This window comes from Brevundimonas nasdae (assembly GCF_016654005.1).
Taxonomy (GTDB): domain Bacteria; phylum Pseudomonadota; class Alphaproteobacteria; order Caulobacterales; family Caulobacteraceae; genus Brevundimonas; species Brevundimonas nasdae.
This window is the reverse complement of sequence record NZ_JAEPWN010000011.1, coordinates 1-54120: the sequence shown is the minus strand read 5'-3', so window position 1 is coordinate 54120 and position 54120 is coordinate 1. Positions and strand designations below refer to the sequence as shown.

Here is a 54120-nt window from a genome sequence, read left to right as displayed (position 1 = left end):
GTCGGCGCCGATGCCGATCCAGTGGCTGATGGTGTGATGACGGTGGGCGGTGATGACGCCCAGCCCTGCCGCATCGGTCGGCTCGACGGCGATGTCGCACTCGGTGTCCAACCCCATCGAGCGGTTGTTCAGGTTGGTCGACCCGATACGCAGCAGCCGGTCGTCGATGATGGTCGACTTGGCGTGAACAATGATCCGGTCGCCGTTCTCAGTCAGCGGCGCAAAGGCGAAGAAGCGATTATATCGGTCGGCGCTTTCCAGCCGGTACAGCACCTCGGCGCGCGCCGTGTCCATCGTCAGGCTGTCGAACCAGCTGGGGCTCTTGGCGGTCGTGATCAGCACCACCTCCGGCCCGTCCTCCTCAGCCAGACGCGCAGCCAGGGCGGCGGCGATCACGGGCGAGGTGAAATACTGGTTCTCCATGTAGATCAGACGCTTGGCGCGACGGATCGCCTCCAGGTGCAGGGCTTCGTTCTCGCGCACCTCGTGCCGTCCGGCCCATTTAGGCTCGGTGCGGGCGACGCCGACCGGCACATCGGTCATGTGGACCGGCACATTGTCCGGCCACGGATCAGAGGCCACGTCGTCGGCGACCGTCCGCTCCCAGGTCGCTCGGAACCAGCGTTCGCGCGCCAGATCGCCCAGCACCCGCGCGGCCGGACCGTCGAACACGCTCATCATCTCGTGCCGCGCCTTACAGATGGCGCCGTTGGGCAGGGCGCGACGCGGGTCGCGATCCAGATGCTCTTCTGAATCCCAGCGGTCGGTCGATATGTCACCGCCGCCGACAAAGGCGATCCTGTCGTCGATGACGATGACCTTCTGATGGTGGCAGGCGCCGATGGGACCGGGCGAATCCATGCGGAACTCGACCATCCGCTTGCGGAACCACCGCTGCGCCCGATGCGGATAGAAACCCTGCGACGCGGCGATCAACAGCGGCGACTTCCAGATCAGCAGACGCACGTCCAGATCAGGCTTCTTCTTGACCAGCATACGCAGCTGCCGTCCGATCTCGGCGGCCTTGTCGCCAGGGCGTGTCTCCGGGTCCAGATGGGTGCGCGGGTCGAACTGCCAGCCCAGGACGACAATCGACCGCTCGGCCTTGTGAATCGACGACGCCAGGGCGTCGAAATAGGCCTCGTTCTCCATCAGGACAGAAAACCGATGCGCCACCTCGGTGCGCCAGATCCCCGGCCCCGGCGTCAGCAGGCTGCCTTCATAGCTGTGGCCGTCGGTGGTCATGCAGCCTGTCTGTCTGATTCGCGTGACGTCGTTAGCGAGGCGGCGTCTGTCCCTTTCGTTTTCATGCGGACAGCCTCGGGTCAATCTTTAGGGGACGGGATTGTGACGTTCGTTGATATGAAGCATAATGAAGGCGGCCATTCAGGCTAGGGAGGTCACGGGAAATGCAGGCGCTGGTCGAACTTATCGCCGGCTTGATTGCGTTCCTGGCCGCTGCCGTCCTGTCGCAATTCGGGGTGGAGATCCATTCTCCGCGCCAGATCGACCGCGAAGTTCACCGCACCACGGACTGCAATGTCGCCCCTCCGTCCAGCGCCCTGGTCGTCGACGCCAAAAGAGACTGTTGATCGCGACCGCTTCCTCTGCGGATTGCTTTGACCTTGGGCTTTGACTCGCTAGGGTAATCGGCGAGTTTTCGCGCGCCACGCGATTTGGATCGAGATCGACCGCTGATGAAATCCCGGAACAGGCCGCCTCTGAAACTGACCAACGACGAAGCGCCTGTTGAGCCGGTCGAGACCCTTGAGGCTGTCGAAACGCCTGCAGAGAATGCCGACGCTGCGACCCAGCATGACACGGACATCGTCGAAGAGCCCGTGACAGAGGCTGAACGCCCGTCTGAGCCGGTTCTGGAGCGCCCGATGTCCGAACGTCGCCGCCGACGCCTGCTGGAGGAACAGCGCCAGGCCGAAGAACGCGTGGCGGCGGCTGTAGCGGCCAAGACGGCTGAAAACCAGAGCTTCGACATCGCCCCTCATTCTGATTCCGTCGCAGCCGCAGAATCAGCCACCGCGCCGAGCGCCGCCGTCGAGATGGCCGTGGCGGCCGGCGGCCCGCCCGCTCCGATCAAGAAATCCACCGCCCCGGCTGTGAAGACGACCGCAGCCCAGCGCCAGGACATGCCGTCGGGCCGTCACGCCTATCTGATCGCCGGGGTCGCCTCGACCCTCTGGATCGGCGGCGTCGCCTCGTGGGCAGCCTATGAGTTCGGCGCAGGCGGAGCCGAGCTGGATGGCCTGCGCATCGCCATCTACGCCCTGATCGCCCTGGCTCCGGCCGGTCTGGCGATCATGCTGGCTCATGCCGTGCGTCAAGGCGCAGGTCTGGCCGCCGAAACCAAACGCGCGCGTGACCTGGCCGAGGCCCTAGTCGCCCCGACCGCCCTGGCCGCCCGTCAGACCGGCGAGGTTCTGCATTCGCTGCGCGCCGACATCGACCATGCGGCGCTTGCCGCCGAGCGCGCGCGCAATGACATGGCCCTGCTGCGTGAAGCCCTGGCGCAGGAGACCACGCGCCTGAACGAGGCCGCCGAGAACGCCAGCCGCACCGCCCGTCGTCTGGCCGAAGGCCTGGGCCGCGAGCGCGAGGAAATGACCAAGCTGGGCGTCCATCTGGACAGCCAATCGGAAGGCGTGATCGTCGCGGTCGAGCGCCAGTCGCGCATGGTCGCCGACGCCTCCGATCTGGCGCAGGCGCAGTTGCGCGAAGCCGAGGCGGCCCTGGCCGCCCGCGCCGCTGACCTGGCCGCGGCCGCCGGAGAAGCTCAGGACGCCGCCCGCGTCGCCGCCGAAGACCTGGCCCGCCAGACCATCCGGCTGGAGAACGCCGGCTCCGGCGTCGCCGAACAGATTCAGTCGGTCGAAGAGGGCCTGGGCCAGCAGCGCGCCGCCCTGGTCACCGCCGCCTATCAGCTGCGCACCGATCAGGAAGACTTCTCCGCCCAGGTCGAAAGCCAGCGCGCCCAGATTCTGGAGCAGTTGTCGGCCACCCGCACCGCAGCCTCTGATCTGGGTCAGGCCTCTCAGGCGTCCAGCGAGACCCTGCGCGATCTGGTCGAGGCCGCCACGGATCAGTTCCGCGCCCTGGTGGACATGTCTCAGCGCGAGGCCGACGGCTTCGACGCCGCCACCAAGGTGTCGCTGGATCGGTTCGAAACCCTGGCCGCCGAAGCCCGCGACACCCTGATGGAGGAAACCCGCCGCGCCCTGGAGCAGATGCGCGCCACAGCCGAGGATTCCCGCGCCGCCGCCGCCGACGCCGCCGAACAGGCCCGTCTGCGGGCCGACCGCCTGGGCGAGGCCCTGTTCGACGCGGCCCAGAAGGCCGATCAGGCCGCCGACGCCCGCATCGACGACGCCCGCCGCATCGTCAGCGAAAGCGCCGGACTGGTCGAACAGACAGGCGACCGCGCCATCCAGCGTCTGGAAGGCCTGCTTACCCGACTGAACTCGGCCCTGTCCGAGATCGACACCGCCGTCGCCGACGTGGACGAACGCGCGGCCCGCCTGCCCGAACTGGCCCGCGCCCGGGTCGAGGCCGTCCGCGCCTCGGTCGAGGAAGGCCTGGCCTCTCTGTCCGCCGCCTCGCGCAAGGCCGCCGAAGACACCGAGGCCCTGGATGTCGGCTTCCAGGAACGCGTGCGTCGCAACTACGACATGCTGACCGAGGCCGTGCGCCTGATGGGCGTCGTCTCCGGCGATGCGCCGGTCGCCCCTCGCCGCCGTGAAGCCCCGCCTGAGCCGGACGCCCGCGCCGCCCGTCCACAACGCGCGCCGGTCGAAGACCGCGCAGATGATCGCAGCACCGCGCTTCGCGGTCGCCTGCGTCTGGAGCCGTCCGAGCCGGTCCGCGCGCCCGTCACCGAACGTCTGGACTGGAATGACCTGGTGTCGCGCGACGAGCCGTCTGAGGCGCCGCTCGACCTGGACACGCCCGCCCTGCCCCGCGCCGACGCCGCCGCTCTGGCCGACCGCGTCACCGCCGCCATCCGCCGTATGGGCGTCGATCCCAACGCGCTTCTGCCCCGCTCGCGCGTCGAAGAAGCGGCCCGCGCCATCAGCAAGGGGGACGCCGACGCCGCTCGCCATATCGTCCGCCGCGTGGCCCCTGCCGCTGTGCGCAGCGTGTCGCGCCGCGTGATGAACGACGCCGAACTGCGCAGCGACGCCGAACACTATGTCCGCAGCTTCGGCAAGGAGTTGTCGGCTGTAGCCCGCGCCGGGGACGGCGCCGGGGTGCAGACCCGCCTGACCTCCGACGGCGGCCGCGCCTTCATGCTGTTGGATGCGGCGGTCGGCGACCTGGGTTAAAGCTTGACGTCACGCCGAACTTCCCTCCTCCTGACGTCGTCACGAAACCGTGACGAGTAACGCTAGAATGGCCAGCATGACCTCCTCCAGCGACAGCGCCCGACGCACGGATCGACGCCCCGGCATCGCCATCTGCGCCTATGATGTCGATGATCAGGGCTGGGATCTGGTCGAGGACCTTTCCGGCCAGCCGTGGAGCCCGACCGGCGCCCGCACGGTTGCCGTCACAGCAGCAGACCCAGAATCTCTGGCTTCGACCCTGAGCGCCCATCTGCAGAGCGGCGATTGCCGCGCCGTCCTGCTGGTCGGACGAAACCACAAATCCGGGGGCTTTCGCGTGCAGATGCGGGCTGAGAACCGGGACCTGACCCACAAGAACCGCCAAACCCTGACCGGCCCCGGCGTCGCCCGCACCACCGCCCCCGTCGCCGACATCGTGCGGGCCCTGAACGCGGCGGGCCTATCGGTCGATGCTTCTTCCGAAGCCGAGGACGACATCGGCTCGTACCTGCTCTACCGCGTGCTGTCGGAACTGCCCGAGGGGCCCCACACCCCCGCCATCGGCCTGCTTCGCGCGCCCCTGCCCGCCGACGAAGCCCTGATCCGCAAAGGCGTCAAAGCCGCCGCCAACGCCATCGCCAGCCACCTGTAGGGATCAGGCGGTCCGGCTCAGCACCGGCCGCAGCAGCAGATTGGCCAACAGGCTGACCGCCGCCATTCCGGTCATGGCCAGATAGCCGCCCGCGCCGAAGGCGTCGTACAGCGGCCCGCTGGCCAGGGTCGCCAGGCCCATCAGCACCCCGGCCGACAGCATGGAGTTCAGGGTCTGGGCCGCGGTCTGGCTGTCGCGCGGGACCAGCTTCTCGATCACTTCGACACCGGCCAGGAAATTGGCGGCGAAGCTCAGGGCGTGCAGCGCCTGCAACGGCCACAGCGCCCACAGGGGCGGCGACACGGACATGAAGGCCCAACGCACCACCGCCGCGCCCGAGGCGATCATCAATATGGGCCAGGGACCGATGCCGCGCCGACGGCGCCACGGGTCGATCACCCACATAAAGCTGATCTCGACCACCACGGCGAAGGCCCACAACAGGCCCGTCATGTCGGCCTCGACCCCTTGCGCGCGCCACAGGATGGCGGAGAAGCCGTAGTAGAAACCGTGCGCGGCCTGAACCAGACCGATGGCCAGAATGGCCGTCACGACCGCCGGGTTCTTCAACAGTCGGCCCATGCCGCGGAACCGGTCCCAGCCCAGCACAGGCGCCCCGTCATGCACCGGCTCGGGCGGCAGCACCCGCCAGGCCGCAAGGGCGATTCCGGCGCAGGCCAAGGTCACCCCGATGATGACCACCTCGGCGCCCGTCGCGCGCACGATGAAGCCGACGACGATATTGGTGACGAAGAAGGCCGCAGAGCCGAACCCGCGCGGCACTGCAAAGGCGAAGCCCTCCTTGCGCGACAGCCGCAGGTTCAACACGTCCGTCAGCGGAATGATGGCCGCCGCCCCGGTCGCGGCGATGAACCAGGTGACGGCCCAGGCGGCGAACCCATCGACCAGGCCCGCCGTCCCATAGGCAAGGGCCGACATGGCGGCCAGCAGAGCGATGGGCGTGCGACGATATCGGAACCCGTCGGCCCAGACCGCGATAGCCGGACCCGTGACCAGACGCGCCAACATGGGGGCGGCCAGAATGACCCCGATCTCGGCCCCGCTCAGCCCCTGCGACCGCATCCACAGCCCGGCGTAAGGCAGGCTGACCCCGGTGCCGATGAACATCAGGGCGTACTGAAGGGCGACGCGGGAACGGGCTGATGGGGACATGACGCCGCATAGCAGACTTCGCGGATTCGTCAGGCTAGGCTCATCGCATGAATCCGACTCGCAGCCTGATTTTATTCGCCGTCCTGAACGGGGCGCTCGCCGTCGCTCTGGGCGCCTTCGCGGCTCACGGGGCCGAGCCGCAGTTAAAGACCCTGCTGACCACCGGCACGCACTATCAACTGGTCCACGCCGTCTTCGGCTTCGGCTGCGCTCTGTGGACGGGTGGCGGCCGACTGGCGCGGACAGCGGGCTGGCTGGGCTCAGTCGGGGGCCTGATTTTCAGCCTGTCTCTGGCCGCGCTGGGTGTTCTCAGCCTGCCGGTTCTGGGCGCCATCACCCCCATCGGCGGCGTGCTGATGATCGCAGGTTGGCTTTGCGTCGCCTTTGCGGCATTCCGATCCGATAAGTGATTTTCGTGACTCCCTCGTAGAAAGACCTGCAAATCCATGGCCTTCCCTGCACCTGTCGATCCTCGCCGCGAACTCTATCCCGAGATCGAACCCTATGCGTCAGGCTGGATGCCGACCGATGGCGTGCATGAAATCTACTACGAGGTTTCCGGCAATCCGCAGGGCCGTCCGGTCGTGGTGCTGCACGGCGGACCGGGCGGGGCCGTCAATCCGGGAATGCGCCGCTACTTCGATCCGGCCCGATACAAGATCGTGATGTTCGACCAGCGCGGATGCGGCCTGTCGCGGCCCAACGCCTCGCTGGAGGACAACACCACCTGGACCCTGATCGACGACATCGAACGCCTGCGCGAACGCCTGAACATTGATCAATGGGTCGTGTTCGGCGGATCGTGGGGGTCCACCCTGTCGATGGCCTATGCGATCAAACATCCTGAGCGGTGTCTGGCGCTGGTGCTGCGCGGCATCTTCCTGCTGACCAAAAAGGAGCTGCACTGGTTCTATCAGGACGGCGCCTCGATGATCTTCCCTGACGCCTGGGAGCGGTTCCTGGCCCCCATCCCGGAGGCCGAGCGCGGCGATCTGATGGGCGCCTATTACAAGCGTCTGATCGGCGACAATGTCCAAGAGCGTGAGCGCTGCGCCCTGGCCTGGGCCGGTTGGGAGGGTGAGACCGTCAGCGTCGAAGGCCCGAACGCCAAGCCGGACAAGTTCGCCGAACCCGACTTCGCCGTCGCCTTCGCCCGCATCGAGAACTGGTACTTCACCAACGGCGGCTTCTTCGACGACGAGAACTGGATCATCAACAACGTCGACCGAATGCGACACATCCCCTGCTGGATCGCGCAGGGGCGGTTCGATGTCGTGACGCCCATCTCGGGCGCCTGGGCGCTGCACCGCGCCTGGCCCGAGGCTAAGCTGGACATTGTGGGCGACGCGGGCCACGCCTCGTCCGAACCGGGCATCGTCGACAGCCTGATCCGCGCGACCGACTGGGCCGTGACCGTCTAAGAAAAGGCCGCCGCATCAGCAGGATGCGGCGGCCTTTTCGTTTCAGATCTTGCTGCGTTCATCCAGGCTCCACGCGCCCGGTCCGGCGGTGAAGATGTACAGGAAGACGAAACAGAACAGGATGGCGGCGTCCCCGCCGTTGACCGCCGGATAGGGGCTCTGGGGGAAATGAACCATCCAGTAGGCCACCGCCATCTGGCCCGAGGCGATGAAGGCGGCGGGCCGTGTGAATAGACCCAACACCAGCAACACGCCCGTCACCAGCTCGATCACGGCGCCCACGCCGAACACGGAGAGCAACGGCACCTGCCCCGGCTGCGCGCCTTCAGGAAAGCCGAACAGCTTGACCAGACCATGCGCCAGAAACAGCAGACCGGCGACAATACGCAGGGCCGCCAATGCGCGCGGGGACCATCCACTCACTTGATTGAACATCGTGACCTTCCTCCCTGTTAGGGACGCCTGCAAAACGCAGGTCGCCCGGCCGAAACACTGTTCGGCCGGGCAGGTTGCGCCTGAGTCCTAGGCCGCGTCCACCAGCACGACTTCGGCGTCCGTCAGCGCCTTGACCGTGATGACGTCTTCTTCGGCGATGGCGGCGCCGTCGCGGGGGTTCAGCTTCACGCCGTTCACCTCGATCTCGCCAAGCGAGGCCACCAGATAGGCCCGGCGCGTGGCGCCGACCGGATAGTCGACGCTGTCGCCCGCCTTCAGCGTCGCCGCCGCAACCCGCGCCTCGGTGCGGATTGGCAGGGCGTCGGCGTCATCCTCAAAGCCGGACGCCAGGACCACGAACTGGCCAGAGCGGTCGCCCTTGGGAAAGGGCTTGGTGCCCCAGCTGGGCTTTTCGCCCCGACGCGTCGGCTCGATCCAGATCTGGAACAGACGGGTCAACTCGGTTTCGGCGTTATATTCCGCGTGACGAATGCCGGTGCCGGCGCTCATCACCTGAACATCGCCTGCGACCGTGCGGCCCTTGTTGCCCAGGCTGTCCTCGTGGCTGATGGCGCCGTCGCGGACATAGGTGATGATCTCCATATCGGCGTGCGGATGGGGCGGAAAGCCGCTGCCCGGCGCGATTTCGTCATCGTTCCAGACCCGCAGGTTGCCCCAGCTCATGCGCTTGGGATCATAATAGTTGGAGAAGGAGAAGTGGTGCTTGGCGTTCAGCCAGCCGTGGTTGGCGCCGCCCAGCGATTCAAAAGGTCTGCGCTCGATCATTGGTCTGTCCTCAGGCCGGGCCGTCCCGGCGTCATCTGCTTGATGCTTGACGACAAGATAGAGATCGGCGACCGAACAGAAATAGAAACCATCGAAACTCATTGTTTCGCTTCACATAGGCCGCCGCATGTCCCGTCTGCCCGATCTTGAAGCCATGGCCATCTTCGCCAAGGTGGCCGAGACCCAGTCGTTTTCCGGCGCGGCGGAAAGCCTGTCCCTGTCCAAGGCGACCGTGTCCAAGGCGGTGACGCGGCTGGAGCAGCAGCTTCAGACCACCCTGCTGCACCGCACCTCGCGTCGGTTCGCCCTGACGGACACCGGGCGGAATCTGGCGGCGCGCGCGGCCCATATGCTGGCCGAGGCCGAAGGCGCGGTGTCAGAGGCGCTGGACATGTCGGTGACGCCGCGCGGGCTGGTGCGCCTGGCGGCGCCGATGTCGTTCGGCATGGCCTATGTCGCCCCTGCCCTGCCCGAGTTTCTGGCCACCAACCCCGACATCTCCATCGACCTGCATCTGGCGGACGAGGTGATTGATCTGGTCGGCGGCGGCTTCGACTGCGCCCTGCGCATCGCGGCCCTGCCCGATTCCTCGCTGACGGCGCGCAAGCTCAGGCCGGTCAAACGCGCTCTGGTCGCCTCGCCGTCCTATCTGAAGCAGCGGGGTCGCCCGACGCACCCCGACGACCTGAACCGCCACGCCTGCCTCTGCTACGCCTATATGCCGACGCCGGACATCTGGAGGTTCAGCAATGCGGCGGGTGAAGAGGTGGTGGTGCGGCCGCAGGGTCCGTTGCGCGCCAACAACTCCGACGCCCTGACGGCGTCGCTGTGCGCGGGTCTGGGCATCTTTCCCCAGCCGGACTTCATCTACTGGAAGGATGTCGCGGGCGGCCATCTGGAGACGGTCATGACAGACTGGAGCCTGCCGCCCATCGCCCTGCATCTGGTCGCGCCCAGCAGCGGACCGCGCCCTGCACGGGTCACGGCGCTGATGGACTATCTGGCCGACCGGTTCAGCAAACCGCTGTGGCCCGGCGATACGGTCGGCCGCTAAAGCATCAGCCCGGCGTCAGCCGCACTTCACTTCCTTGATGATGTTGGTGGCTTCGTCGAACACGAAGTTCACCCGGTTCTCGCGGTAATCCATCGTCGCGGCGCAGCTGCTGCACAACACGCGGAAGGTCTGGCCGTGCGGCGGCTCCGGGATGGTCGAGCGGTTCTGCCCGACGTAGTTCTGGAAATCCTCGACCTTGCAGATCTTGTACGCGGCGTCCGACCAGGTCGGGTCGTCAGCCTTGGGGCTGGACGCACAGGCGGACAGGGCCAGGGCGGCGGCGCTGAGGCAGGCCAGGGTGATGGCGGTCTTCATGGTCGTTTCCTTTGATCTGTCGCGGTTCAGCCGCAACGTACCTGTTCGATTATGCCCGTGTCCTGATTGAAGAAGATGTTCAATCGGTAGGCGGAATAGTCCTGCGTCACCGGACAGGTGGTGCAGGTCACGCGCCGGTTAACCACCTCGACCGGCACAGGGATTTCGGTGCGCGGCTTGCCCACCAGATACTGCATTTCCCCCGCGCGGCAGGTGTCCGCCGTGGGGCTGGTCGGCATCCGCGTGCCGACGGGCTGGTTCAGCTGTGCGCGTTCGACGGCGCGCGGCGCAGGGGCGTCAGCGGCGGGCGTCGAACACCCGGCCAGCAGGGCAAGGCCGATCAGGCCGCCTTTTCCCAGCGCCCCTCGTCCGACTGTTTCCAATAGGCCAGGTTTGCGCCCTGCCCCTTCAGCGTCTTCCATCGCCCCCGCGCATGTTGCAGCGCCGGTTCGTCCCGTCCGTCGAATATGATGAAGCATCGTTCAAACCCTTCCGTCGCGCCAAGCTCTGCATCGTCGACGATGAACAGCGCCTGAGCGCCGTTCAGGTTCTCCCCCGATTCGCTCAACAGCACAGGCTGACGCGCGGCATGGTCCTGATCGGCGCGGCCGTGCGGCAGGAAACTGTCGTCGCGATAGGTCCACAGCGCCTCATCGACATCATCCAGCCGATGCGAGTGCGACGATTTGATCAAGGCGCGCCAGCCCCGCTCGAGGGTCTTCTCGAGCAGGGTCGGCAACACCTGGTCCAGCGTCGAACGCTCCAGGTGGTAGAACCAGATTTCGGGTTTGTCGCTCACCCGGCTCTACCTCCGGCGATCAGGATTCGTATGCGTCGGCGACCATGCGGTCCAGCGTGCGCACGGCGAAGCCGACGCCGCCTTCCGGCACAGTGGCGCTGGGGCTCTTGTTGGCCCAGGCGGTCGGCGCGATGTCCAGGTGCGCCCACGGCACGCCGTTGGTGAAGCGTTGCAGGAACAGGGCGGCGGTGATCGAGCCGCCCGCGCGGCCGTTGCCCATGTTCTTCAGGTCCGCGATCTTGGACTCGATGTGCTGCTCGTAGATGGCCGGGATCGGCATGCGCCAGAAGTTCTCGCCTACCTTCTTGGAAGCCGACAGGACGTTGTCAGACACTTCGTCCGAGTTGGAGAAGATGCCCGCATAATCCAGGCCCAGGGCCACGATCATGGCACCCGTCAGGGTGGCCAGGTCGATCATGAACTTCGGCTTGAAACGCTCCTGCGTGTACCAGAGGGCGTCGGCCAGAACGAGGCGGCCCTCGGCGTCGGTGTTGATGACCTCGATGGTCTGGCCCGACATGGACACGACCACGTCGCCCGGACGCTGGGCGTCGCCGTCAGGCATGTTTTCGACCAGGCCCAGCACGCCGACGGCGTTGACCTTGGCCTTGCGGCCCGCCAGCGCAGCCATGGTTCCGGCCACAGCGGCGGCGCCGCCCATGTCCCACTTCATGTCTTCCATGCCGTCAGCGGGCTTGATCGAGATGCCGCCGGTGTCGAAGCACACGCCCTTGCCGACGAAGGCCAGGGGTTGCGCGCCCGCCTCGCCGCCCTTCCACTGGATCACGGCCAGCTGGCTTTCGCGACGGCTGCCCTGGCCCACGGCCAGCAGCGTGCGCATGCCCAGCTTCTCCATCTCCGCTTCGCCCAGGATTTCGACTTCCAGGCCCAGGCTCTCCAACGCCTTCACGCGCTTGGCGAACTCGGCCGGGTACAGGACGTTGGCGGGCTCGGACACCAGATCACGGGCGAAGACGACGCCGTCCGCGATCGCCGACAGCGGCTCCAGCGCGGCCTCGGCGGCGCGCAGGTCGGTCGTGACGATGCGGATGGTGGTGACCGACGGAATCTTTTCAGGCTTCTGCTGGGTCAGATATTTGTCGAAACGATAGGCGGCCAGACGCGCGGCGAAGCCGACGCGGGCGGCGTGTTCGGGGCTCAGGTGCGAGGCGTCGATGGTCAGGACCTCTGCGCCCGACAGCTTGACCGCCGCATAAGCGCCGCCGCCGAAGGCTTCCACCGCCAGATCATCGCTCTTGTCCGCGGCGCCCGCGCCGACCAGCAGCACGCTGTCGGCGTTCACGCCCGCAGGCGCCGCCACGATCAGGCTCTGGCCGGTCTTGCCGGTGACGCGGCTCTTGGACAGGGCCTTGGTCAGCGCACCGGCGGCCTTGGCGTCCAGCGCCTCGCCGGCGGCCGTCAGCACACGACCCTCATGAACCGGCACGGCTAGAATTTCAGCAGCGTCAACGGCGGCGACGAACTCGATCTTCATTCAGCGACTCCAGCCAGGCCCCACCCGGCATCTGTAAAAGGGCGAAAAGACAATGGCGCGTCCGCTTGCCGCAGACGCGCCCTCATGTGCTACTAGATGCGCCTCAATATCGCCGCCTGCAACCGGGCGAAGTCCATCCGCCCATGAACCTGATTCAAAGATACCTTTTCCGACAGATCTCGCTGCCCGTGGTCGCAGCGTGCGCCGCCCTGGCTGGAATCGGGATTCTGAGCCAGAGCCTGGACCAGCTGAAGTTCATCGTCGAACGCGGTCAGAGCGTCTGGGTGATGGCCAAGCTGACCCTGCTGGCCCTGCCGCAGCTGTTGTCGGTCATCCTGCCCATCGGCCTGTTCGTCGGCGCCCTGATCGCCCTGACGCGGCTGCAGCGCGAGCAGGAGATGACGGCGGCCTTCGCGGGCGGCATGACGCGCTGGCAGGTGATTTCGCCCGCCGCCCGCCTGGCCGTGCTGGTCGCCCTGGTCACCCTGCTGGTCAATCTGTTCTTCCTGCCCTGGGCCCAGCACGAGACACGGCGTCAGGCCTTCGCCATCCGCACCGATCTGGCCGCGCTGCTGGTCGAGGAGGGGCAATTTGTCCAAGGCCCCAACGGCCTGACCGTCTATGTGCAGCAGATCGAGCAGAACGGCCTGATCAAGAATCTGTTCGTCTATCTGGAGGACGGCGCAAAGGTCACCACCTGGAACGCCGCCGAGGCCCGCTTCAGCCGCGACGCCGCCGGTACGCCGATCCTGACCATGATCGAGGGTTCGGCCCAGCGCTATTCGTCAGGCGGCGTGCTGGAGACCCTGTCGTTCGACCGTTACGACTTCTCACTGGCTCCCTTCACCAGCGTGAACGAGACGATCCGCTACAAGCCGTCGGACCTGTATCTGCCCCAGTTGATGAATCCGTCGCCGCGTCTGCTTGAGACCGCGGGCTCGCGCGGCGAACTTCTGGCCGAGGCTCATTCGCGGATGTCATCGCCGCTGTATGCGCTTGTCGCCATGTCGCTGGCCCTGTCCGCCATTCTGGGTGGAGCGTTCAGCCGAACCGGCTATTCGCTGCGAATCGCCAAGTCGGCGGGCCTGTTCCTGCTGTTGCGCGTCGTCGGTTACGCCCTTGTCGCCGCCAGCGCCTGGAACGGCTGGATGAATATCCTGCAGTATCTGGTCCCCATCGCCGCCATCGCCATTTCGCTGCGGGTCCTGTTCCGGGCGTTGAAGCCCCGGCGTCGGCGTCAGTGGCCCGCCCTTGAGAAGCTGAAGGCGAGATTCGCATGAGCACGTCCTTCATGCCGTCGCGCTTTTCGCCGCACCTGCCGCGTCTGGGCCGGATCGAACGCTATGTCCTGATCCAGCAGTTGCGCTCGCTGGGCCTGGCCCTGGCGGTGATCGCCGCCCTGGTCATGCTGATCGACTTCGTGGAGGTGTCGCGCGGCGTCGGCTCGGCCCAGGATCTGTCGGCGGTGCGCATCTTCGGCCTGGTGCTGATGAAGTCGCCGTCGGTGATCGTGCAGCTTCTGCCGTTCGTCTTCCTGTTCGGCACATTGACCGCCTTCATCGGCCTGAACCGCCGCAGCGAACTGGTCGCCATGCGCGCCGCAGGGGTATCGGCCTGGCGTTTCGTGCTGCCGGCCGCAGGGATGGCTTTCGTTCTGGGCATACTGACCGTCACCGTGCTGGGCCCGCTGGCGGCGTCCGGCGACGCCATGTGGCAGCGCGAGCGGGCGCGGATTTCGGGAACCACGCTCGGCGCTGATTCCCAGGAGGCGATCTGGCTGCGCGAGGGCGACGACCAGCGCCAGATGATCATCCGCTCTGCCCGCCAGGACCGCGCCAACGCGCGCCTGCTGGACGTCAGCTTCTTCATCTACACGACCGGCGCCGACGGCGGCCGCACCTTCTCCGAGCGGATCGACGCCCAGTCGGCGACCCTCAGTGCGGGTCGCTGGCGCCTGAACAACGCCACTGGCGCCCAGGTGGGTCAGAAGGCCGTCACCTATTCCACCCTCGACCTGCCCTCCAGCCTGGCGGACAAGGAAGCGTTCGAGCGGTTCGCCCGGCCTCAGTCGACCCCGTTCTGGTCGCTGCCGAACCAGATTCAGCGAATCGAAAACGCAGGCTTCACCTCGACCGCCTATCGTCTGCGTCTGCAGCAGCTGCTGGCCACGCCGCTGGTGTTCGCCGCCATGTCGATCCTGGCCGCCGCCTTCTCGCTGCGGCTGATGCGTCTGGGCGATCTGGCCAAGATGAGCGTGTCCGCCGTGGTGCTGGGCTTCGCCTTCTTCTTCCTGAACCAGTTCTCCTCAGCCATGGGTTCGGCCGAGGTCGTGGCCCCGTTTGTCGCGGCATGGCTTCCGCCCGTGCTGACAGCCCTCGCCGCGTTCACCTTGCTGTTCTATACCGAAGACGGCTAAGCGGGCTCCCTTACTCAGACGACGGATTGCATATGCAGGGTGATCGCCGCGACTGGCGCTCCAACGCCTTTCGGCAAAGGCTTCTGGCTGGCGCAGCGCTGATCGCCTGCGCGCCCTTCGCCACGGCTGCGGCGGCTCAGTCCGCCCAACCTGCTCCCGCCGCCTCGGGACAGGCCGTGTCGAAACAGGTCGTCGACGACGGCCTTACGCCTCAGGCCCTCTATATCGACGCCGATTCCGCCACCCGCCAGGGCGACACGGTCACCGCGACCGGCACAGCCGAAGACCGAGTTTACGCCCGCTCACGCGGCCATGTCCTGCGCGGCGAAAGCCTGTCGTACGATCTGGCGAACGGCACGGCGACGGCGGATGGCCGAGTCGAGGCCATCACCCCCGACGGCACGGTCATCTATGCCGACCATCTCGAACTCGACCGCGACCTGACCACAGGCGTCGGCGTGGATTTCGCCACCCGCTTCCAGAACGGCGCCAGCCTGATGGCCTCCACCGTGGTTCGCCGCAGCGAGAAGGTGAGCGAGATGAACTACGCCATCTTCACTCCCTGCCCCATCTGCGACGCCAAGGGCCCCAAGACGCCCAGCATCTCGATCCAGGCCGAGCGCGTGGTTCAGGACGAGGCCCTGCACGCCATCCTGTATCGCAACGCCGTCTTCCGCGTCGGCGGGGTGCCGATCCTCTACACGCCCTATTTCGCCCACCCCGACCCAACGGTGGAGCGGGCCTCCGGCTTCCTGGTGCCCATCGTCAACTATGACGACGGACGCGGCTTCTCGGCAGAGACGCCCTATCTGCACGTCGTGTCGCCCTCGGAAGACTGGCTGATCAGCCCGCAGTTCAACTCCGAGATCGCGCCCTTCCTGAATGCGCAATGGCGTCGTCGCTTCGTGGACGGCGCGATCACGGTGCGCGGCGGCTACACCTACGAGCGAAATTTCGACAAGGCCATCGGCAACAGCCTGGTCGCCAACGACCGCGAAAGCCGCAGCTATCTATTGTCGCACGGCAATTATGACCCGGCGGGGCCGTGGCGCTTCGGCTTCACGGCCGAGCACACTTCCGACAAGACCCTGTTCGACCGCTACGCCATTCGCGACCCGTACCAGGACAACGGCCTCTATTACGGGGACCGTCGCCGCCTGATCACCCAGCTCTACGCCGAACGCCAGACCGACCGGTCCTATGTCTCGGTCGCGGCCTTCCGCATCCAGAGCCTGCGCCTGGACCCGCGCTTCGCCGACAACGATTTCCGCGACGCCAACGGCAACAAGGTGTTCGAGAGCGACGAGAACCTGCCGATCGTCGCCCCGCTGATCGACGCCCGCTGGGAGCCGCATGATCCGGTCTTCGGCGGCCGTCTGCGTCTGAAGGGTTCGGCCGTGTCCCTGACGCGTGAGGCCTTCGTCGGCGCGCCGATCCTGAACCCCGCCATGGCGCCCCCGGTCACGACCGGTCTGTCAGGCGTCGACAGCCGCCGCGTCACCGGCCAGGCCGAATGGCGCCGCACCGTCATCACGCCTCAGGGCGTGCGGATCGAGCCCTTCGTCGACACCCGCGTCGACTTCTATTCGATGGCCGACCTGCCGCCGATGATGGGCGTCGACAGCGACCAGACCGTCACCCGCTCGCGGCTCAGCGCCGGAGTCGACTTCACCTATCCGCTGGTCAAGCGCACGGCCAAGGGCGACATCATCCTGGAGCCGGTCGCCCAGATCTCGATCTCCAGCAAGACCGACATCGACCCGCGCATCCCCAACGAAGACGCCCAGGTCATCGAACTGGACGAATCCTCGCTGTTCCGCATGGACCGCTTCTCGGGCTACGACCTGATCGAGGGCGGCGCACGCTTCACGGCAGGCGGTCGGGCGACGATTCGCTGGTCGGCCGGCCGCAGCGCCAGCCTGTTCGTGGGCCGCAGCTATCGCGCCGACGATGAAAACGCCTTCCGCACCACCATCCCCGACAGTCTGACGGGCGATCTCTATGATCCCACAGGCCTGGCCTCATCGACCTCGGACTGGGTGGTTCAGGGCAGCTATTCGCCGTCGGACCGCATCCGCAGCTGGGCGCACGCCACCATCGACGGATCGGGCGACATCCGCCGTGCAGAAGCCGCGCTGGATGGCCGCTGGGGCCGCCGCAACGCCGCCACCGTCAGCTATATCGTGGACCGCTCCAACCCGCTGGCGGGCGATCTGAACCGCAACTACGAGTTCATCCAGCTGGCAGGCCAGCAGTTCCTGTACGGCAACTGGGGCGTGGCCCTGGCCGGGATCGCCGATCTGGAGCAGGACATCATCACCCGCTCGGAAATCGGCGTCCTGTATGACGACGACTGCCTGCGCGTTGAATTCGGCTTCCGCCGCGATAATACGCGCGTTCGCGACAGCGGCCGGTCCGACGGGGTGTATATCCGCCTAAACCTCGCCACTTTCGGAGGTTCAGGTTATGGACAGAGCGACATACGTTGAGCATGACGCTTTACGGGGCGCGACCGCTGACCACGATGGCCGACGGACCGCTGTGAGGAATCAGGAAGACCTATGGGTTTGATGCGTTATTCGACGGGGGCTGCGCTCGCGGCGTTCCTCCTCGCCGGTTCGGCCTACGGTCAGACGGCTCCCGCTCCTGGCGCAGTCGCCGGCGCGCCGAATCCGGCCGCCGAGGTTGCGCCTGCGCCGCACACCGCGACCCAACCCCAGTTCCAGCTGGCCGACGGCATCGTGGCCACGGTCAACGACCAGATCATCACCGGCTTTGATCTGCGCCAGCGGATGCTGATGCTGATCGCCTCGGCCCAGGTCCAGCCGACCGAGGAAAATCTGCCCGCCATCCAGCAGGCCGCGCTGAACAACCTCATCGAAGACCGCCTCAAGGCGCAGGAGATGACCAAGTTCAAGCAGTTGACGGTCACCGCCGCCGACGTCGACGAGGAGATCGCCGACATGGCCCGTCGCGCCGGCGCCACGCCTGCCGACTACATGCATTTCCTGCAGGAAGGCGGCATCAACCCTGACGCCTTCCGCGAAAACCTGCGCATCGAGATCGGCTGGCAGCGTCTGACCGGCGGCCGCTTCGGCTCGCGCGCCCGCGCCAGCACCCTGCAGATCGACCAGGAGATCCGCCGCCTGAACGAAGCTGCGGCCCAGCCGCAGTACCTGCTCGGCGAAATCTATATCGAAGCCGCCCGCGTCGGCGGCCAGCAGGCGGCGCTGAACGGCGCGCGCCAACTGGTGCAGCAGATCATTCAGGGCGCGCCCTTCCAGGCCGTCGCCCAGCAGTTCTCCTCGGCGCCCTCCGCCTCGTCGCGCGTCCCCGGCGACGCCGGCTGGGTCATCAAGGCCTCGCTGCAGCCGCCGCTTCAGGCCGCGTTGGACCAGCTTCAGCCCGGACAGCTGTCCAACCCGATCCCGGTCGAGGGCGGCGTCTATATCCTGTATCTGCGTGACAAGCGCGACGGCGCCTCCACCAGCCTGGCGTCGCTGAAGCAGGTCATGGTCGAACTGCCCGAAGCCGCGACCGAGGCCCAGATCACCGCCGCGACCCGCACGCTGGAAGCCATGCGTCAGGGCCTGACCTGCGACAGCATCCTGTCCACGGCGCGCGCGACCCAGGGTGTGACCGGCGCGGACCTGGGCGAATCGGACATCGCCAACCTGGCGCCCCAGTTCCAGCAGTTCGCCCGCACCAGTGAAGTCGGCGCCATCTCGACGCCGATCCGCACCCCTCTGGGCCTGCATCTGGTCGCCCTGTGCGGTCGTCGCGTCGGCGGGCCGGAAGCCCCGTCGCGCCAGCAGGTGGAAAACCGCCTGCGTGGTCAGAACCTGTCGGTGCTTGAGCGTCGCTATCTGCGCGACATCCGCAACGACGCCCTGATCGAGTTCAAATAATGAGGCCTCTGGTTCTGACGCTGGGCGAACCCGCCGGCGTCGGGCCGGAGATCATCGCCGCCTCCTGGCGCGCGCTTTCGACTGAGGCCGCCCCCTTCGCCGTCATCGGCGACGCCGATCTGATGCGGCGTCAGGGCGTGCCTGTGGCGGAGATCATGACGCCAGCGGACGCAGCGGATCGGTTCGCCTCCGCCCTGCCGGTCATTCACCGCCCCCTTCCCCGTCCGGTCGAGGTTGGCCGCCCTGATCCCGCCAACGCCCCCTCCGTCGCCGACGGCATTGAAGAGGCGGTCAGCTTCGCCCTGTCCGGAGAGGCGTCCGGCGTCGTCACCGCCCCCATCGCCAAGGCGCCCATGTATGCGTCAGGCTTCCGCTTTCCGGGTCATACCGAGTTCATCGCCGAACTGACCGCCGACGCCCCCTATCCCGGCACGCGCGGCCCGGTGATGATGCTGACGGCCCAGAACCTGCGCGCCTGTCTGGTGACCATCCACGTCGCTCTGGATCAGGTGCCGGAACTTGTCACCGCCGAGCGCGTCGCCCGCACCGCCCGCGTCGTCCATGAAAGCCTGAAGCGCGACTTCGCCATCGCCCGCCCGCGTCTGGCCATGGCCGCCCTGAACCCCCATGCGGGCGAAGGCGGCGCCCTGGGCCTTCAGGAGATCGACATCCTGATCCCGGTCGCCCGCCAGCTCCGCGCCGAAGGCATCGACATCACCGATCCCCGATCCGCCGACACCCTGTTCCATGACGAGGCCCGCGCCACCTATGACGCCGCCATCTGCATGTACCACGATCAGGCCCTGATTCCGGTCAAGACGCTGGACTTCTGGGGCGGCGTGAACGTCTCGCTGGGCCTGCCCGTCATCCGCACCTCGCCCGACCATGGCACCGGCTTCGATATCGCTGGAAAGGGCATCGCACGTCCCGACAGCATGATCGCCGCCATCCGACTGGCATCGGAGATGGCGAAGGCGCGCGGCGCGCGCTAACAGGGCGTGTGACCGACCAACCTTCCCTCCGCGAAACCCTCGACGCCCACGGCCTTTCGGCCAAGAAGAGCTTCGGCCAGCATTTCCTGCTGGACCTGAACGTCACCCGCAAGATCGTGCGGCTGGCTGGCCCGTTCGAAGGCCGCGCCGTGATCGAGGTCGGGCCCGGCCCCGGCGGCCTGACCCGCGCCCTGCTGGAATCCGACGCCGGTCCCGTGGTTCTGGTCGAGAAAGACCCCCGCTTCATCCCCCTGCTGTCCGAACTGGACGACGGCTCCGGCCGCCTGACCATCGTCGAGGCCGACGCCCTGAAGGTGAAGGAGGCCGATCTGGTTTCCGGCCCGGCCCATCTGGTCTCCAACCTGCCCTACAACGTCGGCACGGCCCTGCTGATCAAATGGCTGACCGGGCCGTGGCTGCCGCACAGCCTGACCCTGATGTTCCAGAAGGAGGTCGCCGAGCGCGTCGCCGCTGGCCCCGGCGAAGACGCCTATGGCCGCCTGGCCGTGATCTCCCAGGCCGTCTGCACCGCGCGCATCGTCATGCACCTGCCCGCCGCCGCCTTCACCCCTCCGCCCAAGGTGGCCTCCGCCGTCGTGCATCTGGTCCCGCTGGCCGAGCGCCCCAGCCCGGAGCGGCTCAAAAAGCTGGAGCGCGTCACCGCCGCCGCCTTCGGCCAGCGCCGCAAGATGCTGCGCTCCAGCCTGAAACAGCTGGGCGGCGCCGCCCTGTGCGAAGCGGCCGGCATCGAGCCCGACGCCCGCGCCGAAACCATCGACGTGGCGGGTTTCCTGCGCCTGGCCGACGCGATTTCCTGAGCATCAGACATGACCGTCGAACCTTTCCGCGCCATTTCCGTCAGCCGCCTGGCGCACCAGCTGAAATCCGAAGGCCGTTCCATCATCCATATGGAGTTCGGCCAGCCGTCGACGGGAGCGCCCGCCGCCGCCATCGCCCGCGCCCATCAGGTGCTGGATCAGGACGCCATGGGCTATTGGGAAAGCCCCGACCTGTGCGCCCGCATCGCCCGCCTCTATGACGAGCGTTACGGCGTCGCCGTGGCGCCTGAGCGGATCGTCCTGACGAACGGCGCCTCGCCCGCGCTGGTTCTGGCCCTGAGCATGAGGTTCCGGCCCGGCGACCGCATCGCCCTGGCCCGTCCCGGCTATGTCGCCTATCGCAACACCCTGCGCGCCCTGCATCTGGATCCGGTGGAGGTCGCCTGCGGGCCGGAGACCCGGTTCCAGCTGACCGCCGCCCAACTGGAGGCGCTGGAGCCTGCGCCAGCGGGCGTGATCATCGCCAGCCCGGCCAACCCGACCGGCACCATCATTCCCAATGAAGAACTGGCCGCCATCGCCGCCGTCTGCCGCGCGCGCAACATCGCCATCATCTCCGACGAGATTTATCACGGCCTCAGCTACGTCGGTCCGACGCCGTCCATGCTGCAGTTTGCGCCCGATGCGATCATCATCAACAGCTTCTCCAAATATTGGAGCATGGCGGGCTGGCGGTTGGGCTGGCTGCTGGTTCCGGAGGCTGAAATCGACGCCGCCTGCGCCCGCATCGGCAATATGTTCCTGACCCCGCCGTCGCTGAGCCAGCACGCAGGTCTGGTCGCCATGGATCAGACAGACGAGTTGGAAGGTCATATCCAGACCTATGCCCGCAACCGCGCCCTGATGCTGGAGGCCCTGCCTGCGCTGGGCCTGAAGAAGATCGCTCCGCCGGACGGGGCCTTCTACATCTGGGCGGATATCGGCCACCTGACCAGTGACAGCATGGCCTTCTGCCAGGATCTGCTGCGCGACACCGGCGTCGCCACGGCCCCCGGCGTCGATTTCGACCCGGTCGAGGGCCATCACTACATCCGCTTCAGCTTTGCGGTGTCCACGCCTGAGGTTCAGGAGGCGTTGGCGCGAATCACGCCGTGGTTCGCCGCGCGCGCCGAACGTCCCTGAACAGCCTGGCCCTCAGACGACTTCGCGCAGCAGGGCCGCCTGATAGTTTCCGACCCACAGGTTGCGGAAACGGCGCGAGCGTTCGGCGTGATAGATGTGCGCCAGTTCGGCGTACGAGCGGTCGAAGTCCTCGTTGACGATGACGTAGTCGAACATGTCGCAATGTTCGATCTCGCCCTTGGCGTTGGCCACGCGGCGCTCGATCACGTCTTCGGCGTCCTGCGAACGGGTCACCAGACGGCGGCGCAGTTCTTCCAGGCTGGGCGGCAGGATAAAGACGCGCACCGCGTCCTCTGGGCATTTTTCGGCGACATCACGCGCGCCCTGCCAGTCGATGTCGAACAGGACGTCGCGCCCCTCGGCCAAGGCCCGATCAACGGGGCCGCGCGGGCTGCCGTAGCGATTGCCATGCACGTCCGCCCATTCCAGGAAGGCGTCGGCGTCGATCAGGCGCTGGAATTCCTCATGGCTGACGAAGTTGTAGTCACGGCCATGCACTTCGCCCGGACGAATGTCGCGGGTGGTCATGGAGACAGACAGCTCCAGCCCGCCGTGGTCGGCCATCAGGCGACGGCACAGCGACGTCTTGCCTGCGCCCGAAGGGCTGGCGACGATCAGGAGGACACCCCGGCGGGGCGTGCGTTCATTCGACATTTTGGACTTGTTCTCGAAGCTGTTCGACGACGGCCTTCAGTTCGAGGCCGATTCCGGTGAGCGCGGTCGTAGCGGATTTCGAGCAGAGCGTATTCGCCTCTCTCATGAATTCCTGCATCAAAAAATCAAGTTTCCGGCCGGCAGGCGCCGAGGCCACAAGCTGACGGGCCGCAGCGACGTGCGCCGTCAGCCGATCCAGTTCCTCGCGCACGTCCGCCTTGGTCGCAAGCGCGGCGGCTTCGAGGAAGATGCGGTCTTCCAGCCCCGGCGCATCGGGCGCCAGTTCGGTGATGCGGCGGGTGAAACGTTCGCGAATCGCGTCGACCTGGGCCGAGGCTTCGGTTCCTGCTGACGCCACCAGAGTTTCAATTTGGGCGATGAAGTCGGTCAGCACCGGCTTCAGCAGCGCGCCCTCGCCTTCCCGCGATGTCTTCAGGGCGTCCAGCGCCTGTTCGACAGTTGCGGCCATCGCGGCCTCCAGCGCGGCGCGGCCCTCAGGGTCGTCGACCTCTTCCGGCGCTTCGATCACGCCGCGCAGGGCCAGCAAGCCATCGGCGGACGGCGGCGTGGCGCCGTCTTCGGCCAGTTCATTGGCCAGCGTCAGATAACGCGCCAGAACGGCGGCGTTGATGGTGACGGCGGCTTCGCCCGCCTCGACCCGTTTGGCCTGCACGCCGATGCTGACCTGACCGCGCGCGAACCGCGCCTGCCCCGCCGCCTTGGCCAGCCGCTCCAGATTGTCGAACCCGCCCGGCCCACGGAAACGGACTTCCAGATTGCGGCCATTGACCGAGCGCGCCTCAATGGACCAGGTCCAGCCCTGGCCTGCGCCGTCCGCCCGGCCAAAGCCGGTCATGCCTGAAAGTTTGCTCATCGTGGTCCCTGCGAAGCCCCGGCAGGCAGGGTGATGGTGGCTTGTCCGGTGATTGGGCCGGGCGATGCGGCCTCTGTCATGGGCGCAGCGCTGGTTCCGGGCGCGACCGGCGCCTCGGCTTCCGGCGGCAGGCCCGCCTTCTGGCGTTCGATCTGGCGCCACCGCGCAACATTGCGCAGATGCTCTTCATAGGTGGCGGCGAAGGCGTGACCGCCCGTGCCGTCGGCGACGAAGAACAGCGCCGTCTCCGCTGGCGGGTTCAGCACGGCCTTGATCGCCTCCTTGCCCGGATTGGCGATGGGCGTCGGGGGCAGGCCGTCGATCTGATAGGTGTTCCAGCGCGTCCGCTCCTGCAGTTCCGAGCGACGGATGCCGCGCCCCAGCGGACGCCCCTGGGTGATGCCGTAAACAATGGTCGGATCGCTCTCCAGCCGCATCCCCTGCCGCAGACGGTTGGTGAAGACGGCGGCCACGCGCGGACGTTCGGCCGCCAGACCCGTCTCCTTCTCGACTATGGAGGCCAGGATCATGGCTTCTTCGGGCGTGCGGGCGATCGTGCCAGGCGAGCGTTGCGCCCACAGGACGCGCATATTCTCGTTGGTGGCGCGCTGCATCCGGCTGATGACGGACTGGCGGGTTTCGCCGCGCGTCACCTCATAAGTGTCGGGCCACAGGCTGCCTTCTTCAGGGGTTTCGTCCACCGCGCCGGTCAGGACAGGCTGTTTGTCCAGAATGTCCACGGCCTGCGCCGACGACCAGCCTTCCGGCAGGGTCACGAAGTGGCGCACCACCCGCCCCTCAACCATCAGGCGCACCACGCCCGCCAGCGATGTGCCGGACGGGATTTCATATTCGCCGGCCCGCAGGCGACGGTCCGCGCCCGTCAGAGTGATGGCCGCCTTGAACAGGTCGGCGGAACGAATCACGCCCGCCGCCTTCATCTGGGCGGCGATGGCCGAAACGCCGGAGCCGCTGGGCAGGGTGACGACGGTCAGGTCGCCCTGACGCGCCTTCGGCCCCGGCCCGTAATAGACGCCCCAGGTCACCACCAGGGCGGCGAGCAGGAACAGGCTGAATGTCGCCGAGGCCGTCAGCAGGGCGACGACAAGACCTGACCGCTTCTGCGGCTTTTCAACCCGTCCCCGCCCAAACATCTCAGTCGACTTTCTTGAAGATCACCGAGGCGTTGGTGCCTCCGAAGCCGAAGCTGTTGGACATCGCCACATCGATCTTCATCGGCTTGGCCTTGTTGGGGACCAGGTCGATGGGTGTCTCCATCTCGGGGTTGTCCAGGTTGATCGTCGGCGGCGCCACCTGATCGCGGATCGCCAGCACGCAGAAAGCCGCCTCTATAGCGCCCGCGGCGCCCAGCAGGTGCCCGGTCATCGACTTGGTGGAGCTGACGGACAGGTTCTGGGCGTGGTCGCCGACCAGACCTTCGATGGCCTTCAGTTCGATCCAGTCCGCCATGGTCGAGGTGCCGTGGGCGTTGACGTAGTCGAGGTCGGAAGGCTGCATCCCGGCCCGCTTCAGCGCCATCTTCATGGCTCGCGCGCCGCCTTCGCCATCCTCGGACGGGGCGGTGATGTGATAGGCGTCGCCGCTCATGCCGTAGCCGACCACTTCGGCGTAGATTTTCGCGCCACGCGCCTTGGCGTGCTCGTACTCCTCCAGCACCAGAATGCCGGCGCCCTCGCCCATGACGAAGCCGGCGTGGTCCTTGTCGTACGGACGCGAGGCTTTTTCGGGCGTGTCATTATAGGCGGTGCACAGCGCCTTGCAGGCCAGGAAGCCCGCGATGCCGATGGGCACGACCGAGCTTTCGGCGCCGCCCGCCACCATCACGTCCGCATCGTCCAGCGCGATCATCCGGGCCGCATCGCCGATGGCGTGGGCGCCGGTGGCGCAGGCGGTGACGACCGCGTGGTTCGGTCCCTTCAGGCCGTGGCGGATCGAAATCTGGCCGCCAGCCAGATTGATCAGGGCGCTGGGGATGAAGAACGGGCTGACGCGGCGCGGTCCCTGTTCCTTCAGGACAATGGCGGTGTCGGCGATGGGGCCAAGGCCGCCGATGCCGGAGCCGACCATGACGCCCGTGCGTTCCTTGTCTTCTTCCGTCTCAGGCTTCCAGTTGGCGTCAGCCAACGCCTCATCCGCCGCTGCGATGGCGTACAGAATGAAGTCGTCGACGCGCTTGCGGTCCTTGGCGGACATGATCTTGTCGGGGTCGAAGTCGCCCTCGCCGCCGCCTCCGCGCCCGTCCACGCTGGGCACTTCGCCCGCGATGGTGCAGCCGTAGCCTTCTGTGTCGAAAGCGGTGATCGGACCGATGCCCGACTTGCCCTCGACGATGTTCTTCCAGCTCTTCTCGACGCCCCAGCCCAGGGGGGTCAGCAGACCGATGCCCGTAACAACAACGCGGCGCATGGTGCGTGCTCCTTCATCTCAATCCCGCATCCCCGGAATCACGCGGGGATTCGCCTAGATCAGAAACAGTAAGGGCCGCCGGGCATCTCCGCTAGGAGCGCCGGGCGGCCCTGTATCACTGTCAGTCAGTGACTGAAATCAGCCCGCCGACTTCTCGTCGATGAACTTGACGGCGTCGCCGACCGTCTGGATGTGCTCGGCGGCGTCATCCGGGATTTCGATGTCGAATTCTTCTTCGAAGGCCATCACCAGCTCGACGTTGTCGAGCGAGTCAGCGCCCAGGTCGTCGATGAAGCTGGCCTTTTCCGTGACCTTGTCCGGATCAGCGTCCAGGTGGTCGATGACGATCTTGCGAACGCGCTCGAGGGTGTCGGACATGAGTGTCTCTCTGCCTGTTGAAAGTCGCCGTAGAGGCGGTGGTAGCTCAAAAATCGCCGTCTCACGGCAGCGAAGGCGACGCAAGCCCGAAAGCTGTTGTCGCCGTTGCGTTCTCGCCCTTTAGCACAGGCTTCGGGGCTGGAAATAGTCTGTTGCGTTACGTGATCGTGATCAGATCATCGCCATGCCGCCGTTCACGTGCAGGGTCTGCCCCGTGACATAGGCCGCTTCGTCCGAGGACAGATAGACTGCAGCGGCGGCGATTTCGTCGCCAGAGCCCAGTCGGCCCGCCGGGATGCGACCCAGAATCGCATCCCGCTGCTGCTCGTTCAGCACGTCGGTCATCGGCGAGGCGATGAAGCCCGGCGCGATGCAATTAACCGTGATGCCGCGTGAACCGACTTCCTGCGCCAGCGACTTGGAGAAGCCGATCATGCCGGCCTTGGACGCCGAATAGTTGGTCTGGCCCGGGTTGCCGGTCACGCCGACCACCGAGGTCACGCCGATGATTCGACCCGAGCGACGCTTCATCATCCCCTTCACCGTGGCGCGCGTCAGGCGGAAATAGCTCTCAAGATTGATCTGGATGACCGACTGGAAATCGTCATCCTTCATCCGCATCAGCAGGCCGTCCTTGGTTATGCCGGCGTTGGCCACCAAGATGTCCAGCGGCGAACCCGCCGCCGTCTCGGCTGCGCTGACCAAATTGTCGACCGATTCCGGGTCCGACAGGTTGGCGGTGGCGAAATGGGCGCGCTCGCCCAGCTCCTTGGCCAGATCGGCCAGAACCGCCTCACGCGTGCCCGACAGCACCACGGTCGCGCCCTGGGCGTGCAGCGCCCGCGCCACCGCCCCGCCGATGCCGCCCGTCGCGCCGGTCACCAGCGCGGTCTTGCCTGCAAGATTGAACATTTACGTCTCTCCGAGAGTGGCGAGTGATTAGTGGCGAGTGTCGAGGAAAAGCAACGTGGCGAAAGACTCGCCCCGCGTCACTCGCCGCTCTTCACGCCTTTGGCGAAGGCTTCCAGATCTTCCGGCGTGTTCAGCGCCACGCCTTCGGCGTCCGGAGCGATCCGCTTGGCCATGCCAGTCAGCACCTTGCCCGACCCGATTTCGGCGAAGCGCGTCACGCCGCCCTCACCTGCCATCCACTCCATGCTCTCGCGCCAGCGCACGCGGCCGGTGACCTGTTCGACCAGCAGGCGGCGGATGACTTCCGGGTCGCTTTCAGGGCGCGCCAGAACATTGGCGACCACCGGCACGACCGGTGCCAGGATCGTCGCCGAAGCCAAAGCCTGCGCCATTTCGTCGGCGGCGGGCTGCATCAGCGGGCAGTGGAAGGGCGCCGAGACGTTCAGCGGAATCGCCCGCGCGCCCAACTCCTTGGCCTTCTCGATGGCGCGATCGACAGCCGCCTTCTCGCCCGAGATGACGATGTTGCCCGCGTTGTTGTCATTGGCGACCACGCACACGCCCAGTTCGGCGCCCGCCGCCGCTGCGGCCTCGGCCAGGGCTAGATCGGTCTTGGGGCCGATCAGGGAGGCCATTGCGCCCTGCCCGACCGGCACGGCGCGCTGCATGGCCTGGCCGCGCAGCTTCAACAGGCGTGCGGTATCCGACAGCGAGATCGCGCCTGCCGCCGCCAGGGCCGAATATTCGCCCAGCGAGTGACCGGCGACATAGGCGGCCGCCGCCACGTCGAAACCGAACTCGGCCTTCAGCGCACGGATCGCGGCGACCGACACGGCCATCAGGGCCGGTTGGGCGTTCTCCGTCAGGGTCAGTTGATCTTCCGGCCCTTCACGCATCAGAACGGACAGTTTCTGGCCCAGCGCGTCATCCACCTCGGCGAAGACGTCGCGGGCGGATTGGAAGGCGTCAGCAAGGGCCACACCCATGCCGATGGCCTGGCTGCCCTGTCCGGGGAAAAGAAGCGCAAGGGTCATCGACCGATCCCTGAATCATTGATCAAGGCGCGGAGCCGTAAGGCCTGACTTCCACAAGGGCAAGCGCCAGAAGGCGCGAACCTATCCCGTCCGCTTCGCCGACACCTTGATCTGTACGCCGATCATCTTGGACACCCAGTCCGCCGTGGCGTCAGATTCCATGCCCAGGTTTAGGGCCGTGCGGTCCAGCTCCAGCTTGCCTTCAACGGTCGCGACGCCAGCGGTTTCGGTGAAGGTGAAGGGCAGGACCACCGGCACGGTCACGGTCTTGATCTTCAGAGTGCCCGTCGCCTCATATTTGTCGCCGCCCAGCGAACGGAAGCTGGAGGCTTCGAACCGGGCCTCGGGGTATTGGGTCGGATCAAACCATTCCGCCCCCTGCAGAGAGCCTTCCTGCGTCGGGTCGCCGGTGCGAGCGCTGGCGGTATGGACTGTCACCACGGCCTTGGAGCCTGCCAGATCAGCTGGATCGAACCAGACCTGACCCTGCCAGCGGTCGAACCGACCCTTGAAGCCCTTGCCGGCGTGAGTTCCGGTGAAGCCGATGCTGGAAGCGGCGCTGTCGATGGTCCAGGCGGCGGCGGTTCCGGGCGTCACAGCAGCCTCAGCCGGAGCAACAGGCGCAGACGCAGCAGCAGGCTTGGCCTCTGCCGTCATCGGCAGGCCCGGCTGGGCATAGGGACGCGCGGCGATGGCACCGGCTGCGGCGATGACGCCGATCAGTCCCAGACCCACGGCCCGCTCTGCCCAGGGCGAGCGCGGCGCATGTCCCAGCCCGGCATGACCCGACTTCAGCCAGGGCAGCATGTGCGACAGCACCCCGTCACGGTCCAGGAACTGATGCTTCAACGCGGCCCCGACGTGCAGCACGATCAGCACCACCGCGCCCCAGGCCAGCAGCGAATGCGCGCCCATCGCCTGGAAGGCCACCGCCCGCTTCACGCCCGCGGGCAAGTCGGTGATACCCGGCAGATGGGGTATCGGGAACAGGCCGAACCAGCTGGTCGCGACCTCCAGCGCCTTATCGGTCGAGACGGCCCAGCCCGCAGAGACATACAGCCAACCCGTCAGCGGCAGGGCCAGCATCAGTCCGTAGAAGGCCACATGTGTCGCGCTGGCGGCGAAGGCCTCCCACCGCTTCATCCCGCCCGGCAAGGCAGGCGGACGGTGCGTCAGACGCCAGATGATCCGCAGCACCGTCAGCCCCAGAATCAGGAAGCCAATCGACTTGTGAATCTGGAACATACGATAGGCCAGCGCCTGGGTGTCGGGATGCCCGATGGCCGAGGTCATCCATAATCCCATCGGAATCATCGACAGGATGCACAGCGCGATCACCCAGTGCAGGGCGATGGCGACAGAGGAATAGCGGTGGCTGGCGGCGGTCATGGTCGTCTTCAGATTAAACCCAAAAAGCCTGGGGCGGCGAGCCGTTCGACCCGCCGCCCCGATAGTCGTCTTAGTTCGCCGGAGCGGCAGGCGCCGCCTTCTGGATGAACTCGCCGTCGAAGCGGATGGTCACTTCGTCGCCGACCGGGCCGACCGCCATGCCGAAGTCCGAACGCTTGAACGAGCCCTCAGCCGCAAAGCCGACGGCCGGAACCTGAGCGAACGGGTGACGCTCGATCTCGCCGTTGAAGGTCGTCTTCAGCGTGACCGGGTGCGTCTGGCCCAGGAAGGTCAGGTCGCCCGTCACATCAGCCGTGCGCGCGCCGGTCTGCTTCACCGAGGTCGAGACGAAGGTGATCGACGGGAAGGCCTTGGCGTTCAGGAACTTGACGTTGTTGGCGATGTCATCGCTCCAACTGGCGAAGCCGGTCGCCGCGTGCGACGCCTTGTAGTCCGCCGGATAGGAGGCGCTGACCGAAGCCGGGTCGATCTTGGCCGTGATCTTGGAGTTGGCCAGGTTGGCGGGGTCCAGCGTCAGCGTCGCCTCAAGCTTGTCGAAGCGCGCGGTGTAGTGGGAAATCGTGTTGTGCAGGACCGACCACTGCAGCGTGGCGTGGGTGGGGTCCAGCGCATAGTCGCCAGCCGGGGCCTTAAGCGTGACCGGCGCCTCTGCCGTGGCGGCGGGCGCGGCGGCCGGCGCCTCGCCCGGACGGTTGCATGCCGCCAGCAGAGCCAGGGCCGACAGGGCGGCGATATGACCAAATTTCATATGGAGCGTTCCTTCAAACGGATTAGTGCAGCCAATGTAGTGTCACGCCTGAGCGTTTTGCAACAGCGAATGTTGCAGATCGGAATAATCATTGATCGTGGCGCGAATCCGTCGCCGCGCCTATCTTTCGGGCCACATGCCCATTCGCCGCCTCTCCCCCGAAACCGTCAACCGCATCGCCGCCGGCGAGGTGGTCGAACGGCCCGCCAGCGCCATCAAGGAGTTGGTCGAAAACGCCCTGGACGCGGGCGGCTCCAATATCGAGATTCAGGCGGACGGCGGGGGCCTGTCGCGCATCCTGATCGCCGACGACGGCAAGGGAATCCCAAAGGCCGAACTGCCCTTGGCCATCGAACGCCACGCCACGTCCAAGCTGGAGCCGGATGACGCAGGCGACGTGGACCTGCTGCGCATCCATACGCTGGGCTTTCGGGGCGAGGCCCTGCCCTCCATCGGCTCGGTCGCGCGCCTGTCGATCACCACCCGATCCCGCGACGAGAAGGAGGCCTGGGCCATCCAGGTCGAGGGCGGCGACACGCGCGCCCTGTCGCCCGCCGCCTTCCCCGGCCCGCACGGCGCGCGGGTCGAGGTGCGCGACCTGTTCTACGCCACCCCCGCCCGGCTCAAGTTCATGAAGTCCGAACGGGCCGAGGCCATGGCCATTTCGGAAGAGATCAAGCGTCAGGCCATGGCGCACGAGGCCGTCGCCTTCACCCTGTCGCTGGACGGCAAGGTCACCCTGCGCCTGCCCGCCGAACATCCGGGCGACGAGGGCCGCCTGAAACGCCTGTCCGCCCTGCTGGGCCGCGATTTCGAGGCCAACGCCCTGCTGATCGATCAGGAGCGGGACGGCGTGCGCCTGACCGGCTATGCGGGCCTGCCCACCTATTCGCGGGGCAATGCGGCGCACCAGTTCCTGTTCGTCAACGGCCGCCCGGTGAAGGACCGGCTGCTGCAGGGCGCCCTGCGCGGCGCCTACGCCGACTTCCTGGCGCGCGACCGGCATCCCGCCGCCGTGCTGTTCCTTGAGATCGACCCGCTGTTCGTGGACGTCAACGTCCACCCGGCGAAGGCCGAGGTGCGGTTCCGCGATCCGGCCCTGGTGCGCGGCCTGATCGTCGGCGCCCTGCGTCATGCGCTGCACGCGGCGGGCCACCGCGCCTCAACCACCGTCGCCGCCGACGCCCTGTCCGGGTTCCAGGCCCACACCGGCCTGAACACGGGCGCCGCCTACAGCCCCAGTTCACCGTCCGCCCAAGGCTTCAGCGGCTGGACCGGCTGGTCCCAGCCCGCCGCCGCGGCCCAGGTTCTGCCCGGCCTGAACGAACGCTCTGCCCGCGTGGAGCCGACATGGGAGCAGCCGTCCTGGCCCCAGCCCGCGCCCTTCGCCAGCCAGCAGACCGACGGCCAGCCCGCGCCAGGCCATTTCGGCAATCCCGCGCCCGTCGTCGATCCCCTCGACTATCCGCTGGGCGCCGCGCGGGGCCAGCTTCACGCCAACTATATCGTCGCCCAGACCCGCGACGGCCTGGTCATCGTGGACCAGCACGCCGCGCACGAGCGTCTGGTCTATGAGCGGATGAAGGCCCAGATGGCCCAGGGGGCGGTGACCCGTCAGGCCCTGCTGACGCCCGAGGTGGTCGATCTGGACCCCGCAGAGGCCGAGCGCGTCGCCGCAAAGGCCGATGAACTGGCGGAGATGGGCCTGATCGTAGAGGCCTTTGGCGCAGGCGCCGTTCTGGTGCGCGAGACCCCGGCCCTGCTGGGCGACACCGATGTTCAGGGCCTGATCCGCGACATCGCCGATGATCTGGCCGAACACGGCGCGGCCCTGAGCCTCAAGGAGCGGATGGCCGAGGTCTGCGGCACCATGGCCTGCCACGGCAGCGTCCGCTCAGGCCGCGTCCTGTCCGCCCCCGAAATGAACGCCCTGCTCCGCCAGATGGAAGCCACCCCGCATTCCGGTCAATGCAACCACGGACGGCCAACCTATGTGGAGCTGAAACTGCACGATCTGGAGAAGCTGTTCGGGAGAAGGTGAAATGTACGGACCCAAGCCACGCGGACACTGGACGCAATCCCTGCCGCAGAAACCATTTCGTCACCTCAACCCCGGCTCGGCCTACGTCATCAGCCAAGAGTTCACGGACTATGATGAATCGCTTCATCCCACCGGCGAGGAGTGGACCTATCTCACCTATAACTTCGTGCCATATGACGACGGCCTAAGCCTGTTTGTAACCATCAGCGGCGAAGATGAATGGCATATCCGTCTGCAACAACGCGAAGATGAACAAGGGCCGATAATCGATAGGCTGGATGCCCACATCACGGCTAAAATGCCCTGCGCATGACCCACTCCATCCTCTTCGTCTGCCTCGGCAACATCTGTCGCTCGCCTCTGGCGGAGGCGGCGCTGCGGGCTGAGGCGCAGCGGTTGCGGATGGATCTGATCGTGGATTCCGCAGGCACGGGCGGCTGGCACATCGGAGAGGCGCCCGATCCGCGCGCTCAGGCCGTGGCGCGCAGGCATGGGGTCGATATTTCCGGCTATCAGGGGCGGCAGGTGAAGCCTGCGGACTTCCGCCGCTTCACCCACATCATCGCCCTCGACCACGACAATCTGGCCAATCTGCGCCGTATCGCGCCCCAAAACGAGAGTGGGGATGCGACCGCCGAACTCAGCCTGCTGCTGGACCATGTGCCGGGCCGCGAGGGTCAGGCGGTGGCCGACCCCTATTTCGGCGACGACGACGGTTTCGACGTCACCTGGGACGAGGTCACGCAGGCGGCCCGGAACCTGGCGTTCAAGCTGCGCGGCCGGTGATGCGCCGCCAGATGCGCTTGCGGGCCTCGACCACCGATACGCCCAGCAGGGCCGCCACGGTCCAGAACAGCGCCTCGGTCGACACCGCCGCCACGATCGCCAGGGTGATCCGCGCCCCGCGATCCACGTCCAGATAAAGCCCGATCCCCAGCGCGATCCAGGCGCACACCGCCGCGACCAGCAGCAGCGCCGCCAGCACCTTCAGGAACCCCTTGCCGCGCGTCAGCACGCCGGATTTGGCCTTGCCTGAGGTTCCGGTTTCAATCGTCATGGCGAACTCCTTTGGTTTTTCGACGCCTGAGGTGAAAGTCTCGGCGATCTGCTGAGTCTTTCATCCCGACCGACGATTTCCCCACCAGCGATTTCACGGAGGGCGCCGCGCTTGGGACGCGACCAGAGTTTTGAGGCCCTGCTGAGCGAGCATGGCGCCATGCTGCGCCGGATCGCGTCCGGCTATGAGGCGGATCGCGAACGCCGCCGCGAACTGGAGCAGGAGATCCTGCTGGCCGTCTGGCGCGCCGTGCCCAAACACCGGGGCGAGGCGCCGCTGCGCGCCTTCATCGCACGCGTGGCCCATAACCGCGCCGTCACCCATGTGGCGCGCGAGGCGGCCGAACCCCGCCGCCAGCCTCTGGACGAGGCCGCCCCCAGCAACGACCCCACGCCCCATGACGCCGCCGAGACGCGCGACATGCACCAACGGCTGGAACAGGCTGTGCGCGCCCTGCCCCTGCCGCTGCGCCAGCCCGCCCTTTTGACGCTGGAAGGTTTCGCCCCCGCAGAGATCGCGGAGATGCTGGACCTGAACGCCAACGCCGTCTCCATCCGCCTGACCCGCGCCAAGGCCGCCCTGCGCGAGGCGCTCAATCCCGCCGCCCCCGCCCCGGAGGTTCGCCCATGACCGATCCCAAAGACGACTGGTCCGACCTGACCCAGGCCTGGACCGCGCCCGTCGCCGACGAACCGGCGCTGGCCCCCGGCCTGATCCGCGATCTGCAAAGACGCGACCGTCTTGCGCGGCTGAACTTCGCAGGCGAAATCGCGGGCGGCGTCGCGGTCGTCGCCGTGGTTATCTGGAGCAGCTGGGCGCGGGGCCTGCCGTGGTCTGCGGCGTTCGTGGCGCTGGGCTTCGTCGGATTTGCGCTGGCCATGACCCTGTGGTCCCGGCGCGGCGCCCCCGGCCTGCTGACCGATACGCCGCAGGCCGCCCTGCGCTCGGCCATCGCCCAGGCCCGCACCGGCTATCGCTGGGCCTGGGCGGGGGTGGCGATCAGCATCGCGGCGATGGTTTTCCTGGCGGTGGTCCAGACCCTGCTGCCAGGCTCGCCAGGCGCCGATGCGGGAATGATGCTGGGTTTTGGCGTCTTTCTTGTCATCTGCATCGGCCTGTACCTGCGCCACGCCCGGCGCTGCCGACAGCGGATGGCGGCGTATGAGGAGGCGCTGTCCGCCCTGTCCGATGCGTCGCGCACGGATTGAAACCTTTGCGGCGTCTGGCTAGGCTGGCGCCTCACCTGTTGGGACTTTTATGTCTGAGAATGTGTTCACGGCCTGAGGCCCGGACGCTGAAAAACGTCTGAGGCCGCACGCAACGCCCCGCGTCTGAATGATCGACGCCGGGCGCATGACGACGCCTGTCCCGGACAATACTGAAATGAACATCTCCCGTGCGGAACAACGCACGCTTCACGCCCTGGCCCAGGGTGGACGCATCCTGCTGGAGCGTGACGATCAGGGCCGCATCATCGCCGCCCGCTGCTTCACCCGCGAAGGCTGGGTGCTGGACGGCTGTGATCTGACCATGTGGCGCAGCCTGAAACGCAAACGCGTGATCATGTCGCGCGGCGGCGGTCCCTATGTGGTCAATCGCGACGGCCTGAGCCGCCTGCGCAGCCAACTGGACAACCGCACCTCAGCGCGAGGCTTCTAGGGCCCTGAGGAACAGGACGCGCGCGGCGCCATAGTCGCGTGCGTCCAACCGTTCATAGCCGGGCGTGTCGATGTCCGGCTCGTCCGAGCCGCGCTCGAACACCACGATGGCGCCAGGCTTCAGCCAGCCGCCTTCGGTCAGGCGCAGCAGCGTCTGCTCGCCCAGCCCCTTGGCGTAGGGCGGATCGAGGAAGGCGATGTCGAACGCCTCGCCCGCCGAGCCGGGACGCACGCCCAGGTCCGTGGCGCTGCGCCGATGCACGCGCGTGCGCCCCATCAGGCCATAGGCGTCGGCGTTCTCGCGAATGGCGCCGCGCGCCTCGTCTTCAATCTCGACGAACAGGCAGAAGGCCGCGCCCCGGCTGACAGCCTCGAAACCCAGCGCGCCCGAACCGGCGTACAGGTCGATGACCCGCGCGCCCTGCAGGGACTCTGCCCAGGACGCATGTTCCAGCACATTGAACACGGCCTGCCGCGCCCGGTCGGACGTGGGGCGGGTGTTCTGCCCCTCCGGCGCGACAATGGCCCGGCCCTTCAGCGATCCCGCGACGATGCGCATGGATCAGGCGTCCGACGGCGCATACATCGCCATCAGTTGGGCCTCGGTGATGCGTGGACGGTCGCCCGCCATCGCATAGTTGCCGGGCTTGCGGTCGATGCAGACCTCATCCTCGAACACGAAGGCGCCGGGGTCGTCGAAGGCCTGGACCGACACCATGGTCATGCCGCCCGCACGCAGACGCCAGAACAGGCCCGAGCCGCAGGTCGGGCAGAACTGACGTTCCGCCCATTCCGACGAGGCATAGGATGCGACCTCGCCCTCCACCACGACGCTGTCGCCGCAATCGACGCTCAGCGACACCCCGCCGGAGATCTTGCGGCAGGCCTCGCAGTGGCAGGCGTGCATGCCGCCCTTGGGCGTGGCGGTGAACCGCACGCCGCCGCACAGGCAGCGACCAGCGACCGACGCGTCAGAAGTCGTATCCATCCGTCAGATCCTCCGACCGGCCTTAGCGCGGGGTGCGGGGCTTGCCGCCCGGTCCGCGCCCGCTGGTCCCCGAAGGCCCTGCAGGCTTGCCGCCGCCGCTGCGTGGGGGGCGGGTGTCGCGGCCGCTCGACGCGCCGGCGCCGAATCCGCCGCTGCGTGGCTTGAAGTCGCGCTTGCCACCGTCAGGGCCAGCCGTGCGCGGCTTGAATTCCCGCTTGGGACCATCGCCGCCGCGCGACGGTGCGCCCTCACGGGGTTTGAAAGCGCGAGCCGGACGGTCGCCATCCTCACGCGGCGTATAGGCGCGCGCGGGGCGGTCGCCGTCTTCGCGCGGGCGGAAGCTGCGTGCTGGACGTTCGCCGTCGGTCGGCGCGCCCTCGCGCGGCTTGAAGGTGCGCTTGGGGTGGCTGGTCTTGGGCGCCGCCTTGGCCCAGCCTTCCTTCTTCGGCGGGCGCTCGCGGCGCTCGACGGCATCAGCCTGGGCGGTTTCGGCGGCGCGGACGCGGCTGGGTTTGCGCGACGGGTCCGACATGGCCGAGCCCGAGCGCCCCTTGACGATAGGCGTCGAGATCCGGCGACCGGGGATGGGCGCAGGCGTCTCGACCGTGTTGCCGGTCGGCAGGTTCTCGGGGCGGATATAGTCGCCCAGCAGTTCGCGGATCACGCGCGGGCCGACTTCCTCGACCGAGCCGATCGGCAGCACATCCAGACGGAACGGGCCATAGGCCAGGCGGATCAGGCGGTTGACCGTCAGGCCGACCGATTCCAGCACCTTGCGGACTTCGCGGTTCTTGCCCTCGGTGATCGAGACCGAGATCCACAGGTTGGCGGGCGCACGGCCGTCGTCGGCCTTGCTTTCCTTGGCCTTGTCCAGCGTGGCCTCAATGGGACCATAGGAGACGCCGTCCACGACGACGCCTTCCTTCAGCGCATCCAGTTGCGCCTGGGTGATCTTGCCCCGAGCCCGCGCCCGGTACTGACGCACCAGCGCCGTCGAGGGCAGCTCCAGCGCCCGGCTCAGTTCGCCGTCGTTGGTCAGAAGCAGCAGGCCCTCGGTCGCGAGGTCCAGTCGTCCGACCGAGATCACGCGCGGCAGACCCGCAGGCAGGGCGTCGAACACCGTCGGGCGGCCCGCCGGGTCGTTATGGCTGGTCAGCAGGCCCGCAGGCTTGTGATAGCGCCACACGCGGGTGGATTGGGTCGAGCCGATGGGCTTGCCGTCCACGGTGATCACGTCATCGCGTGTCACCAGGGTCGCGGGCGTGTCCAGGATGCGGCCGTTGACCGCCACCTTGCCCAGACCGATCAGGCGTTCGACCTCGCGGCGCGAGGCGATGCCGGCGCGGGCCATCGCCTTGGCGATTCGCTCGGCGCGTAGCGGGGTTTCCGGCGTCTTGGACGGTTTTCCGTCTCGGCCAGCCCCCCTGTCGGCACGTGGACGGTCGCCCGCCCCTGCCCGGTTCGGCTTGTCGCCAAAACGCTTTGGGCCGTCTTCGCGAGGGCTGCGTGGCTTGTCGCCAAAGGATTTCGTCCCGTCACCGCTCTTGCGGGGACCGGAGGATTTAAAGGGCCGAGGCGACCGTTCGTCTTGACGGGCGCGGGGCTTCTTGTCGTTGTCGTCTGTATGGCGGACCATGATGAGCGGTTCATGCGCATGGCGCTGGACCAAGCGCAAGCGGCGGCAGACGCAGGAGAGGTGCCAGTAGGCGCAATTCTTGTCGATCCTGCCTCAGGTGAGGTAATTTCGACCGGCGCCAATGGTCCGATTGCAGCCCACGACCCCACAGCACACGCAGAGATCGTGGCCATGCGCCGCGCAGCGACGGCGCTGGAGAACTACCGTCTCACCAATCTGACGCTCTATGTGACGCTCGAGCCTTGCGCCATGTGCGCGGGGGCCATCAGCCACGCCCGCATCGGCCGCGTCGTCTGGGCGGCGGACGACCCCAAGGGCGGCGCTGTCATCCACGGCCCGCGCCTGTTCGAACAGCCCACATGCCACTGGCGTCCCACGACGGACTCAGGTCTTCTGAGCGAGGAATCGTCCAGCCTGCTCAAGGCCTTCTTCCGTCAAAGGCGGGGAACGGCTGCAAGGGGCGCACGTTAAGACGCGGCGCCAAGCGGCGCCGTCGCCATGAGGAGATCGCCTTGTCGAAGTCGGGCCTGCCATCGTCAGTCGCGCTCAGCGGCCTTGCCGTTCTCAGTCTTTTGGCGGCGTGCGGCCCCAATCCGAACCAGGCGCCGCGCACCGGCGACGAGGTCAAGCAACGCGCCATCGACGCACAGACCGCCCGCCAGCGCACGGGCGCCGAGATCCAGGACCGCACCCTGAACCGCGTCGTCCACACGGTTTACCTGTGCGACAACGGCGAACGTCTGTCGGTCGATTTCGACAATCCGCGCCAGATGGCCACCGTCCGCAACTCATCCGGCGAAGCGGTCGACCTGTTCCAGGAACGCGCCGCCGACGGCATCTGGTACCGCGCCTCCAACGTCGAACTGCGCGGCAAGGGCGTTCTGGCCACCTGGTCCGTCGAAGGCCGCCAGCCGACCCAGTGCCGGGCGGTGGACTAGGTCCAATCGATATTTAGCCTCGAACCGTCATTCCGGGGCGTCCAAAGGACGAACCCGGACCCGAAGGGCGGCGCGTAGCAGCCAACCCAGGAGACGTGCATCTGGCGTCGAACGCCTTTAGCCAAGCGATTGTGGCCCTGGGTTCCGGGTTCTTCGCCTCGCTTCGCCCCGGAATGACGAATTAGGAGGGCGGCGCACTGAATGTCGATTGGGCCTAGAATCCCGCCAATCGGCGATCCAAACGATCCCGCACGGTCGGCCATTCGTCGTCCAGGATCGAGAAAACCGCCGTATCGCGCGCCCGGCCCTTCCACGTAATCTTATGCCGACGCAGCACGCCTTCGGCCTTGGCGCCCAGTTTCAGGATCGCGGCCTGGCTCTGCGGGTTGATGGCGTCGGTGATGATCTCGACGCGGATCGCGCCTGAGGCGAAGGCGTGACCCAGCAGCAGGCGTTTGCAGGCCGGGTTGATCGGGCCGCCGCGCGCCTCAGGGCGATAGAAGGTTGAGCCGATCTCGCACCGGCGATAGGCGGGATTGATCTCATAGATGCTGGTCGTGCCGACGATCACGTCGTCCGACAAACGCCGCACCGCATAGGCGATCCGCGTCCGGGCCCGCATGGCCGCCAGAGCCGAGGCCCACCAGCCGTCGAAATGCTCGCCGTGCGCCGCCGTGACCATGATCTCCCAGGCGGCGGGGTCGCAGTCCAGCGCCACGCGCACCTCGTCACGTAGGGCGTCGGTGAACGGCTCCAGTCGGACGAACCGGTCTTCCAGAACCGTCGTGGCGATCTGCATCAGGATGCGCCTTCTTCGATCAGGAAGGCCCGGACCTTGGCCGCGTCGACTCCCTTGGCGACGAAAGCCTCGCCGATTCCACGCGCCAGGATCAGGGTCAGCGCCCCACCCTCGGCCTTCTTGTCGCCCGCCATCAGGGCCAGCAAGCGATCCGCCTCGAACGTGCCCGCCTGCTCCAGCCGTGTCGGCAGACCCGCCGCCGCGATCACCGCCTCCACCCGCGCGACATCCTCCGTCGAACACAGGTCCTCGCGCGCTGAATAGCGGAAGGCCATGCAGCAACCCAGGGCCACCGCCTCGCCGTGCGCCAGCGCACCTTCGTCAAAGCCTACTTCCGTCTCGACCGCGTGGCCGAAGGTGTGGCCCAGGTTCAGCAGGGCGCGACGTCCGGCTTCCTTCTCGTCCTCACCGACCACGGCGCTCTTGATCTCGACCGAGCGGATCACCGCCCGTTCCAGCGCAGCCGGATCACCTGACGCGCCCGCAGCGCCTTCGCCCGCCAGCCAGTCGAAGAAGGCGGCGTCGCAGATCAGCCCGTGCTTCAGCACCTCGGCCCAGCCCGAACGCACCTGGCGCTCCGGCAGGGTCGCCAGCACATCGATGTCAGCCAGCACCAGCCGCGGCTGGTGGAAGGCGCCAACCAGATTCTTGCCGCGCGGCGTGTCGATGGCTGTCTTGCCGCCAACCGACGAATCCACCTGCGCCAACAGGGTCGTCGGGATCTGCACGAAATCGATGCCGCGCATGTAGAGCGCCGCCGCCAGACCGGCCAGATCGCCCACGACGCCCCCGCCCAGGGCGATGACCACATCCTTGCGGTCCAGCCCGATCTCCAGCAGGCGATCCAGCACCCGCTCCAGTTCAGCAAAAGACTTCGATCCCTCTCCGGCCGGGACCGCCACGACCTCGCTGCGAACACCCGCCGCCGTCAGCGACGCCATCAGCGCCTCGGCATGAATGGCCGCCACCGTCTGGTCGGTGATGATGACTGTGCGGCCCTTGGCGATAGGCGCGACATGCTTACCAGCCTCCGCCAGCAGCCCACGCCCCACCACCACGTCATAGGCCGCAAAGGCCCCGCCGCTGACCGGGATTGTCGTCATTTTCTCGTCTCCGCACGACGCCTCTGCCGCCAGTGCCGGCGCAGGTGCTTGTGAATGGCGTCAACCGCCTGTCCATGAGAGCCCTGCCCCACGTCCACGGTCACATCCGCCTCGCCATAGATGGGATAGCGCGCCTCGGCCAAGCTGCTCAGCACCTGCAGCGGGTCCTTGTCCCGCAGCAGAGGTCGAGTGTCGCGGCGCGCCACGCGCTCGGCGATGACCGACAGGTCGGCGCGCAGCCACACGGTGTCGGCGCGCTCTTTCAGCAGCGCCCGCGTCTCGGCGTTCATCATCGCCCCGCCGCCCGTCGCCAGCACGATGGGCGGGCCTTCCAGCAGGCGGCGCATGACCCGCGCCTCGCCGGCCCGGAACTCTTCTTCGCCCAGGGCGGCGAAAATCTCGGACACCGTCATTCCGGCCGCCGATTCGATTTCGACATCGCCGTCGGCGAACGGCAGTTTCAGCCGATTGGCCAGCCTGCGCCCCACCGACGATTTGCCCACGCCCATCAGCCCGACCAGGGCTATGGTGCGGTTCGGTCCGGGATTCGCACGCCGCCTCATCCGGCGGCTCCGGCGGAACGGACGGTCGATAGGACGGCGAGGGCGAAGGCGCAGGCAGGCATGATCGGGAAAACCTCTACACCAAGCCCGACCGTGCGCCATCCGTTCACGGCATGGATTGCGCAATGACGCCGCAGATCGAAGCTTTTCTGGAGATGATGGCGGTCGAACGTGACGCCTCGCCCCACACCCTGTCGGCCTATCATCGCGACCTTTCCGACGCGGAGACGGCGCTGTCCGCCGCGGGCGGACTGATGAAGGCGGATGCTGAAGCGGTTGAGGGCTGGTTCGCCGATCTGTCGCGACGCGGCCTGTCCGCCGCCACTGCCGCGCGCAGGCGGTCCGCCGCACGCCAGTTCTACCGATTCGCTCTGGCCGAGGGCTGGCGCACCGATGACCCGTCGCGTCGGCTGGATGCGCCCAAACAGGGCCGGTCCCTGCCCAAGGTTTTGAGCCGCGACGAGATCGACCGCCTGCTGGCCGCCTCCGCCGCCCGTGACGCCGCTGCAGGCCTGCGTCTGGTCGCCCTGGTCGAGATGGCCTACGCCTCGGGGCTGCGCGTGTCGGAACTGCTGGGATTGAAGGTCGAGGCCGTGCGGCGCGATCCCGCCTATCTGATCGTGCGCGGCAAGGGTGGCAAGGAACGGCTGGCCCCGCTGAACACCGCAGCCCGCGAGGCCGTCAAGGCCTGGCTGATCGCCCGCGACGCCAAACGTAAACCGGATGCGCCGGACAGTCCGTGGCTGTTTCCCTCCTCCGGGCGGTCCGGCCATCTGACGCCGCGCCGCTTCGCCCAACTGCTGGATGAGGCCGCCATCACCGCCGGGATCGACCCGTCGCGCGTCAGCCCCCACGTCCTGCGTCACGCCTTCGCCACCCATCTGCTGGAGGGCGGCGCCGACCTGCGGGTCGTCCAGACCCTGCTGGGTCACGCCGACATCGCCACCACACAGATCTACACCCACGTCGCGACGGACCGGCTGGCCCAGGTGGTGCAACAGAACCACCCCTTGGCGCGAGACGACTGAGGGCGCATATTCCGCCCATGGCCAAGGATTTTTACGTCAAGGCGATCTGGGATCCCGAAGCGGGTGTCTGGTGCAGCGAGTCCAATATCATTGGGCTCGTGCTGGAAACGGCGACGCTCGGTGAGTTCGAGAATCTCGCCCGACATTTTGCGCCGGAACTTCTCACAGAAAATCTTGGCATCCACGGCTCGGTTCCAGTGCGCTTCGAAGCGGAAGGCGGCTTCAACGTCGTCGTCGCTTGATGCTCCGTCCGCTCCCCCATTTGGCGTCCTTACCTTAAATAAATCAGACACTTCACACAGCACCCGCCCCCTCTCAGGTTGTATTTATTGGGCTTTTGCAATCTTTCGTCCGCCCCCTTACCTGGCTCGAACAAGCTGCACGGATTGAAAGACGAAAGGCCGCGCAGATGCCCAAGGACTTCTACCCCGAACTGACCGCTCTGCTCTTCGCCGCAGGATGGCGGCGTATCGAGAACGCCAAGGGCAGTCACGAAAAGTGGCGGCATCCGGATCACCCTCATTCCGTGATCGTTCCGCGCTCAAAAAGCCGCCATACCGCCAACAACGTCCTCAAACAGGCTGGCTTACCCAAAGCCTTCTGAACCACCGCTTGCCGCGCGGCGCTGACCTCTTTAGTTTCCCCCGCCTTTCCCTAGGGGCGCTTTTCGGCCCCCGCTGTTCCCGGACGCCTTTATGGCCACGCACTATCTCGACTTCGAAAAGCCGATCGCCGATCTGGAAGCCAAGATCGACGAACTGTCGGCCCTGTCCGAAACTTCGGGCTCGTTCGAATCGGAAATCGCAGGCCTGCGCAAGAAGGCGGAGCAGCTTCGCAAGAAGACCTACGCCGGGCTGGACCCCTGGATGAAGACACAGGTCGCGCGCCACCCGCAGCGTCCGCACTTCATCGACTATGTCGAGGCCCTGTTCACCGACTGGAACGAGTTGCACGGCGACCGTCAGTTCGGCGACGATCAGGCCATTCTGGGCGGCTTGGCGCGGTTCCGGGGCCGTCCAGTCGTGATCATGGGCCATGAAAAGGGCCACGACACCGCCACCCGCATCACCCACAACTTCGGCATGGCCCGGCCTGAAGGCTATCGCAAGGCGGTGCGCCTGATGGACATGGCCGAGCAGTTCGGCCTGCCGGTCCTCAGCTTCGTGGACACCGCCGGCGCCTATCCGGGCCTGGGCGCAGAAGAGCGCGGTCAGGCCGAAGCCATCGCCCGCTCGACCGAGCGGTGCCTGACGCTGGGCGTCCCCTCCATCGCCACCATCACCGGCGAAGGCGGTTCGGGCGGCGCCATCGCCATCGCCGCCGCGAGCCGCGTGCTGATGCTGGAGCATTCGATCTATTCGGTCATCTCGCCAGAAGGCGCGGCCGGCATCCTGTGGCGCGACGGCACGCGGGCCAAGGACGCGGCCATGGCCATGAAAATCACCGGCCCCGACCTGATCAATCTGAAGATCGTCGACCGCCTGATCGAAGAACCCCTGGGCGGCGCCCACGCCGACCGCAAGGCGGCCCTGATCAACGTCGGCAATGTGCTGGCGGAAGAACTGAAGAGCTTCGAAGGCCTGTCGCCCAAACAGATCAAGAAGCAGCGGGCCGAGCGCTATTACGCCATCGGCGCCCTGTAAAAACGAACGCCGTTAACCGACTATCCACCTCAACCTGCCAAGCTTTGCAGGTTGAGGACATGAAGGCGGGCGACCGGCCATGACAATGCTGGGCGACACCCTTCGCGAAAGCGCGATCTTCAATCTTGAGGGCGCGGTGACCATGGTGGTGGACGATTCGCCCTTCTCCATGACCCTGACCTCCAGCGCCTTGTCCGGCTTCGGCATCCGCCCGGCCTTCACCCTGGGCTCGGGCCTCGAAGCCAAGCAGATTCTGCAGGATACGCCGATCGATCTGTTGATCGTCGACACCGCCATGCCGGACATCGACGGGTTCGAACTGGTCCACTGGCTGCGGCGCTCTGCACCCAATCCCAACGCCTTCGCCCCTGTCATCATGACAGCCAGCCATATCAAGCGCGCCCAGTTGAAGCGTGCGCGGGACTGCGGCGCCAATTTCGTCGTCACCAAGCCGTTCAGCGCCGGCATGTTGCTGGAGCGGATTCTTTGGATCGCTCGGGACAATCGGCCGTTCCTGGAGGTCGGAGACTATTTCGGCCCCGACAGACGGTTCCGAAACGAGATCTGGGATGGCGAGGAACGCCGCGCCAACATGAAGAACACGGGTAGAAAAGGCGGGAGTATCAGCCTGTGACTGTCATCACCCATACCCAACGCCGCTCGCGTCTGGCCGAAATGGTCGATCGTCCTGGCGGCGTCAGCGTCGGCTCGGCCCTGGCCAAGGCGTCGGCCAATCTTGAGGTCCACAAGGATCAGGCCCGCGCCATCATCGGTGACGGCATCGCCGCGCTTCTTGCGCCCCAATCTCCCGACCTGCCGGAGGCCGTGCGTCTGGACCTGGCCTACGCCGCATCGAGCCAGATCATCGACGCGGCCAACCCGTTTGCGATGGACGACCTGTGCACAGCCGCCAAGGGATTGTGCGACCTTCTGGACGCCGCCCCGCGCCAGGGCGGCTTTGACTGGCGGATCGTCACAGTCCACGCCCAGGCGATGAAACTGCTGCTGGCCCTGCCGCCGCAGGACGCTGAGGCGCGCACCCTCATCCTCAGCAACCTGCATGAGGTTCTGAAGCACAAGCTGTCGTCAGGCGATCAGGCGGGCTGAGCCGACTTTCCGCCACGCGTCTGTTTGCGCCACAGAGCCGCATACTCCCCGCCCTGGCGCGCGACCAGTTCATGGTGCGCCCCGCGTTCGACGATGCGCCCGGCCTTGAGCACCAGAATCTGATCGGAATCCGCAACGGTGGACAAGCGGTGGGCCACCACCAGGGTCGTGCGGCCCGAACGTGCGCGGCGCAGGGTCTTCTGGATCGCCGCCTCCGTGCGGCTGTCCAGGGCGCTGGTCGCTTCATCAAGGATCAGAATGCAGGGATCAGCCAGCAGGGCGCGGGCGATGCCGACGCGCTGACGCTCGCCGCCCGACAGTTTCAGCCCGCGCTCGCCCACACGCGTCTCCATGGCTTCAGGCAGACCACGGATGAAGTCCGACAGCTCCGCCGCCTCCGCCGCCGCCCAGATCTCGGCCTCGCTGGCGGTGGGACGCGCAAAGGCGATGTTGGCGGCGATGCTGTCGTTGAACAGGGCCACGTCCTGCGGCACCAGGGCGACGGCAGCCCGCAACGAAGCCTGGGTCACCTGACGCGCGTCATGACCGTCGATCAGAACGCGGCCTTCCTGCGGATCCAGCAGACGCAGCGCCAGCTTGACGATCGTCGACTTGCCCGCGCCTGAGGGGCCGACCAGAGCCGTCGTCGTGCCCGGCGCGGCGTAGAAGCTGACGTCCTCCAGCCCGTTGGCGCGCGCATCGTGGCGGAAGCCGACGTGTTCGAACTCGACGGCTGCGCCCCGCGCATCGACTGGACGGGGCAGATCCACAGCGTCCGGCGCATCAGCGACCTGCGGGGTCTGGCGCGTGACCTTCAGCATCTCCTCCATGTCGATGAAGGACTGACGGATTTCGCGATAGGCGAAGCCCAGAATGTTCAGCGGCGCATACAGCGAGATCATGATCAGCACCGCGGCCGTCACATCCCCCGGCCCCATCCGCCCCGCCGCGGCCTCGAACCCGGCCATCACGGCCATGACGCCGAGCCCCAGGTTCATGATCAGGGCCTGCATGCCGTTCAGCAGGTTCAGCGAGGTGTTCGCCTTCAACGAGGCCTGGGTGTAGTCGCCCAGCGCCCGATCATAGGTCTGAGCCGCCCGCGCCTCTGCGCCGAACGACTTGACCGTCTCATAGTTCAGCAGGGCGTCCACCGAGACGCCCGCCGCCTCGGAATCGGCGGCATTCATGACGCGCCTGTGCTCCAGCCGCCAGTTGGACATGGAGAAGGTCGCCACCGTGTAGATCACGACGACCACCACGGCCACGGCGGCGAACCGCCAGTCATATTTGCCGCCCAGCACCGCCGCCGCCAGCGCCAACTCGACCGCCGTGGGCACAAGGTTGAAGGCCAGAATCCGCAGCAGGAAGTCCACCGCGCGCGAACCCCGGTCCATTGTCCGCGACAGGGCGCCGGACCGCTTGGTCTGATGAAAGTCCAGCGACAGGCTCAGGGCATGGGCGAAGGCCTCCGCCGCCGTCGCCCGCTGGGCCGCCGCGCGAACGGGTGCGAAGACGACATCGGACACCAGGGGCGCGCTGGCCGACAGAAAGCGAATAAGGGTCCAGCCGACGGCGAAGGCGGCAAAGCCCCAGCCCATGGCGACCGCTGCGCCCTGCCCGGCCGCCAGTTTGTTGACCGCCGCACCCAGCACCAGGGGCGCCAGCACGCCCAGCCCCTTGCCCACCAATGTCAGTATGACGGCGAACGCCAGCCTCAGTCGCAGGTGCGACGCGCCCGAGCGCGCCACCAGACGCGACAGATCGGCCAACGCCTGCAGCATGGGCGGACCATCAGTCTTGTCCTGAAGGGTTCCGGCCTGTTGAGCCTTCATCATGGGGTCGCGCCGACCTCCCGAGCGTTCGCCGCGTATCGCCATGATCCGCATATGGACGCCCTATAGGGCCGCCGAAAGGCCACGCCTGATTTCAGGTGGACAAATCCGGCCTAAACAGTGACTTGCGCCCTCGGCCTGCCACGCCCGGTCAGCTAATCGCGGAAATCGCCTCAAGCAGTTCATCGACAACCTCTTCAGTCGTCGCCCACGAACAGACGAAACGCACCGACCCATCGTCGAACTGATAACAGGCCCAACCGGCGGCGTTCAGGCGGGCGTGGGCGTCGTCCGACATCCGCACGAAGACCGCATTGGACTCGACCGGATGCGCCAGGACGAACCGCGACCGTGTCACGATGCCATCCGCCAGACGCCGCGCCATCAGGTTGGCGTGCGCGCCGCCGCTTTCCCAATCGCCGCTCTCCAGCAGTCCCAGCATCGGCCCGGCCAGCAGACGCGCCTTGGACGCCACCTGCCCCGCCTGTTTCAGCCGGTTGTCGAACCGCCGCGCCAGTGACTTGTCGAACAGAACGACGGCCTCGGCGCAGTTCGCGCCCGCCTTGGCTCCGCCAAACACCAGGATGTCGACGCCCAGACGCGGAATATCCTTCAGGTCAAACCCTGCCGCCGCCGCGTTGGCCAGCCGTGCGCCATCCATATGCACGCCGTAACCCAGCGCCTTCACGGGCTCGATCAACTGACGCAGTTCTTCCTCGGTATAGACTGTGCCGTATTCCGTGGCCTGGGTGACGGACAGAGCCGCAGGCGGCTGGCGGTGGGCGACCTCAGGCTCGGCCAGTTGCGCGCGCAAGGCCAACGGATCAATCCGGCCCGAAAAACCCGGCAGACCGATCAGGCCCACGCCCTGGCCAAAGAAGCCCGGCGCGCCCGTCTCGTCCGTGCAGACGTGGGCCGCGTTGTGCGCCAGCACTGCTTCGAATGGGAAGGCCAGCATCGACAGGGCGATGGCGTTGGCCGCTGTGCCGCTGAAGACAAAGCGCACTTCGGCGTCGGCGTCCACGCGCTGACGGATCTGATCGGCGGCGCGTTCGGTGATCTCGTCACGGCCGTAGGCGGGGACATGCCCCGAGTTGGCGCGGATCAGGCCCTCAACCGCGCTCGGCGCCATGCCAGCGGTGTTGTCGGAACCAAAGTCGTAACGCATCAGGCCGTCTTTCCGTCCGTCGGCGCAGAACGCGACGCCGAGGTTTCATTTTCATAGGGTATGGCGACCTGATGCGGGTACGGGATGTCGATCCCCGCCGCATCCAAGGCTTCCTTGCCGCCCTGCATGATGTCCGCCTGCGCCTGCCACCAGTCGCCGACGTTGACCCAGGCGTGAAGCGTGATCTGCACCGAACTGTCCAGCAAGGCGGTGACGCCGGTCCAGGGTGCGGGGTCTTTCAGGATCTTTGGGTGCGCGCTGGCGACATCCGCCAGCACGTTGCGCGCCTTGTTCAGATCGTCGCCATAGCCGACGCCGAACTTGATCTCGATCCGGCGGGTCTTCTGGCCGGTAATGTTGGTCAGAGGGTCGCTCAAGACCTTGGAGTTCGGAATGACGATCTTGTGGTTGTTGCTGTTCGACAACTGGGTGGTGAACAGGTCCAGACGCTGCACCGTGCCCGACATGCCGCCCACATCGACCACATCCCCGACGCGGTAGGGCCGCAGAACCAGCAGCATGATCCCCGACGCCACGTTCGACAGGGTGCCCTGCAAGGCCAGACCAACCGCAAGAGACGCTGCGCCCAGAACGGCGATGATCGAGGTCGTCTGCACGCCCAGACGCTGCAGCACCGCGATCATGCCGATGATGATGACGACAACGCGCACCACCTGAACGGCGAAGGTCAGGACGGTGGGGTCATGCCGGAAGCCGCGCACCCGCGACAAGGCACGACACGCTGCGCCCGATGCCCATTTCGACGCAAAGATCGTCGCTACGAAAATCAGCGCCGCGACACTCAGATTGATGGCCAGATCGCCGGCCGCATCCGTCAGTTTGGCCAGCATGGCGGCGTCGACGGCGAAAGCCTGGCGCGCTTCCGTGACGACCTCAGCTATCGGGGGGGCGTTGGTGAACATAGGCCGGGTCTAACGCGTCGGCAGGCGATTGGAAGCCCTGGGAAGTCAGTTTTTCAGGCTTTTTGCGACCCGCCCGCCGCCGCCCTCGATGGCGTCCAGCAAAGCCATCACATCGGTGATCGTGTTCGCCTCACGCGCAGGCTTGTCCCAGCGGATGCGGCTGACGCGCGGGAAGCGCATGGCGACGCCGGACTTGTGGCGGCTGGACCGTTGCAATCCCTCGAACGCCACCTCCAGCACCAGGCCGAAGTTCCGCTCGGCCCGCACCGACCGCACCGGGCCGAACCGTTCGACCGTATGATCGCGCACGAACTTGTCGAGCTGTTTCAGCTCCTCGTCGGTGAAGCCGAAATAAGCCTTGCCCACCGGCGTCAGCGCGCCCTCCTCGGTCCAGACGCCGAAGGTGTAGTCGGAATAGAAGCTGGAGCGTTTGCCGTGTCCGCGCTGGGCGTACATCAGGACGGCGTCAATGACATGCGGATCACGCTTCCATTTGAACCATGGCCCCTTGGGACGCCCCGCAAGATAGGGGCTGTCCCAGCGTTTCAGCATCAGCCCCTCCGCCGCCGCGCCGACCGGCGGATCGGCGCGCAATCTGGCCAGTTGGCCCCAATCCGCATACTCAACCTGAGGCGACAGTTGCAGCCGCTCGCCGCCGTGCTGCGCAACCACCGCCGCCAGCCGCGTCCGTCTTTCGGTCAGGGGCAACGAACGCAAATCCTCGCCGTCCGCGGCCAGCAGGTCGTAGGCCATGACGCCCGCCGGATGCGCCACCATAAGCTTGGCATCCACGGTCTTGCGGTTAAGCCGCTGCTGCAGGTCGCCGAAGGGCGCAGGCTGGCCTTCGCGCATGACCAGCAGTTCGCCGTCAATCGCCCCCTCGAACGTCAGGGCCTGCATCACATCGGGAAAGGCGCCGGAAATCTCGTCGCCGGTGCGCGAATAGAGTTTGGCCACGCCCTGCTCGCGCACCGCCTGGACGCGGATGCCGTCCCACTTCCACTCAGCGGCGTAGTCGGCGGGCGACAGCTTGGCGAAATCCGCCGCCTCATCCAGCGCCACCGCCAGCATGACCGGCCGGAACCGCCCCGGCGCATCAGGACTGGGCCGCTCCGCCCTGCCCTCCAGCCAGGCGAACAGATCGACATAGGGCGGGTCGATGGCGTGCCAGACCTCCTCTATGTCCGAAACATCGACAGGGGCGAGGCTCTGCGTCCGTTCATCTCCATCAGGGTCTGGCGGCGCTGACACAGCATCGGGCCGGATCATGGCCGCCGCTGTCTTGGCCAGACGCGCGGACAGGCCGATGCGCAGGGCGCCCGTCACCAGCTTCAACAAGGCCCAGCGCCCCTTCGGCTCCAGCGCATCCAGCCAGCCTTCGATCAGAGGGCGGACCTCGTTTCGCCCGGCGCGGTTCAGCGCGTCCACCACCTCCGACAGTTCAGGCTCTCGATTGGGGCGGTGATCGATCGGCGCGGGCCAGATCAGCGAAACCGTCTCCGCCAGATCGCCGACATAGTCATAGGACCAGCCGAACAGCACCGGATCAACCCGCGCCTCCACCGCCTTGCGGATCATCGCGGGCTTGGCCGCATCAAAGCCCAGGTCCCCGGTCAAGGCCGCCAGCGCCCAACCGCGATCAGGATCGTGCGTCGCCCGCAGGTAGTCGCGCACCAGAACCAGCTTGGCGTTGCGCGACGCCGTCAGCGACAGACGATCCAGAAGCTCGGCGAAGGCGCGCATGATGATCCATTCAGAGCGCCGATTCTGGGCGCCGGACGCGTCGCCGTCAAACCACAACGAAAAACACCCCGGAGGTTTCCCTCCGGGGCGTTCAGCGCTCAAGCCTTGATCAGTTGAACAGACCGGCAATCACGGCTGTGACCAGACCCGTTGCAACGACGGCAAGCACCACGTCATTGCCGCTGCGGACATATTGATAGCCGCGAGGCGGGGCGCGCAGACCGTAACGGCTGTAGTCGTTCACCACATAGTTGCTGGTGCGATAATAGGACGGCATCCGCTGGCCATAGCTCCAGCTGCGGGTGGCATAGCCGCGCGGCGCGACATAACGCGGGGCGTTATAGCGGCGCTGCGCCTGCTGCCAGCGCGCATAGTCCCTTTGATCCTGGCGATAGTCGCGTTGGTCGTGACGCGGGGCGGGACGCTGGTTCTGATGCGGATTGGGGCGATAGTTGCGATGATCCTGGCGCTGCTCATAGCGGTGGTCATTGCGCGACTGTGCCGAGGCTGCACCTGCTGCGCCCAAGGACGTCGTGGCCAGAACAGCGGCCACTGCGGCGGTGAGAAGCTTGGTCATGGCGATGTCTCCATCTGCGGCCGAACGATTTCGACTGACCCGCAGAATGGACCCTGGCGTCTGAGGCTCATCTGAACCGTTCTCGTCGGCTCCCGTTCAGGCGCCCACCGCGTTTCGGCCTTAATCAGGCGGCGGCGGAGTGTTCCGTCATCGGGGCCTTGCCGCTGACCACGGCGCGACCGCCCGACGCCCGCCCCATCAGATCGGCCAGGGCGGCGAAATCGATAGGCTTGTTCAGATAGGCGTCGGCGCCAGCCTCCAGCCCCGCCTCATGATCTTCGTTCCGGGCCGAGGCCGACAGGACGACAATAGGCGTCTCTGCATTGGGCCCTGCGCCGTTGCGTATGCTGCGCGTGGCGGTCAGCCCGTCCATGACGGGCATGTTCACATCCATGATGATCAGGTCGAACGGTTGTTCGTTCGCCGCCTCGATGGCCAGAACGCCGTTTTCCGCGGTGGCTGTGATGTGGGATGACGTGCTCATCCACGCCTCCAGAATCATGCGGTTCACGGGGTGGTCCTCGACTACCAGAACACGCATGCCCTGGCCCGATCCGGCCTTGTCTTTGGCCTTCTCGACAGGGGCAGGCTTGGCCCACTCCACCACCTCGGCCTCGACGGAAAGGGTGAAGGTCGAACCTTCGCCCAGTTTTGAGGTCACGGCGATGTCGCCGCCCATGATGTTGGCCATGCGCCGCGCGATGGTCAGGCCCAGACCCGTGCCGCCGAAACGACGCGTGGACGAGGCATCGACCTGGGTGAAGGGTTGGAACAGGCGCTCCAGATCCGCTGACGAGATCCCGGCGCCGCTGTCGGTGACGGAGAAATCGAACCGCACCCGCTGGGCCGAAATCCGCTCTCCCCGCACCAGATAGCGCACCTGGCCGTATTCGGTGAACTTCACCGCATTCGACAGAAGGTTTTGCACCACCTGGCAGACCCGTAGGGGATCGCCCCGCACGATGGTCGGCAGATCACCCTCCAGCACGGTGACGAAGCTCAGCCCCTTGGCCTCGGCCTGGGCCTCGAACGGGCCGGTGATGCGCTTTTGGAGGTCCTCCATGACGACATCGACGACCTCGAAATTCATCTTGCCCGCCTCGATCTTGGTCATGTCGAGGATGTCGTTCAGCAGATTGAGCAGATTGTCGCCCGAATTGCGGATGATCGACAGATATTCCCGCTGAGTCGTTTCCAGCCGCGTGGCGCTCAGCAATTGGGCCGCGCCCAGAACGCCATTCATCGGCGTGCGCAACTCGTGTGAAATCACGCCAAGGAAGTTGGACTTGGCGTCATTGGCCGCATTGGCTCTGTCCCGCGCCGCTTCCAGTTCGGCGATCAGGTGAGCCTGATGGGTCTGGAAGGCCAGAATCCGCTCTTCGCGCAGCATGGTCATGGTCACCAGCACGAACAGCCCGGCCGCCGTGAACGGCAGGACACCCAGCATCGACCAGAATTCCGGCGTGCCCCACAGACTCAACAGGATGATGGTCGCCGCCGCGCCATAGGGCGACGATATGATCACCGCCTGTCGTGGCGAACTGCGCAGCTGCGCAAAGACCAGCACATAGCCGGAGATGATCAGCGCCAGGGCCAGCGGCTGGCCAAAGCCGGAAGGAGAGAACCAGGCCATCAACGGGGCCACCGCCCATGCGCCGGTCGTCGCCGTGGCGACCACCGGGAACACCAGGCCCCAGCCCGCGCCATTGTCCACCTGATTGCGCAGGCGATGCTCGACCCAGCCCCGGAACGAACCGGCGCCCAGCGTCAGAATGAACCAAAGAATCGCCTGCCACCAACCGACCGTCGCCAAAAGGCCCAGTGCCCAGGAGGCGATGATCAGATAACGAAGGTATTGGGTCTGCAGAATGGCGGTCAGAGCCTGAGCTGCGTCGCCGACCCGTTGTTCTGCGGGAATCGCTCTTGCGACGCCGTCAGTCTCCACCATCGATCAGCCCCACCTTCTGTTGGTGGTGCAACGCTAGAACGAAGGTTCTAAGACGAAGTGAACAATAGTCTTGCCTGAAACCTGGGGCTTAAGAGGCCTCAGATGGGGTTAAAGCCTTGATTGATAAGGCATGAACCGGCCCAGCCAGTTCAGGGCGCAACAGGGCGTTCACCGTCCGCTGACGTGCAACCCGTGACTGTCCCTCGAAAACCGGCGACACGATCACTAGATTGAAGTGGCTCTCGCCGCCGGGCTTGGCGTCCATGCCTCCTTCATGGTGGTGACCGGCGTGGCGCCAGCTGTCATCTTCAAGCTCCAGCCGTTGCGGCGACAGCGCGGCGGTGAGTTTTTCACGGATAATCGCCGCTACGGGGCCTTCCGACATGATCGTTTCCTTGATGCCGTCCAATTCGGCCCTACACTTCGTGTGATGTCCGCTTCATTTCAATACAAGCCACGCTTCACCGATATCCGCGTGAAGCCGCCCAAGCCCGAGGAAGAGGCCGCCCAGGCTGACGTGCTTCACCTCAAGCCGGGCGAGAAGCCGTGCCAGTGGCCGGACTGCCGCAAGGCGGCTGCCGCCAAGGCGCCGAAATCGCGCGAGCGGTTGAACGACTTCTATGAGTTCTGCCAGGCGCACGCGGGCGAATATAACAAGGGCTGGAACTTCTACGCCGGGATGAGCGAAGGCGAAGTCCGCGCCGCCCAGGAGAACGAAGCCATGACCGGCGGTCGCCCGACGTGGGAGATGAAGGCGGGCAAGTTCACGCGTGAAGCCGCCGCCTTCTCGGCCAAGATGGGCACGGCCAACAACACCGGCGCCGGCTCATGGCGGGACAGCTTCGGCCTGTTCGGACGGCGCGGCGATCAGGCCCCGCAGTCCCCGACCGAAGATCGCCGTGTCGGCAAGCTGGAACGTACGGCTTTGGCCGACCTGGGCCTTGAGCCCGGCGCCGACAAGGAAAAGGTGAAGGCCCAGTACCATGACATGCTGAAGCGTTTTCACCCCGACACCAACGGCGGTGATCGCGGCGCGGAAGCCAAGCTGCAGCGGGTCATCAAGGCCTACAAGACCTTGAAGAAAGCCGGACTGGCCTAGGCTCAGGACCCATTGATGTGAGGCGCGCGATCTGATTCAGGCTCCTGAGGAGTCTGGATCATGAGTGACCTGTATTGGCTGACGGACGAGC

At 66.7% G+C, this 54120-nt stretch carries 59 protein-coding genes (1 of these 59 only partly in view); 28 read left to right on the top strand and 31 right to left on the bottom strand.

Translation table 11 applies throughout. The annotated features are described in order from the left end of the window. Positions 1 to 1245, bottom strand: the 5' portion of a protein-coding gene (locus JKF87_RS15355) for a phospholipase D-like domain-containing protein (RefSeq protein WP_201100763.1). The gene continues 231 nt to the left of window position 1, outside the view; only the first 1245 of its 1476 coding nucleotides appear in the window; the start codon lies at positions 1243 to 1245; its stop codon lies beyond the left edge, outside the window. Between the two features lie 164 nt (positions 1246 to 1409). On the opposite strand from JKF87_RS15355, the gene JKF87_RS15350 reads away from it, so the two are divergent. The 3 genes from JKF87_RS15350 (at position 1410) to JKF87_RS15340 (ending at position 4986) form a co-directional block, all read left to right on the top strand. Then, positions 1410 to 1592 (top strand): hypothetical protein, encoded by a 183-nt coding sequence (locus tag JKF87_RS15350; protein ID WP_201100762.1) that lies wholly within the window; start codon positions 1410 to 1412, stop codon positions 1590 to 1592. Between the two features lie 105 nt (positions 1593 to 1697). Further along, positions 1698 to 4334: a coiled-coil domain-containing protein gene (locus JKF87_RS15345; RefSeq protein WP_201100761.1), complete on the top strand. Its 2637-nt coding sequence runs from the start codon at positions 1698 to 1700 to the stop codon at positions 4332 to 4334. Positions 4335 to 4410: 76 nt separating this feature from the next. Next, complete coding sequence (locus JKF87_RS15340; RefSeq protein WP_201100760.1) at positions 4411 to 4986, top strand: C15 family peptidase; 576 nt, start codon at positions 4411 to 4413, stop codon at positions 4984 to 4986. A gap of 3 nt (positions 4987 to 4989) precedes the next feature. Here the strand turns inward: JKF87_RS15340 and JKF87_RS15335 are convergent, their stop codons facing one another. Further along, positions 4990 to 6159, bottom strand: a complete 1170-nt coding sequence (locus JKF87_RS15335) for an MFS transporter (RefSeq protein WP_201100759.1) — start codon at positions 6157 to 6159, stop codon at positions 4990 to 4992. A gap of 47 nt (positions 6160 to 6206) precedes the next feature. On the opposite strand from JKF87_RS15335, the gene JKF87_RS15330 reads away from it, so the two are divergent. After that, positions 6207 to 6569: a DUF423 domain-containing protein gene (locus JKF87_RS15330; RefSeq protein ID WP_201100758.1), complete on the top strand. Its 363-nt coding sequence runs from the start codon at positions 6207 to 6209 to the stop codon at positions 6567 to 6569. Positions 6570 to 6605: 36 nt separating this feature from the next. Continuing rightward, on the top strand, positions 6606 to 7580 hold the full coding sequence (gene pip / locus JKF87_RS15325; protein WP_201100757.1) for a prolyl aminopeptidase: 975 nt from the start codon (positions 6606 to 6608) through the stop codon (positions 7578 to 7580). A gap of 42 nt (positions 7581 to 7622) precedes the next feature. Here pip and JKF87_RS15320 read toward each other — a convergent pair whose 3' ends face one another. After that, positions 7623 to 8015 carry a DoxX family protein gene (locus tag JKF87_RS15320; protein ID WP_201100756.1) on the bottom strand — a complete coding sequence of 131 codons (393 nt, stop codon included), beginning with the start codon at positions 8013 to 8015 and terminating at the stop codon, positions 7623 to 7625. 87 nt (positions 8016 to 8102) lie between these two features. Continuing rightward, positions 8103 to 8801, bottom strand: coding sequence for a pirin family protein (locus JKF87_RS15315; protein WP_201100755.1), 699 nt, complete (start codon positions 8799 to 8801; stop codon positions 8103 to 8105). A gap of 127 nt (positions 8802 to 8928) precedes the next feature. Between JKF87_RS15315 and JKF87_RS15310 the strand changes: the two genes are divergently transcribed. Next, positions 8929 to 9855, top strand: a complete 927-nt coding sequence (locus JKF87_RS15310) for a LysR family transcriptional regulator (protein ID WP_201100754.1) — start codon at positions 8929 to 8931, stop codon at positions 9853 to 9855. A 15-nt stretch (positions 9856 to 9870) separates the two neighbouring features. Here the strand turns inward: JKF87_RS15310 and JKF87_RS15305 are convergent, their stop codons facing one another. From JKF87_RS15305 to JKF87_RS15290, 4 genes are read right to left on the bottom strand one after another with little or no spacing between them, the layout of a single operon-like run. Beyond that, positions 9871 to 10170, bottom strand: coding sequence for a hemolysin (locus JKF87_RS15305; RefSeq protein WP_201100753.1), 300 nt, complete (start codon positions 10168 to 10170; stop codon positions 9871 to 9873). Between the two features lie 26 nt (positions 10171 to 10196). Continuing rightward, entirely contained in the window at positions 10197 to 10553 is a 357-nt protein-coding gene (locus tag JKF87_RS18415; protein ID WP_236261430.1) for a DUF1996 domain-containing protein, read from the bottom strand. Then, entirely contained in the window at positions 10511 to 10969 is a 459-nt protein-coding gene (locus JKF87_RS15295; RefSeq protein ID WP_201100752.1) for a DNA polymerase III subunit chi, read from the bottom strand. The genes JKF87_RS18415 and JKF87_RS15295 overlap by 43 nt, the downstream gene beginning before the upstream one ends. A gap of 19 nt (positions 10970 to 10988) precedes the next feature. Then, on the bottom strand, positions 10989 to 12464 hold the full coding sequence (locus tag JKF87_RS15290; RefSeq protein ID WP_201100751.1) for a leucyl aminopeptidase: 1476 nt from the start codon (positions 12462 to 12464) through the stop codon (positions 10989 to 10991). Positions 12465 to 12607: 143 nt separating this feature from the next. Between JKF87_RS15290 and JKF87_RS15285 the strand changes: the two genes are divergently transcribed. The 7 genes from JKF87_RS15285 (at position 12608) to JKF87_RS15255 (ending at position 21741) form a co-directional block, all read left to right on the top strand. Further along, positions 12608 to 13744 carry an LptF/LptG family permease gene (locus JKF87_RS15285; protein ID WP_201100750.1) on the top strand — a complete coding sequence of 379 codons (1137 nt, stop codon included), beginning with the start codon at positions 12608 to 12610 and terminating at the stop codon, positions 13742 to 13744. After that, positions 13741 to 14880 (top strand): LPS export ABC transporter permease LptG, encoded by a 1140-nt coding sequence (gene lptG / locus JKF87_RS15280; protein ID WP_236261429.1) that lies wholly within the window; start codon positions 13741 to 13743, stop codon positions 14878 to 14880. Before JKF87_RS15285 ends, lptG begins: the two co-directional genes overlap by 4 nt. Positions 14881 to 14912: 32 nt before the next feature. After that, the gene (locus JKF87_RS15275) at positions 14913 to 17369 is read left to right on the top strand and encodes an LPS-assembly protein LptD (protein ID WP_201100749.1); all 2457 of its coding nucleotides are present in this window, start codon (positions 14913 to 14915) and stop codon (positions 17367 to 17369) included. A 72-nt stretch (positions 17370 to 17441) separates the two neighbouring features. Beyond that, positions 17442 to 18788: a peptidylprolyl isomerase gene (locus tag JKF87_RS15270; RefSeq protein WP_236261428.1), complete on the top strand. Its 1347-nt coding sequence runs from the start codon at positions 17442 to 17444 to the stop codon at positions 18786 to 18788. Further along, positions 18788 to 19780, top strand: a complete 993-nt coding sequence (gene pdxA, locus JKF87_RS15265) for a 4-hydroxythreonine-4-phosphate dehydrogenase PdxA (RefSeq protein ID WP_201100748.1) — start codon at positions 18788 to 18790, stop codon at positions 19778 to 19780. The genes JKF87_RS15270 and pdxA overlap by 1 nt, the downstream gene beginning before the upstream one ends. Before the next feature lie 8 nt (positions 19781 to 19788). Continuing rightward, positions 19789 to 20598 carry a 16S rRNA (adenine(1518)-N(6)/adenine(1519)-N(6))-dimethyltransferase RsmA gene (gene rsmA / locus JKF87_RS15260; protein WP_201100747.1) on the top strand — a complete coding sequence of 270 codons (810 nt, stop codon included), beginning with the start codon at positions 19789 to 19791 and terminating at the stop codon, positions 20596 to 20598. Positions 20599 to 20607: 9 nt separating this feature from the next. Then, the gene (locus JKF87_RS15255) at positions 20608 to 21741 is read left to right on the top strand and encodes a pyridoxal phosphate-dependent aminotransferase (RefSeq protein ID WP_201100746.1); all 1134 of its coding nucleotides are present in this window, start codon (positions 20608 to 20610) and stop codon (positions 21739 to 21741) included. A 12-nt stretch (positions 21742 to 21753) separates the two neighbouring features. Here JKF87_RS15255 and gmk read toward each other — a convergent pair whose 3' ends face one another. From gmk to JKF87_RS15210, 9 genes are all read right to left on the bottom strand, one after another. Beyond that, on the bottom strand, positions 21754 to 22395 hold the full coding sequence (gene gmk, locus JKF87_RS15250) for a guanylate kinase (RefSeq protein ID WP_201100745.1): 642 nt from the start codon (positions 22393 to 22395) through the stop codon (positions 21754 to 21756). Further along, the gene (locus tag JKF87_RS15245; RefSeq protein WP_201100744.1) at positions 22385 to 23269 is read right to left on the bottom strand and encodes a YicC/YloC family endoribonuclease; all 885 of its coding nucleotides are present in this window, start codon (positions 23267 to 23269) and stop codon (positions 22385 to 22387) included. The genes gmk and JKF87_RS15245 overlap by 11 nt, the downstream gene beginning before the upstream one ends. Continuing rightward, the gene (gene mltG / locus JKF87_RS15240; RefSeq protein WP_201100743.1) at positions 23266 to 24423 is read right to left on the bottom strand and encodes an endolytic transglycosylase MltG; all 1158 of its coding nucleotides are present in this window, start codon (positions 24421 to 24423) and stop codon (positions 23266 to 23268) included. Before mltG ends, JKF87_RS15245 begins: the two co-directional genes overlap by 4 nt. 1 nt (position 24424) lies before the next feature. Continuing rightward, the gene (gene fabF, locus JKF87_RS15235) at positions 24425 to 25696 is read right to left on the bottom strand and encodes a beta-ketoacyl-ACP synthase II (protein ID WP_201100742.1); all 1272 of its coding nucleotides are present in this window, start codon (positions 25694 to 25696) and stop codon (positions 24425 to 24427) included. Between the two features lie 138 nt (positions 25697 to 25834). After that, positions 25835 to 26074, bottom strand: coding sequence for an acyl carrier protein (locus JKF87_RS15230; protein ID WP_008264317.1), 240 nt, complete (start codon positions 26072 to 26074; stop codon positions 25835 to 25837). Between the two features lie 171 nt (positions 26075 to 26245). Further along, positions 26246 to 26986, bottom strand: a complete 741-nt coding sequence (fabG, locus tag JKF87_RS15225; RefSeq protein ID WP_201100741.1) for a 3-oxoacyl-[acyl-carrier-protein] reductase — start codon at positions 26984 to 26986, stop codon at positions 26246 to 26248. 77 nt (positions 26987 to 27063) lie between these two features. Further along, positions 27064 to 28020: an ACP S-malonyltransferase gene (gene fabD / locus JKF87_RS15220; protein WP_201100740.1), complete on the bottom strand. Its 957-nt coding sequence runs from the start codon at positions 28018 to 28020 to the stop codon at positions 27064 to 27066. 81 nt (positions 28021 to 28101) lie between these two features. Further along, on the bottom strand, positions 28102 to 29409 hold the full coding sequence (locus tag JKF87_RS15215) for a YceI family protein (RefSeq protein ID WP_201100739.1): 1308 nt from the start codon (positions 29407 to 29409) through the stop codon (positions 28102 to 28104). Positions 29410 to 29479: 70 nt separating this feature from the next. Then, positions 29480 to 30178 (bottom strand): YceI family protein, encoded by a 699-nt coding sequence (locus JKF87_RS15210; protein ID WP_201100738.1) that lies wholly within the window; start codon positions 30176 to 30178, stop codon positions 29480 to 29482. A 136-nt stretch (positions 30179 to 30314) separates the two neighbouring features. Between JKF87_RS15210 and mutL the strand changes: the two genes are divergently transcribed. The 3 genes from mutL to JKF87_RS15195 are packed head-to-tail and all read left to right on the top strand — an operon-like array spanning position 30315 to position 33005. Then, positions 30315 to 32219: a DNA mismatch repair endonuclease MutL gene (gene mutL / locus JKF87_RS15205; RefSeq protein WP_201100808.1), complete on the top strand. Its 1905-nt coding sequence runs from the start codon at positions 30315 to 30317 to the stop codon at positions 32217 to 32219. A 1-nt stretch (position 32220) separates the two neighbouring features. Next, positions 32221 to 32532 carry a DUF3601 domain-containing protein gene (locus tag JKF87_RS15200; protein ID WP_201100737.1) on the top strand — a complete coding sequence of 104 codons (312 nt, stop codon included), beginning with the start codon at positions 32221 to 32223 and terminating at the stop codon, positions 32530 to 32532. Then, entirely contained in the window at positions 32529 to 33005 is a 477-nt protein-coding gene (locus JKF87_RS15195; protein ID WP_201100736.1) for a low molecular weight protein-tyrosine-phosphatase, read from the top strand. Before JKF87_RS15200 ends, JKF87_RS15195 begins: the two co-directional genes overlap by 4 nt. Here JKF87_RS15195 and JKF87_RS15190 read toward each other — a convergent pair. Then, a complete protein-coding gene (locus tag JKF87_RS15190) occupies positions 32986 to 33276 on the bottom strand; it encodes a hypothetical protein (RefSeq protein ID WP_201100735.1) in 291 nt (96 codons plus the stop codon). The genes JKF87_RS15195 and JKF87_RS15190 overlap by 20 nt on opposite strands. 111 nt (positions 33277 to 33387) lie before the next feature. On the opposite strand from JKF87_RS15190, the gene JKF87_RS15185 reads away from it, so the two are divergent. The 3 genes from JKF87_RS15185 (at position 33388) to JKF87_RS15175 (ending at position 34935) form a co-directional block, all read left to right on the top strand. Next, positions 33388 to 33906 (top strand): RNA polymerase sigma factor, encoded by a 519-nt coding sequence (locus JKF87_RS15185; protein WP_201100734.1) that lies wholly within the window; start codon positions 33388 to 33390, stop codon positions 33904 to 33906. After that, positions 33903 to 34484, top strand: a complete 582-nt coding sequence (locus tag JKF87_RS15180) for a hypothetical protein (RefSeq protein ID WP_201100733.1) — start codon at positions 33903 to 33905, stop codon at positions 34482 to 34484. Before JKF87_RS15185 ends, JKF87_RS15180 begins: the two co-directional genes overlap by 4 nt. 175 nt (positions 34485 to 34659) lie before the next feature. Next, positions 34660 to 34935, top strand: coding sequence for a YjhX family toxin (locus tag JKF87_RS15175; RefSeq protein ID WP_201100732.1), 276 nt, complete (start codon positions 34660 to 34662; stop codon positions 34933 to 34935). Here the strand turns inward: JKF87_RS15175 and rsmD are convergent. Genes rsmD through JKF87_RS15160 form a run of 3 tightly spaced genes read right to left on the bottom strand, consistent with a single transcriptional unit; the run spans position 34918 to position 37558 of the window. After that, a complete protein-coding gene (gene rsmD / locus JKF87_RS15170; RefSeq protein ID WP_201100731.1) occupies positions 34918 to 35493 on the bottom strand; it encodes a 16S rRNA (guanine(966)-N(2))-methyltransferase RsmD in 576 nt (191 codons plus the stop codon). The genes JKF87_RS15175 and rsmD overlap by 18 nt on opposite strands. 3 nt (positions 35494 to 35496) lie before the next feature. Continuing rightward, entirely contained in the window at positions 35497 to 35922 is a 426-nt protein-coding gene (locus JKF87_RS15165; RefSeq protein ID WP_236261427.1) for a GFA family protein, read from the bottom strand. A gap of 22 nt (positions 35923 to 35944) precedes the next feature. After that, on the bottom strand, positions 35945 to 37558 hold the full coding sequence (locus tag JKF87_RS15160; RefSeq protein WP_201100730.1) for a pseudouridine synthase: 1614 nt from the start codon (positions 37556 to 37558) through the stop codon (positions 35945 to 35947). A gap of 12 nt (positions 37559 to 37570) precedes the next feature. On the opposite strand from JKF87_RS15160, the gene tadA reads away from it, so the two are divergent. Together tadA and JKF87_RS15150 are read left to right on the top strand one after the other, a co-directional pair. Then, positions 37571 to 38029: a tRNA adenosine(34) deaminase TadA gene (gene tadA / locus JKF87_RS15155; protein ID WP_201100806.1), complete on the top strand. Its 459-nt coding sequence runs from the start codon at positions 37571 to 37573 to the stop codon at positions 38027 to 38029. Positions 38030 to 38070: 41 nt separating this feature from the next. Next, entirely contained in the window at positions 38071 to 38496 is a 426-nt protein-coding gene (locus JKF87_RS15150) for an MliC family protein (protein ID WP_236261426.1), read from the top strand. Positions 38497 to 38710: 214 nt separating this feature from the next. Here the strand turns inward: JKF87_RS15150 and JKF87_RS15145 are convergent, their stop codons facing one another. From JKF87_RS15145 to JKF87_RS15135, 3 genes are read right to left on the bottom strand one after another with little or no spacing between them, the layout of a single operon-like run. Then, positions 38711 to 39295 carry a GNAT family N-acetyltransferase gene (locus tag JKF87_RS15145; protein WP_201100729.1) on the bottom strand — a complete coding sequence of 195 codons (585 nt, stop codon included), beginning with the start codon at positions 39293 to 39295 and terminating at the stop codon, positions 38711 to 38713. Next, positions 39295 to 40398, bottom strand: coding sequence for a 3-dehydroquinate synthase (gene aroB, locus JKF87_RS15140; protein WP_201100728.1), 1104 nt, complete (start codon positions 40396 to 40398; stop codon positions 39295 to 39297). The genes JKF87_RS15145 and aroB overlap by 1 nt, the downstream gene beginning before the upstream one ends. Then, entirely contained in the window at positions 40395 to 40961 is a 567-nt protein-coding gene (locus JKF87_RS15135) for a shikimate kinase (RefSeq protein WP_201100727.1), read from the bottom strand. The genes aroB and JKF87_RS15135 overlap by 4 nt, the downstream gene beginning before the upstream one ends. A 125-nt stretch (positions 40962 to 41086) precedes the next feature. On the opposite strand from JKF87_RS15135, the gene JKF87_RS15130 reads away from it, so the two are divergent. The 6 genes from JKF87_RS15130 (at position 41087) to JKF87_RS15105 (ending at position 44739) form a co-directional block, all read left to right on the top strand. Continuing rightward, positions 41087 to 41989 (top strand): tyrosine recombinase, encoded by a 903-nt coding sequence (locus JKF87_RS15130; RefSeq protein ID WP_201100726.1) that lies wholly within the window; start codon positions 41087 to 41089, stop codon positions 41987 to 41989. 17 nt (positions 41990 to 42006) lie between these two features. Further along, positions 42007 to 42231, top strand: a complete 225-nt coding sequence (locus tag JKF87_RS15125) for a DUF1902 domain-containing protein (protein ID WP_201100725.1) — start codon at positions 42007 to 42009, stop codon at positions 42229 to 42231. 167 nt (positions 42232 to 42398) lie between these two features. Beyond that, entirely contained in the window at positions 42399 to 42593 is a 195-nt protein-coding gene (locus tag JKF87_RS15120; protein WP_201100724.1) for a type II toxin-antitoxin system HicA family toxin, read from the top strand. 91 nt (positions 42594 to 42684) lie between these two features. Next, positions 42685 to 43632 (top strand): acetyl-CoA carboxylase carboxyltransferase subunit alpha, encoded by a 948-nt coding sequence (locus JKF87_RS15115; RefSeq protein WP_201100723.1) that lies wholly within the window; start codon positions 42685 to 42687, stop codon positions 43630 to 43632. A gap of 79 nt (positions 43633 to 43711) precedes the next feature. Then, positions 43712 to 44266 (top strand): response regulator, encoded by a 555-nt coding sequence (locus JKF87_RS15110; protein WP_201100722.1) that lies wholly within the window; start codon positions 43712 to 43714, stop codon positions 44264 to 44266. After that, positions 44263 to 44739: a chemotaxis protein CheE gene (locus JKF87_RS15105; RefSeq protein WP_201100721.1), complete on the top strand. Its 477-nt coding sequence runs from the start codon at positions 44263 to 44265 to the stop codon at positions 44737 to 44739. Before JKF87_RS15110 ends, JKF87_RS15105 begins: the two co-directional genes overlap by 4 nt. On the opposite strand, the gene JKF87_RS15100 is transcribed toward JKF87_RS15105, so the two are convergent. From JKF87_RS15100 to JKF87_RS15070, 7 genes are all read right to left on the bottom strand, one after another. Further along, positions 44727 to 46571: an ABCB family ABC transporter ATP-binding protein/permease gene (locus JKF87_RS15100; protein ID WP_236261438.1), complete on the bottom strand. Its 1845-nt coding sequence runs from the start codon at positions 46569 to 46571 to the stop codon at positions 44727 to 44729. The genes JKF87_RS15105 and JKF87_RS15100 overlap by 13 nt on opposite strands. 151 nt (positions 46572 to 46722) lie before the next feature. Next, on the bottom strand, positions 46723 to 47739 hold the full coding sequence (locus JKF87_RS15095) for a threonine aldolase family protein (RefSeq protein ID WP_201100719.1): 1017 nt from the start codon (positions 47737 to 47739) through the stop codon (positions 46723 to 46725). Continuing rightward, positions 47739 to 48662, bottom strand: coding sequence for a mechanosensitive ion channel family protein (locus JKF87_RS15090; protein ID WP_201100718.1), 924 nt, complete (start codon positions 48660 to 48662; stop codon positions 47739 to 47741). The genes JKF87_RS15095 and JKF87_RS15090 overlap by 1 nt, the downstream gene beginning before the upstream one ends. Positions 48663 to 48707: 45 nt before the next feature. Further along, positions 48708 to 50405 (bottom strand): cisplatin damage response ATP-dependent DNA ligase, encoded by a 1698-nt coding sequence (locus JKF87_RS15085; protein WP_201100717.1) that lies wholly within the window; start codon positions 50403 to 50405, stop codon positions 48708 to 48710. A gap of 109 nt (positions 50406 to 50514) precedes the next feature. Next, positions 50515 to 50982: an RcnB family protein gene (locus JKF87_RS15080; protein WP_201100716.1), complete on the bottom strand. Its 468-nt coding sequence runs from the start codon at positions 50980 to 50982 to the stop codon at positions 50515 to 50517. Positions 50983 to 51106: 124 nt separating this feature from the next. Further along, the gene (locus tag JKF87_RS15075; RefSeq protein WP_201100715.1) at positions 51107 to 52930 is read right to left on the bottom strand and encodes a response regulator; all 1824 of its coding nucleotides are present in this window, start codon (positions 52928 to 52930) and stop codon (positions 51107 to 51109) included. A gap of 88 nt (positions 52931 to 53018) precedes the next feature. Further along, complete coding sequence (locus JKF87_RS15070) at positions 53019 to 53315, bottom strand: BolA family protein (protein ID WP_201100804.1); 297 nt, start codon at positions 53313 to 53315, stop codon at positions 53019 to 53021. A gap of 45 nt (positions 53316 to 53360) precedes the next feature. On the opposite strand from JKF87_RS15070, the gene JKF87_RS15065 reads away from it, so the two are divergent. After that, a complete protein-coding gene (locus JKF87_RS15065; protein ID WP_201100714.1) occupies positions 53361 to 54029 on the top strand; it encodes a J domain-containing protein in 669 nt (222 codons plus the stop codon). Positions 54030 to 54120 lie beyond the last annotated feature (91 nt).

What these genes read in the sequence shown, in the direction of transcription:
- JKF87_RS15350 (WP_201100762.1), top strand. Translation starts at nt 1,410, where the DNA reads ATGCAGGCGCTGGTCGAACTTATCGCCGGCTTGATTGCGTTCCTGGCC.
- JKF87_RS15345 (WP_201100761.1), top strand. Translation starts at nt 1,698, where the DNA reads ATGAAATCCCGGAACAGGCCGCCTCTGAAACTGACCAACGACGAAGCG.
- JKF87_RS15340 (WP_201100760.1), top strand. Translation starts at nt 4,411, where the DNA reads ATGACCTCCTCCAGCGACAGCGCCCGACGCACGGATCGACGCCCCGGC.
- JKF87_RS15335 (WP_201100759.1), bottom strand. Translation starts at nt 6,159, where the DNA reads ATGTCCCCATCAGCCCGTTCCCGCGTCGCCCTTCAGTACGCCCTGATG.
- JKF87_RS15330 (WP_201100758.1), top strand. Translation starts at nt 6,207, where the DNA reads ATGAATCCGACTCGCAGCCTGATTTTATTCGCCGTCCTGAACGGGGCG.
- pip (WP_201100757.1), top strand. Translation starts at nt 6,606, where the DNA reads ATGGCCTTCCCTGCACCTGTCGATCCTCGCCGCGAACTCTATCCCGAG.
- JKF87_RS15320 (WP_201100756.1), bottom strand. Translation starts at nt 8,015, where the DNA reads ATGTTCAATCAAGTGAGTGGATGGTCCCCGCGCGCATTGGCGGCCCTG.
- JKF87_RS15315 (WP_201100755.1), bottom strand. Translation starts at nt 8,801, where the DNA reads ATGATCGAGCGCAGACCTTTTGAATCGCTGGGCGGCGCCAACCACGGC.
- JKF87_RS15310 (WP_201100754.1), top strand. Translation starts at nt 8,929, where the DNA reads ATGTCCCGTCTGCCCGATCTTGAAGCCATGGCCATCTTCGCCAAGGTG.
- JKF87_RS15305 (WP_201100753.1), bottom strand. Translation starts at nt 10,170, where the DNA reads ATGAAGACCGCCATCACCCTGGCCTGCCTCAGCGCCGCCGCCCTGGCC.
- JKF87_RS15290 (WP_201100751.1), bottom strand. Translation starts at nt 12,464, where the DNA reads ATGAAGATCGAGTTCGTCGCCGCCGTTGACGCTGCTGAAATTCTAGCC.
- JKF87_RS15285 (WP_201100750.1), top strand. Translation starts at nt 12,608, where the DNA reads ATGAACCTGATTCAAAGATACCTTTTCCGACAGATCTCGCTGCCCGTG.
- lptG (WP_236261429.1), top strand. Translation starts at nt 13,741, where the DNA reads ATGAGCACGTCCTTCATGCCGTCGCGCTTTTCGCCGCACCTGCCGCGT.
- JKF87_RS15275 (WP_201100749.1), top strand. Translation starts at nt 14,913, where the DNA reads ATGCAGGGTGATCGCCGCGACTGGCGCTCCAACGCCTTTCGGCAAAGG.
- JKF87_RS15270 (WP_236261428.1), top strand. Translation starts at nt 17,442, where the DNA reads ATGGGTTTGATGCGTTATTCGACGGGGGCTGCGCTCGCGGCGTTCCTC.
- pdxA (WP_201100748.1), top strand. Translation starts at nt 18,788, where the DNA reads ATGAGGCCTCTGGTTCTGACGCTGGGCGAACCCGCCGGCGTCGGGCCG.
- JKF87_RS15255 (WP_201100746.1), top strand. Translation starts at nt 20,608, where the DNA reads ATGACCGTCGAACCTTTCCGCGCCATTTCCGTCAGCCGCCTGGCGCAC.
- gmk (WP_201100745.1), bottom strand. Translation starts at nt 22,395, where the DNA reads ATGTCGAATGAACGCACGCCCCGCCGGGGTGTCCTCCTGATCGTCGCC.
- JKF87_RS15245 (WP_201100744.1), bottom strand. Translation starts at nt 23,269, where the DNA reads ATGAGCAAACTTTCAGGCATGACCGGCTTTGGCCGGGCGGACGGCGCA.
- mltG (WP_201100743.1), bottom strand. Translation starts at nt 24,423, where the DNA reads ATGTTTGGGCGGGGACGGGTTGAAAAGCCGCAGAAGCGGTCAGGTCTT.
- fabF (WP_201100742.1), bottom strand. Translation starts at nt 25,696, where the DNA reads ATGCGCCGCGTTGTTGTTACGGGCATCGGTCTGCTGACCCCCCTGGGC.
- JKF87_RS15230 (WP_008264317.1), bottom strand. Translation starts at nt 26,074, where the DNA reads ATGTCCGACACCCTCGAGCGCGTTCGCAAGATCGTCATCGACCACCTG.
- fabG (WP_201100741.1), bottom strand. Translation starts at nt 26,986, where the DNA reads ATGTTCAATCTTGCAGGCAAGACCGCGCTGGTGACCGGCGCGACGGGC.
- fabD (WP_201100740.1), bottom strand. Translation starts at nt 28,020, where the DNA reads ATGACCCTTGCGCTTCTTTTCCCCGGACAGGGCAGCCAGGCCATCGGC.
- JKF87_RS15215 (WP_201100739.1), bottom strand. Translation starts at nt 29,409, where the DNA reads ATGACCGCCGCCAGCCACCGCTATTCCTCTGTCGCCATCGCCCTGCAC.
- JKF87_RS15210 (WP_201100738.1), bottom strand. Translation starts at nt 30,178, where the DNA reads ATGAAATTTGGTCATATCGCCGCCCTGTCGGCCCTGGCTCTGCTGGCG.
- mutL (WP_201100808.1), top strand. Translation starts at nt 30,315, where the DNA reads ATGCCCATTCGCCGCCTCTCCCCCGAAACCGTCAACCGCATCGCCGCC.
- JKF87_RS15200 (WP_201100737.1), top strand. Translation starts at nt 32,221, where the DNA reads ATGTACGGACCCAAGCCACGCGGACACTGGACGCAATCCCTGCCGCAG.
- JKF87_RS15195 (WP_201100736.1), top strand. Translation starts at nt 32,529, where the DNA reads ATGACCCACTCCATCCTCTTCGTCTGCCTCGGCAACATCTGTCGCTCG.
- JKF87_RS15190 (WP_201100735.1), bottom strand. Translation starts at nt 33,276, where the DNA reads ATGACGATTGAAACCGGAACCTCAGGCAAGGCCAAATCCGGCGTGCTG.
- JKF87_RS15180 (WP_201100733.1), top strand. Translation starts at nt 33,903, where the DNA reads ATGACCGATCCCAAAGACGACTGGTCCGACCTGACCCAGGCCTGGACC.
- JKF87_RS15175 (WP_201100732.1), top strand. Translation starts at nt 34,660, where the DNA reads ATGAACATCTCCCGTGCGGAACAACGCACGCTTCACGCCCTGGCCCAG.
- rsmD (WP_201100731.1), bottom strand. Translation starts at nt 35,493, where the DNA reads ATGCGCATCGTCGCGGGATCGCTGAAGGGCCGGGCCATTGTCGCGCCG.
- JKF87_RS15165 (WP_236261427.1), bottom strand. Translation starts at nt 35,922, where the DNA reads ATGGATACGACTTCTGACGCGTCGGTCGCTGGTCGCTGCCTGTGCGGC.
- JKF87_RS15160 (WP_201100730.1), bottom strand. Translation starts at nt 37,558, where the DNA reads ATGGTCCGCCATACAGACGACAACGACAAGAAGCCCCGCGCCCGTCAA.
- tadA (WP_201100806.1), top strand. Translation starts at nt 37,571, where the DNA reads ATGCGCATGGCGCTGGACCAAGCGCAAGCGGCGGCAGACGCAGGAGAG.
- JKF87_RS15145 (WP_201100729.1), bottom strand. Translation starts at nt 39,295, where the DNA reads ATGCAGATCGCCACGACGGTTCTGGAAGACCGGTTCGTCCGACTGGAG.
- aroB (WP_201100728.1), bottom strand. Translation starts at nt 40,398, where the DNA reads ATGACGACAATCCCGGTCAGCGGCGGGGCCTTTGCGGCCTATGACGTG.
- JKF87_RS15135 (WP_201100727.1), bottom strand. Translation starts at nt 40,961, where the DNA reads ATGAGGCGGCGTGCGAATCCCGGACCGAACCGCACCATAGCCCTGGTC.
- JKF87_RS15130 (WP_201100726.1), top strand. Translation starts at nt 41,087, where the DNA reads ATGACGCCGCAGATCGAAGCTTTTCTGGAGATGATGGCGGTCGAACGT.
- JKF87_RS15125 (WP_201100725.1), top strand. Translation starts at nt 42,007, where the DNA reads ATGGCCAAGGATTTTTACGTCAAGGCGATCTGGGATCCCGAAGCGGGT.
- JKF87_RS15120 (WP_201100724.1), top strand. Translation starts at nt 42,399, where the DNA reads ATGCCCAAGGACTTCTACCCCGAACTGACCGCTCTGCTCTTCGCCGCA.
- JKF87_RS15115 (WP_201100723.1), top strand. Translation starts at nt 42,685, where the DNA reads ATGGCCACGCACTATCTCGACTTCGAAAAGCCGATCGCCGATCTGGAA.
- JKF87_RS15110 (WP_201100722.1), top strand. Translation starts at nt 43,712, where the DNA reads ATGACAATGCTGGGCGACACCCTTCGCGAAAGCGCGATCTTCAATCTT.
- JKF87_RS15100 (WP_236261438.1), bottom strand. Translation starts at nt 46,571, where the DNA reads ATGAAGGCTCAACAGGCCGGAACCCTTCAGGACAAGACTGATGGTCCG.
- JKF87_RS15095 (WP_201100719.1), bottom strand. Translation starts at nt 47,739, where the DNA reads ATGCGTTACGACTTTGGTTCCGACAACACCGCTGGCATGGCGCCGAGC.
- JKF87_RS15090 (WP_201100718.1), bottom strand. Translation starts at nt 48,662, where the DNA reads ATGTTCACCAACGCCCCCCCGATAGCTGAGGTCGTCACGGAAGCGCGC.
- JKF87_RS15085 (WP_201100717.1), bottom strand. Translation starts at nt 50,405, where the DNA reads ATGCGCGCCTTCGCCGAGCTTCTGGATCGTCTGTCGCTGACGGCGTCG.
- JKF87_RS15080 (WP_201100716.1), bottom strand. Translation starts at nt 50,982, where the DNA reads ATGACCAAGCTTCTCACCGCCGCAGTGGCCGCTGTTCTGGCCACGACG.
- JKF87_RS15075 (WP_201100715.1), bottom strand. Translation starts at nt 52,930, where the DNA reads ATGGTGGAGACTGACGGCGTCGCAAGAGCGATTCCCGCAGAACAACGG.
- JKF87_RS15070 (WP_201100804.1), bottom strand. Translation starts at nt 53,315, where the DNA reads ATGTCGGAAGGCCCCGTAGCGGCGATTATCCGTGAAAAACTCACCGCC.
- JKF87_RS15065 (WP_201100714.1), top strand. Translation starts at nt 53,361, where the DNA reads ATGTCCGCTTCATTTCAATACAAGCCACGCTTCACCGATATCCGCGTG.